Annotated in this window: 47 protein-coding genes (2 of these 47 cut by a window edge); 25 read left to right on the forward strand and 22 right to left on the reverse strand. The window is 42.4% G+C overall.

Translation table 11 applies throughout. From position 1 onward, the window contains the following. Both glmS and BV375_RS27060 read left to right on the forward strand, forming a co-directional pair. A protein-coding gene (glmS, locus tag BV375_RS27055; protein ID WP_086766223.1) for a glutamine--fructose-6-phosphate transaminase (isomerizing) crosses the window boundary here: on the forward strand, nucleotides 1-1,276 show its 3' portion. Its footprint begins 602 nt before the window's first position; only the last 1,276 of its 1,878 coding nucleotides appear in the window; its start codon lies off the left edge, out of view; the stop codon is at nucleotides 1,274-1,276. Nucleotides 1,277-1,384: 108 nt separating this feature from the next. After that, on the forward strand, nucleotides 1,385-1,960 hold the full coding sequence (locus tag BV375_RS27060) for a Uma2 family endonuclease (RefSeq protein WP_086766225.1): 576 nt from the start codon (nucleotides 1,385-1,387) through the stop codon (nucleotides 1,958-1,960). Nucleotides 1,961-2,091: 131 nt separating this feature from the next. On the opposite strand, the gene BV375_RS27065 is transcribed toward BV375_RS27060, so the two are convergent. Together BV375_RS27065 and BV375_RS27070 are read right to left on the reverse strand one after the other, a co-directional pair. Further along, complete coding sequence (locus BV375_RS27065; RefSeq protein ID WP_086766228.1) at nucleotides 2,092-2,637, reverse strand: ImmA/IrrE family metallo-endopeptidase; 546 nt, start codon at nucleotides 2,635-2,637, stop codon at nucleotides 2,092-2,094. Between the two features lie 18 nt (nucleotides 2,638-2,655). Then, nucleotides 2,656-3,018: a helix-turn-helix transcriptional regulator gene (locus BV375_RS27070; RefSeq protein ID WP_086766230.1), complete on the reverse strand. Its 363-nt coding sequence runs from the start codon at nucleotides 3,016-3,018 to the stop codon at nucleotides 2,656-2,658. 139 nt (nucleotides 3,019-3,157) lie between these two features. On the opposite strand from BV375_RS27070, the gene BV375_RS27075 reads away from it, so the two are divergent. Genes BV375_RS27075 through BV375_RS38370 form a run of 3 tightly spaced genes read left to right on the forward strand, consistent with a single transcriptional unit; the run spans nucleotide 3,158 to nucleotide 10,897 of the window. After that, nucleotides 3,158-4,309 (forward strand): hypothetical protein, encoded by a 1,152-nt coding sequence (locus BV375_RS27075; RefSeq protein WP_086766232.1) that lies wholly within the window; start codon nucleotides 3,158-3,160, stop codon nucleotides 4,307-4,309. A gap of 4 nt (nucleotides 4,310-4,313) precedes the next feature. Beyond that, nucleotides 4,314-7,925 carry a hypothetical protein gene (locus tag BV375_RS27080; protein WP_086766234.1) on the forward strand — a complete coding sequence of 1,204 codons (3,612 nt, stop codon included), beginning with the start codon at nucleotides 4,314-4,316 and terminating at the stop codon, nucleotides 7,923-7,925. A 5-nt stretch (nucleotides 7,926-7,930) separates the two neighbouring features. Further along, the gene (locus tag BV375_RS38370) at nucleotides 7,931-10,897 is read left to right on the forward strand and encodes an RNaseH domain-containing protein (RefSeq protein ID WP_243714068.1); all 2,967 of its coding nucleotides are present in this window, start codon (nucleotides 7,931-7,933) and stop codon (nucleotides 10,895-10,897) included. A 229-nt stretch (nucleotides 10,898-11,126) separates the two neighbouring features. On the opposite strand, the gene BV375_RS27095 is transcribed toward BV375_RS38370, so the two are convergent. From BV375_RS27095 to BV375_RS27110, 4 genes are all read right to left on the reverse strand, one after another. Next, a complete protein-coding gene (locus tag BV375_RS27095; RefSeq protein WP_086766236.1) occupies nucleotides 11,127-11,522 on the reverse strand; it encodes a hypothetical protein in 396 nt (131 codons plus the stop codon). 33 nt (nucleotides 11,523-11,555) lie between these two features. Then, nucleotides 11,556-12,254: a hypothetical protein gene (locus tag BV375_RS27100; protein WP_086766238.1), complete on the reverse strand. Its 699-nt coding sequence runs from the start codon at nucleotides 12,252-12,254 to the stop codon at nucleotides 11,556-11,558. A 267-nt stretch (nucleotides 12,255-12,521) separates the two neighbouring features. Beyond that, entirely contained in the window at nucleotides 12,522-13,301 is a 780-nt protein-coding gene (locus BV375_RS27105) for a hypothetical protein (RefSeq protein WP_086766240.1), read from the reverse strand. After that, on the reverse strand, nucleotides 13,298-14,479 hold the full coding sequence (locus BV375_RS27110) for a hypothetical protein (protein ID WP_086766242.1): 1,182 nt from the start codon (nucleotides 14,477-14,479) through the stop codon (nucleotides 13,298-13,300). Before BV375_RS27110 ends, BV375_RS27105 begins: the two co-directional genes overlap by 4 nt. 317 nt (nucleotides 14,480-14,796) lie before the next feature. Here BV375_RS27110 and BV375_RS27115 point away from each other — a divergent pair, with 317 nt between their 5' ends. Further along, on the forward strand, nucleotides 14,797-15,954 hold the full coding sequence (locus tag BV375_RS27115) for a WYL domain-containing protein (protein ID WP_086766244.1): 1,158 nt from the start codon (nucleotides 14,797-14,799) through the stop codon (nucleotides 15,952-15,954). 544 nt (nucleotides 15,955-16,498) lie between these two features. On the opposite strand, the gene BV375_RS27120 is transcribed toward BV375_RS27115, so the two are convergent. Further along, entirely contained in the window at nucleotides 16,499-17,506 is a 1,008-nt protein-coding gene (locus BV375_RS27120; RefSeq protein WP_086766246.1) for a zinc-binding dehydrogenase, read from the reverse strand. Between the two features lie 89 nt (nucleotides 17,507-17,595). Then, on the reverse strand, nucleotides 17,596-18,399 hold the full coding sequence (locus BV375_RS27125; RefSeq protein WP_086766248.1) for an aspartyl/asparaginyl beta-hydroxylase domain-containing protein: 804 nt from the start codon (nucleotides 18,397-18,399) through the stop codon (nucleotides 17,596-17,598). 136 nt (nucleotides 18,400-18,535) lie between these two features. On the opposite strand from BV375_RS27125, the gene BV375_RS27130 reads away from it, so the two are divergent. Continuing rightward, nucleotides 18,536-20,023 (forward strand): amidohydrolase family protein, encoded by a 1,488-nt coding sequence (locus BV375_RS27130; protein WP_086766250.1) that lies wholly within the window; start codon nucleotides 18,536-18,538, stop codon nucleotides 20,021-20,023. Nucleotides 20,024-20,071: 48 nt separating this feature from the next. Then, nucleotides 20,072-20,194, forward strand: coding sequence for a hypothetical protein (locus tag BV375_RS38865; RefSeq protein ID WP_279432971.1), 123 nt, complete (start codon nucleotides 20,072-20,074; stop codon nucleotides 20,192-20,194). Nucleotides 20,195-20,303: 109 nt separating this feature from the next. Here BV375_RS38865 and BV375_RS27135 read toward each other — a convergent pair whose 3' ends face one another. The 6 genes from BV375_RS27135 to BV375_RS27160 all read right to left on the reverse strand — a co-directional run bounded on the left by BV375_RS27135 (nucleotide 20,304) and on the right by BV375_RS27160 (nucleotide 26,064). Continuing rightward, nucleotides 20,304-20,765 (reverse strand): antibiotic biosynthesis monooxygenase family protein, encoded by a 462-nt coding sequence (locus BV375_RS27135; RefSeq protein WP_086766252.1) that lies wholly within the window; start codon nucleotides 20,763-20,765, stop codon nucleotides 20,304-20,306. Continuing rightward, on the reverse strand, nucleotides 20,765-21,673 hold the full coding sequence (locus BV375_RS27140) for a DUF4437 domain-containing protein (protein ID WP_086766254.1): 909 nt from the start codon (nucleotides 21,671-21,673) through the stop codon (nucleotides 20,765-20,767). The genes BV375_RS27135 and BV375_RS27140 overlap by 1 nt, the downstream gene beginning before the upstream one ends. Nucleotides 21,674-21,758: 85 nt before the next feature. Next, nucleotides 21,759-23,147, reverse strand: coding sequence for a histidine--tRNA ligase (hisS, locus tag BV375_RS27145; protein ID WP_086766256.1), 1,389 nt, complete (start codon nucleotides 23,145-23,147; stop codon nucleotides 21,759-21,761). Nucleotides 23,148-23,315: 168 nt separating this feature from the next. Then, nucleotides 23,316-23,855 carry a L,D-transpeptidase gene (locus BV375_RS27150; RefSeq protein WP_086766258.1) on the reverse strand — a complete coding sequence of 180 codons (540 nt, stop codon included), beginning with the start codon at nucleotides 23,853-23,855 and terminating at the stop codon, nucleotides 23,316-23,318. 1,009 nt (nucleotides 23,856-24,864) lie between these two features. Continuing rightward, entirely contained in the window at nucleotides 24,865-25,377 is a 513-nt protein-coding gene (locus BV375_RS27155; RefSeq protein WP_086766260.1) for a L,D-transpeptidase, read from the reverse strand. 24 nt (nucleotides 25,378-25,401) lie between these two features. After that, nucleotides 25,402-26,064 carry a bifunctional 4-hydroxy-2-oxoglutarate aldolase/2-dehydro-3-deoxy-phosphogluconate aldolase gene (locus BV375_RS27160; protein ID WP_086766262.1) on the reverse strand — a complete coding sequence of 221 codons (663 nt, stop codon included), beginning with the start codon at nucleotides 26,062-26,064 and terminating at the stop codon, nucleotides 25,402-25,404. Nucleotides 26,065-26,277: 213 nt separating this feature from the next. On the opposite strand from BV375_RS27160, the gene BV375_RS27165 reads away from it, so the two are divergent. The 12 genes from BV375_RS27165 (at nucleotide 26,278) to BV375_RS27210 (ending at nucleotide 39,432) form a co-directional block, all read left to right on the forward strand. Beyond that, a complete protein-coding gene (locus BV375_RS27165) occupies nucleotides 26,278-26,574 on the forward strand; it encodes a hypothetical protein (protein ID WP_086766264.1) in 297 nt (98 codons plus the stop codon). Next, complete coding sequence (locus tag BV375_RS27170) at nucleotides 26,567-27,376, forward strand: PhnD/SsuA/transferrin family substrate-binding protein (protein ID WP_086766266.1); 810 nt, start codon at nucleotides 26,567-26,569, stop codon at nucleotides 27,374-27,376. Before BV375_RS27165 ends, BV375_RS27170 begins: the two co-directional genes overlap by 8 nt. A 624-nt stretch (nucleotides 27,377-28,000) precedes the next feature. After that, a complete protein-coding gene (locus BV375_RS27175; RefSeq protein WP_086766268.1) occupies nucleotides 28,001-28,714 on the forward strand; it encodes a 2Fe-2S iron-sulfur cluster-binding protein in 714 nt (237 codons plus the stop codon). Next, nucleotides 28,711-29,706, forward strand: coding sequence for a xanthine dehydrogenase family protein subunit M (locus BV375_RS27180; RefSeq protein ID WP_086766270.1), 996 nt, complete (start codon nucleotides 28,711-28,713; stop codon nucleotides 29,704-29,706). Before BV375_RS27175 ends, BV375_RS27180 begins: the two co-directional genes overlap by 4 nt. Further along, nucleotides 29,703-31,817, forward strand: coding sequence for a xanthine dehydrogenase family protein molybdopterin-binding subunit (locus tag BV375_RS27185; RefSeq protein ID WP_086766272.1), 2,115 nt, complete (start codon nucleotides 29,703-29,705; stop codon nucleotides 31,815-31,817). The genes BV375_RS27180 and BV375_RS27185 overlap by 4 nt, the downstream gene beginning before the upstream one ends. 121 nt (nucleotides 31,818-31,938) lie before the next feature. Then, on the forward strand, nucleotides 31,939-32,190 hold the full coding sequence (locus BV375_RS27190) for a UPF0175 family protein (RefSeq protein ID WP_086766274.1): 252 nt from the start codon (nucleotides 31,939-31,941) through the stop codon (nucleotides 32,188-32,190). Next, on the forward strand, nucleotides 32,183-32,419 hold the full coding sequence (locus BV375_RS38375) for a hypothetical protein (protein WP_243714069.1): 237 nt from the start codon (nucleotides 32,183-32,185) through the stop codon (nucleotides 32,417-32,419). Before BV375_RS27190 ends, BV375_RS38375 begins: the two co-directional genes overlap by 8 nt. A 25-nt stretch (nucleotides 32,420-32,444) precedes the next feature. Beyond that, nucleotides 32,445-32,678: a DUF3368 domain-containing protein gene (locus BV375_RS38380; RefSeq protein WP_243714070.1), complete on the forward strand. Its 234-nt coding sequence runs from the start codon at nucleotides 32,445-32,447 to the stop codon at nucleotides 32,676-32,678. Between the two features lie 34 nt (nucleotides 32,679-32,712). Beyond that, nucleotides 32,713-32,847: a hypothetical protein gene (locus BV375_RS38870; RefSeq protein ID WP_279432972.1), complete on the forward strand. Its 135-nt coding sequence runs from the start codon at nucleotides 32,713-32,715 to the stop codon at nucleotides 32,845-32,847. A gap of 110 nt (nucleotides 32,848-32,957) precedes the next feature. Then, entirely contained in the window at nucleotides 32,958-34,091 is a 1,134-nt protein-coding gene (locus BV375_RS27200; RefSeq protein WP_086766276.1) for a hypothetical protein, read from the forward strand. A 1,139-nt stretch (nucleotides 34,092-35,230) separates the two neighbouring features. Next, on the forward strand, nucleotides 35,231-38,275 hold the full coding sequence (locus tag BV375_RS27205) for an ATP-binding protein (RefSeq protein WP_086766278.1): 3,045 nt from the start codon (nucleotides 35,231-35,233) through the stop codon (nucleotides 38,273-38,275). Nucleotides 38,276-38,277: 2 nt separating this feature from the next. Next, nucleotides 38,278-39,432, forward strand: coding sequence for an XdhC/CoxI family protein (locus BV375_RS27210; protein WP_086766280.1), 1,155 nt, complete (start codon nucleotides 38,278-38,280; stop codon nucleotides 39,430-39,432). Nucleotides 39,433-39,657: 225 nt separating this feature from the next. Here the strand turns inward: BV375_RS27210 and BV375_RS27215 are convergent, their stop codons facing one another. Both BV375_RS27215 and BV375_RS27220 read right to left on the reverse strand, forming a co-directional pair. Further along, nucleotides 39,658-46,026, reverse strand: a complete 6,369-nt coding sequence (locus BV375_RS27215) for an AAA family ATPase (protein WP_086766282.1) — start codon at nucleotides 46,024-46,026, stop codon at nucleotides 39,658-39,660. 462 nt (nucleotides 46,027-46,488) lie between these two features. After that, nucleotides 46,489-47,766 carry a tetratricopeptide repeat protein gene (locus BV375_RS27220; RefSeq protein WP_086766326.1) on the reverse strand — a complete coding sequence of 426 codons (1,278 nt, stop codon included), beginning with the start codon at nucleotides 47,764-47,766 and terminating at the stop codon, nucleotides 46,489-46,491. Nucleotides 47,767-48,203: 437 nt separating this feature from the next. Between BV375_RS27220 and BV375_RS27225 the strand changes: the two genes are divergently transcribed. The 4 genes from BV375_RS27225 to BV375_RS27240 all read left to right on the forward strand — a co-directional run bounded on the left by BV375_RS27225 (nucleotide 48,204) and on the right by BV375_RS27240 (nucleotide 51,284). Further along, complete coding sequence (locus tag BV375_RS27225) at nucleotides 48,204-49,544, forward strand: erythromycin esterase family protein (protein WP_086766328.1); 1,341 nt, start codon at nucleotides 48,204-48,206, stop codon at nucleotides 49,542-49,544. Nucleotides 49,545-49,635: 91 nt separating this feature from the next. Continuing rightward, on the forward strand, nucleotides 49,636-49,974 hold the full coding sequence (locus tag BV375_RS27230; protein ID WP_086766284.1) for a hypothetical protein: 339 nt from the start codon (nucleotides 49,636-49,638) through the stop codon (nucleotides 49,972-49,974). Between the two features lie 36 nt (nucleotides 49,975-50,010). Continuing rightward, complete coding sequence (locus BV375_RS27235) at nucleotides 50,011-50,985, forward strand: DnaJ C-terminal domain-containing protein (RefSeq protein ID WP_086766286.1); 975 nt, start codon at nucleotides 50,011-50,013, stop codon at nucleotides 50,983-50,985. After that, nucleotides 50,982-51,284, forward strand: a complete 303-nt coding sequence (locus BV375_RS27240) for a chaperone modulator CbpM (RefSeq protein WP_086766288.1) — start codon at nucleotides 50,982-50,984, stop codon at nucleotides 51,282-51,284. Before BV375_RS27235 ends, BV375_RS27240 begins: the two co-directional genes overlap by 4 nt. Before the next feature lie 20 nt (nucleotides 51,285-51,304). Here the strand turns inward: BV375_RS27240 and BV375_RS37210 are convergent, their stop codons facing one another. From BV375_RS37210 to BV375_RS27265, 6 genes are all read right to left on the reverse strand, one after another. Continuing rightward, nucleotides 51,305-51,445 carry a hypothetical protein gene (locus BV375_RS37210; protein ID WP_166507536.1) on the reverse strand — a complete coding sequence of 47 codons (141 nt, stop codon included), beginning with the start codon at nucleotides 51,443-51,445 and terminating at the stop codon, nucleotides 51,305-51,307. A gap of 17 nt (nucleotides 51,446-51,462) precedes the next feature. Beyond that, nucleotides 51,463-51,921, reverse strand: a complete 459-nt coding sequence (locus tag BV375_RS27245) for a hypothetical protein (RefSeq protein WP_086766290.1) — start codon at nucleotides 51,919-51,921, stop codon at nucleotides 51,463-51,465. 279 nt (nucleotides 51,922-52,200) lie between these two features. Beyond that, nucleotides 52,201-53,556 (reverse strand): hypothetical protein, encoded by a 1,356-nt coding sequence (locus BV375_RS27250; RefSeq protein ID WP_086766292.1) that lies wholly within the window; start codon nucleotides 53,554-53,556, stop codon nucleotides 52,201-52,203. A 245-nt stretch (nucleotides 53,557-53,801) separates the two neighbouring features. Continuing rightward, nucleotides 53,802-54,248, reverse strand: coding sequence for a DUF3598 family protein (locus BV375_RS27255; protein WP_086766294.1), 447 nt, complete (start codon nucleotides 54,246-54,248; stop codon nucleotides 53,802-53,804). 352 nt (nucleotides 54,249-54,600) lie between these two features. Beyond that, entirely contained in the window at nucleotides 54,601-56,016 is a 1,416-nt protein-coding gene (locus BV375_RS27260) for an aldehyde dehydrogenase family protein (protein ID WP_086766296.1), read from the reverse strand. A 78-nt stretch (nucleotides 56,017-56,094) separates the two neighbouring features. Continuing rightward, nucleotides 56,095-57,138 carry a nitrilase-related carbon-nitrogen hydrolase gene (locus BV375_RS27265; RefSeq protein WP_086766298.1) on the reverse strand — a complete coding sequence of 348 codons (1,044 nt, stop codon included), beginning with the start codon at nucleotides 57,136-57,138 and terminating at the stop codon, nucleotides 56,095-56,097. 300 nt (nucleotides 57,139-57,438) lie between these two features. Here BV375_RS27265 and BV375_RS27270 point away from each other — a divergent pair, with 300 nt between their 5' ends. Next, nucleotides 57,439-57,671 carry the 5' portion of an FAD-dependent monooxygenase gene (locus tag BV375_RS27270; RefSeq protein ID WP_086766300.1) on the forward strand. Its footprint extends 961 nt past the window's final position, so the window shows 233 of its 1,194 coding nt (coding positions 1-233); its start codon is at nucleotides 57,439-57,441; its stop codon lies beyond the right edge, outside the window.

Raw genomic sequence — 57,671 nt, forward strand, 5'->3', positions numbered from 1 at the left:
TTACACTCGTGCAGTGCTACCATTAGAAAATGGGGAAATTGCGCGCCTGACTCCGCTAGGCGTGGAAATTTACAACTTTGCTGGCGATAGGCTGAAAAAGCAACCCCGATTACTCAACTTGAATCCCACGATGGTAGAAAAGCAGGGATTCAAACACTTCATGCTCAAAGAAATTTACGAGCAACCAGGAGTAGTACGCGCTAGTTTAGAAGCTTACTTTAGTAATGATGGTAACTCCTGCCAGCCCAGGCAGTCACCAATTAATCTTGGGTTAGATCCAGAATTTTACGCAGACATAGAACAAATTCAAATCGTAGCTTGTGGTACTAGTTGGCACGCCGCATTAGTAGGAAAATACTTGCTTGAGCAACTAGCAGGGATTTCTACACAAGTACACTATGCTTCTGAGTATCGCTATGCGCCATCACCTTTGATACCCAACACATTAATAATAGGTGTGACACAATCCGGTGAAACAGCTGATACTTTAGCAGCTTTAGCGATGGAAAAAGAACGTCGCCAAGGCAAAGAAACTAAATATCAAGCGCGATTGTTAGGTATTACCAATCGTCCGGAAAGCAGCCTTGGTCATATGGTTCCCCATATTATTAATACCTTGGCAGGAATTGAAATTGGCGTAGCAGCAACAAAAACCTTTGTTGCTCAATTAATGGCATTTTACGCTTTAGCGTTAGATTTAGCTGCTCATCGTCGGGCAATTTCCCCAGACAGGATAGCAGAGATTATTGAAGGCTTGCGACAAGTTCCTAAAGAAATTGAAGCAACTTTAGAAACTCAAGAAAGTTTAATCGAACATTTAGCCCACGACTTTGCCGAAACCCAAGATTTTATCTTTTTGGGAAGAGGAATTAACTTCCCCATCGCTTTAGAAGGGGCATTGAAATTAAAAGAAATTAGCTATATTCATGCCGAAGGTTATCCCGCTGGAGAAATGAAACACGGCCCAATCGCACTTTTGGATGCTAAAGTACCGGTAGTTGCGATCGCAGTTCCTGGTACTGTTTACGAAAAAGTAATTTCTAACGCCCAAGAAGCCAAAGCCAGAGATTCGCGGTTAATTGGCGTGACTCCTGTTAAAGATGGCGAAGCAGCCGAAATCTTCAACGATTTGTTACCAGTACCAACTGTAGATGAGCTGCTTTCTCCCCTTGTTTGCGTAGTACCTCTGCAACTATTGGCTTATCATATCGCTGCCCGTCGTGGTTTAGATGTCGATCAGCCAAGAAACCTAGCAAAATCGGTAACGGTGGAATAGGCTATTAATAGAGGTAGTAGCGCCCAAGCTCTACTACCAGCCAATCTGTAATTCTTCATGATCTTTTGAGAATTACCTCAAAAAAATCTTGTTATTAGAAATTATGCCATGACAAAGGCAACTACAGAGCGTCTGTATTCTTTTGAAGAATATATGGCTTATGAAGATGGTACTGATAACCGTTATGAACTGGTGGATGGAAAACTGGAACTTATGAATCCACCAACTTTCAGACATTTACTGATTTCTAAATTCATTGAACTAGCATTTGACACAGAAATAAATCGCCTAAGTTTACCTTGGCTATGCTTTAGAGAGGCGGGAGTAAGAACGGGATGGAGAAAATCAAGATTACCTGATGTTTATGTCGTCACGGCTGAACAAGTAAAGGAATTCCTTGATGAGTCGGCTGTTTGTCAGACTCCACCAATATTAGTAGTCGAAGTGGTGAGTCTTGATTCAGTGAAGCGCGATTATCGCTATAAACGTTCTGAATATGCAGCGTTGGAGATTCCAGAGTATTGGATTGTAGACCCAATAGAGTCAAAAATTACAATTTTATTGTTGTCAGAAGGATTGTACGAAGAACAAGAATTTACCGGAAGTGAGCAAATAGTGTCTGCAACTTTTCCAGAAATTGTGCTGACAGTTGAACAAATTTTAACTGCGGGTAATATTGAGTAGAAAAAAGTGATACCTAAAGTGGACTTCACTTACAATGCTTGAAAATGCTGTGGTTATAAAATTTGAAATTATTGCTGAAGCAACTAAAAAAATATCTCAGATTTAAATATGTTTTAGCAAACACAAATTTTTTATGTTTTTACATTGACTCCTGTAACGTTGCTACGGAATCGCACCATTTCTTCACTGGCATTAAAATATACTGCGATTTCCGTTTGTGTCATTTGACGCTGAACAGCCCAAAGTAAACCCCGCTGAGGAATCTGAAGACAACCACCTAAATAAGTCGCTTCATCTTCATCACTTTGTCGGCGCATAGGAAGCCCAGTATTTGGATCAAAGCGGACAATTTTATGTCTTAATAACAGGTGTCCAAACTCATGCATCAGGTTCGACTCACGTCTCGCGGGTGTATGGCGTGGGTTGTTTACAATCCAGAGTGGGCTTTGATTAATAATTCCTGCTGACCATTGGTCGCTATCGAGCAATACCTCTATTACGGAAGGATCTAAGCTGGGAATCTGTTCAGGTGTCAAAATTTTGGCATCTAGTTGAACCGCTAGTATATCTGCTGGTAATGGGTCAAATGCCCGTAAATTTAATAAACTACGTTGCTCTGTGGCAATCCCTTCACACTTTTGCCTAAACGCAGTTGGTAATGTCTCTGTTAGTGCCATATTCTTGTCATCTGGCTATTAATCGTCGCTTTGTTGAGCATTATCCCGATACGCTGCTTTAACTAATTCTGCCAGCGCATTGGCTATTGCCGGATCGAGTTTTTTAGAGGCTCGCAATTGAACTTCTAATGTCTCTAATGTATTTGAGTCCGAGGGTGCTTCGGATTCTTCTGTTGTCTTAAATAGTTCAGCCGGTGAGACTTGCAGCCAGTTGCAAAGTAATAAAAATGTTTCCATATCGGGCATTTTGCCATTTTCTACCCGTGAGAGTGTTGAGGAACTAATATTACCTATTTCTTTGGCTGTGTCTCGCAGCCCTTTCTTCCCTCGCTTTGTCTTCACCCTTGCAGCTAATAAATTTGTGTCTAAGTGGTATCCCATAGGTATTTTTGTCTCACGTATGAAACAGTGTTTCTTTTTTATCCATCATAAGCTATAGTCATTATGTGCTTTTAAATTGACACTGTTTCATTAAAGACACAAAAGATCCAAAGCTTGCTTTATACAAAGGAGGTACTCCTTGGATAATAGCGAAATCATCTTATTTGATTTCTTGATTGTTGGGTTAGCAGAGTTTTTCCGCCTAGATACTCGATACAAAATCCCTAAATACCCGTACCCTGATTTTTTACAGCGTGCCTGCAACACTCTGGCATTGAAGATGACAAGTATTCCTTATCCACGTACTTTAGAAGGTCTTTTTAGTCTTTTAGAAAAACCCTTGCAAACATGGTATCCATTGGAGATACCGAAAGAGTTTGACTCAGAATATGGCTTCATATACGATAAAGCACTAAGTGAAGAAGCAAGTCAGTATTTCTACGAACAGCTAGTAAAACGAGGGCAACTGCCTGAGTTTGCTTCTGTGAAAATACAGCAAATTGCGCTGGAGAATTTCCTGTTTCAGAGGTTGCTGGAGAGACTGCAAGAAGCCAATGAAAAGGATGCTGAACGCGCTCAACAGGAATATGTTTTGCTGCGACAATTCTTAATTGAGAATCCATACACTACATTAGAGCGCCTACGCAACACGTTTTCTAAGACACGTTACATATCTATTAATGATGTGGGCGAACTGTACGAAGACTGCAAGGAAAATGAATCTTATTGGTGTTGCGATCGCTGCGGCCCTTTAATTAGAAAACATGGACATTTACGTGGCATTAAGCCCAGCGTCTGCAACGACCATCGGAAAAACTTGTCTTATGTCCGGCGTATTTATTGGAAGCAAGGTCTGCGTCGTCTCAAGTTTGGCATTCATTGGCGTGTCTGCTTGCCTGGAATTCCAGAGATAAATCTGTTCGAGGCTTTAAAAAAGCTGCATCAACAACAGCCAGAATATCTTTGTGAAGTTCAACTTTGGCCTGGTATTGACCGTTACGACTTGCAATTACGTTTTGGTGATGGTTCAGTGTGGGCTGTAGATGTCAAAGACTACCGAAATCCCTATGATTTGGCTTTGCAATTGAAGCCGATATTTGGTGAAGGCGATTTGCGCTACGACGAGAGTTTTTATGTGATTCCTACCCATCGTATACATCAACGCCAAGATTACATTGACATCCTGCGTGAAGAAGCAACAGGATTGGCAAAAAGCACCCATCTTTTCAGCGATACAGCTTTTGAAGAACGAGTCAGCATCAAGATAATGCACCTGAGTAAAGGGAAATAGCATTATGAGTCAAATGACATTATTTGAGCCACCTGTTATTTTTACAGAGCGTATCAAAGAATTGAAAGATAACTCTGAGCTAAATCGAGAGCAAGCCCAATTATTACTTGAGGTGGAACTTGGCTTTGCCTTGATGGAGTGTTTAGGAATTGATGATGAACCAGTCACAGCAGTTTGGGCAATACTCAGTGGTATGCCTTTGCGACATCCACGTTTACAAAACTTAGATGAAAGCCAGAGGCGTGCAGTTGCTAACGCTCGGCAAATTATCCCATTTTCTGCACGTTTCGCCTGGTTGAACGCATTACGTTTTTATATCCGCAATATTTCGCAAAACTGGCGTAATTATGATTTTAATATCCAGGATTTAGATTCTCAGATTATTCATGCGGCGAAAGGTCTGCGCCATCAAGTCCACCAAAATTTATATGAAAGCTGTCTGAGTGACGATTTGGAGTTTCGCCAACGCAGGGCTGAACCAGTACAGGCTGGAGTTCCCTACCAATTCCAGGCTAAGACGGAAAAAGAAACTGTCACGATGCAAGTACAGTTCACACCAGAACATTTAAGTCCTGCACGACAACAGCCTTGGTTTCCCACTCCACGCGATCGCAATCCTTTTTCAGTGCGAATTTCAGATTTAGAGTCAGATGCAGAGTTCCTCGATCGCCGCGAACAGTCACTAGCACGCCGATATGGTTGGCATGAAACACAAAAGGGACATTGGGTAAGCCGCTTTCGCAAAATCAACTTTCACAAAATTCAGGAAGACGGTACGGTAAGCGATCGCAATACAGAACCACTAGATTTGGATGGTTTTGTACATATTGCAGGACAGGTGGCTTCTGGAAAGTCTACCCTGTCAACGTTGCAGGCCGTTAATGTTGTGCGACATCATCCCGATCGCCGTATCACCTTGGTTGTCAGTGATGTACAATCAGCAATTCGGTTAGCAAATCAAATTAATTGGTGGTTCTGTGACGATCCCGAAAACGATGAGCCAGTTGCAGTACCGTTATTAGGACGCACTAAACGAGACGCGCACCTGAAAAGCTTCTATGCCTCGAAAGACTTTCAGGAACACTGGCAACGCGGACAACCACACTGGGGCGATCGCTTTTTGGGAACGGCTTGTGCTTTGCAAGGACTGCTACAAGCCAGCGACATCTTCGACCGTTTGCATGGCAAGCCACTCATACCTGGAACTGAGCCATGTCACTCTTTGAAAAAAGCACCAGAAAGCGAAAGCCAGCGTAAAAAACAAAACAATAACCCTGGCGTACCCCACTTGTGTCCGTTTTTTGCTACTTGCCCATCACAGCAAGTCTATCGTGATATGCCAAATGCCCGTGTTTGGATTACAACTCCAGGTGCAATGGCAATGGCTGGTTTACCGCGTCATCTAGAATTGCGTCCGATCAAAATAGGGGAACTCGTTTATCTACATTCCGATATTGTTGTGTTTGATGAAGTAGACACAGTGATTAAGTGGTTTGACGACGTATATGCTGAGGAAGTTTTACTGACAAATGGTGGTGTTTTTGATGATATTGGGGTACAAACTGAAGATTACATGAGATTCAACCGTGTCACCCCACCATTGATGCAGCGATGGACAACCGCAGAACGTCATGTACAAAGTGTCGTTACAGCAACTTTAACCCTATTAGATAAGCATTTAGGTCACGAGTTTTTACGTAAATGGATAGAACGTGGCTATTTTACACCTAATTCTCTCCTGTATAAATTTTCCCGTCGCCTAGCTGGACTTGAAGAGTTAGATTCTCCTGATGTCACTGAGCAAGAAATTAAGGCTAATAATCGACGTGTACAGCAGATAATGCGAAATTTTGACGCATTACTTGATGATGACCCATTGCTTGGGCAACCTCGACCAAATTCTAAAGTTCAAAGACTAGCCCTTTTGATTCAACAGATTAATAGTATTGGCGAAAGTGCCACTGATGATAGTATTTATCGTGCTTGCAAAGCGTGGATAGTTGATTTTTTCCCCAAAACAGGAAAAAGGTTAGCAAGATTGCGAGAAGAACTAGAAAAACGCCAAAACAATTCACAGCAGACAGCCAAGAAAAAACGGCGGAAGTCCTCAAAACAGGAGGAAGAATTAGATCCGGTAGACACCCTAGAAACTCTAGCTTATCGTTTACAGTTTGCCCTGACAATCACTCTTTTAGATCGGCACACACGCATTGTTTTTTATGAATGGCATCATCGACCACCCACTTTAGATGACGAGCCTCCACATCGTCGGATGCCAACAGCAATGTTAAATATTTTACCCTTACCGCCAACAGGAAGGCAGTTTGGTACTTATTATTCCCGCAAGGATGACGATCGCAACCAATCTGAGAACAGTAGCGAAAATGCTTTATCTATATTTGCCTATACCAATATTGGTCGTTACTATGTTTTGAACTTTCATCGCTTGCTGACAGACTTGGATGGTCAACGCGGCCCCAACGTCTTGGCATTATCAGGAACATCTTATCTAAGAGATTCCACTAAGTTTCATGTGGGTAATCCCCAGGGTATTTTAATGCCAGAGGCGAGTGCCACAGAAGCGATCGCCCAAAGTCGCTTCAAGTTTCTGCCTCAATCTAACCACAAAGATGAATCTATTCGTATTTCTGGGACACCTGAACGCCAGAAAATGGGAATGTTTAAAGAGATGGCACAAGCGCTAATTGGCAACAACGGCAGCGGTAATTTAGGGCAGGAGCTTGAGGAATTGAAACGGCTTGGGCAGAGCGATCCAGATTCTTGGCAGGATAGGGAACGCCTACTGTTACTCGTCAACTCCTACGAGCAGGCACGATGGGTAGCAGAGGAAATCCGTCAATCTTGGTGGGGTATGCGGGAGCAAGTCTACCATTTGCAGCGCGATCGCACAGAAAGTTTGACTGAGGATGACATCAACTATCTCTCAAGGATGGAAGTTGGTGCGCTTAACCGTGCCGATATTGAGACTTTCGCACTGACTGGCGGTAAAATCCTAGCTGCACCGATAAGTGCGATGGGACGCGGATTCAACATTTTGAATGCCAATGGTAAAGCGGCTTTTGGTGCTGTTTACTTTCTCACCCGACCCTATCCTCATCCCCATGATACTCAAGTGATCGCTCAAGAAATTAACCGTCGTGCTTTGGATTGGGTAGAAGATGCGAATTTCCTTGCTTGGGAAAAAGACGGAATTTTAGGGCGTGCGGAAGCTGTGCGCCAATTGGCTGCACGTTACTGGCGATCGGTAGAACATCGTTCTTACTACAAGACACTGTATAAAAATGAAGAATTACGCGCCTTTCCCCGCCAAGATTTAGCCGCAACTACGGCTGGCGTAATCGTTCAAGCTGTAGGTCGTCTTTTGCGTGGAGGTGTTCCTTTTCACGCTTACTTTGTTGATGCTGCTTGGGGGCCAAACTATGCCAAAGAGCAACAGCTTGATACACCACGTACCAGTCTACTAGCCGCAATCATTGATCTGCTTTCTGAATATGTTTATGAAGATGTTATCAGTAAAGCTTTATACCAATCAATAGCAGATGCTTTGGTTGATATCGATGGCTTCAACTGGGAAATAGACTCAAGAGATAGATAAAGACTATGACGAGCAGAAATAAACCAACAAATATTTTGCTACCTGCACGCATGAGTTTGGTAACAGATGCCTTTGCCAAGCTAGAGATTGCTGTGTTGTCATTTCCTTTTGTTCAGGTGGTAGCAGACTTTCGCCGTGATATGGAACGAGTACTGTCTCGTGGTAATAAAAAAATAGAGGTTCCGCCACCATATCGACAATTAAATAATGCTTTACTTGCCTGTGCATCTACACTGACATACGGCTTTGAGTATGTTGGTTATGACCAGGAAAGTAACTCTTCTTTATATCAGGCGTTAGCTGTAGGAACCCCTAAGAACCCATTGAAAACTCCTACACCCCAGCAGATACATGAATTAGTAAGAATTTGGGCACAGGAGTGGACGAAGAAATATCGTGAAAAAGGTAAATCGGATGAAGTGAATAGCGTGTGCGATCGCTTTCTTGAAAGAATGGCTATCATACCACCTGATTGGGATTGGCAACGGATTAAACCAGAAACACTTGTGCGCGATATCAACGCAGAGAGAGGATTAGGATTTCAAGCTATTCCTAGCCTTTTAGCAACTATGTTGCATGGTAAAAAGTGCATTATTAACTCTAGAAAAAGACAACAGGAAATTCAATGGCGCAAAGTACAAGGAGGCGGTTCGGGTAAGGTTGGACTGTACTTAGTTAGTAAGCCGTTTAAGGCGAATTACACAGATAATGACAAGGAAAGAGAAGGTTATTTTGCTTACCGTCTAGACTTTAATGTTGAAACCCAAGCAGCAAGATTCAATGATAATGGCAATCTAGAACCGTGGATTTTCTTACATTTGAGTTGCCAAAGATACCCTCATGAGCCGTTGTCAGATGGCAATTATGGGCGTGACATCTCTGTTTTGATGGGTATGAATAAGGCACGTTTATCTGATTATGAGGTGGATTCAACGTTAGTGCGTCTTGTTATTGAGAACAATGGCAAAGAAGAAGAAAATTTATGGAGGTTACAACTACCGGAACTACTTGCTGCATTCAAAGCACGCGCTCTAGAACAGCCAGACAATATTCTGAATAATCCCGCAGGATTTGGTAATTTAGATAACTCAAATAACTGGGGTGACAGGGACGAATATTATATAGTTCATGCTGAAGGATATAAGTACGAGCATGAGAAATCTAAACGAGGACACAGTATAAAAACTGGCTTTAGTTTTTTGGAACGGGGCGATATTATTGCACGGGTATTAGAACTACTCAACGGAGTTTTAATACCAGATAATCCAATGCAATCTGATATTCCTGCGCCATCTGGGATAACAGCACCACTAGCAATGCGGGATTATGAATTTATTTCTAAATCTCGCAAAAAACGCCAACCTTACCAGCAAATTGCTACTGATGCTATTTACCGAGCATTGCAGGGTAAAGCAATGCATATTTTTCTGATTTATCGAGAACAAGACACTTGTGAAGTAGTTTACCAGCAATTACGCGATGTATTTCTTCTGAATGAAAATGAAGATTTTCCACAAGATATAACAGTTTCAAAAATTTTGATTGATGATGCAACCCTTTTGCAGCCACTGAATACAGGTGGATTTTTGCCTAAAGATCGTCGCAAATTCGATGAGCAAATACGCAAGCAGCATCAAGCAAAGCGAGAAGCATGGCGAACTTTTCTCCAACAAAATGCTATTCCTCTGATAAATTTTGAGACTAATCCCCACTGTTTAGCAATTATTGAAATTAGACGCATCAAAACAAAGGGAGTTCTTCCCCAACAAAATATCAAAGGAGCTATTCGTGAAGCTTGTATCAGAGAGGGAATTAGCTCCCAAATGATACAGTCGATACCGTCGATACCGACAGGTAAACCAAAATCAAGTAACACAGAAGATGATGAGGATAAATCACCAGCTTACAGCAAAGCCACAAAAGGACGGGTAATGAGTGCTGTACTGGATGGAACATTACGTCAAATTGGGGCGCTATACGGACTACCTGCTCAACTCTATGAACAAGCAAATATACCGAAAGAAATTGCCCAAGAATTAGATGTAATTGCCTTTTGCCGTCGCAAAACTAACCAATATCAAGGTGATATTCATTATGTGCTTGCAGTGCGTTTACGTGCAACGGGTGCGGTAGATGTAATGCTTCCTGATGGTAATGATTGGATTCCTTACTCACAGGCGGGGATCACTGTGGGAAAGATTTTTGCTGAAGCACGCCGCGATCGCCTAGAAAATACAAAACGCATTCAAAGTAAAATCAAGTTGAGCGGTACAGAATTAGTACAGTTTGCTGCGCGGGTAGTAACTAAACATTTAGACAGGCCAAGCGTTGTTTTAATTGAAGCTGAAGGTTGGCGTAACGAACGTGGTGAAGATAATGATGGTACAGTTTGGTTTCAGTTGAAAAATGAGTACCTGCTGGCGAAACGCAACGTTCTTGACTTTCGCCATGTTTCTGGTCACATTTGCGAGTACAGCCGTGAGAATAACCAACTAGAGAACTTGCTAGCAGTAATTCGGATTCGCACTGGTAAAGAAACACCACAGTACATCACCAATCGAGAAACTTGGAACAAAGATTGTCCAGCACGAGATTTCAAACATCTGAGCGGTTTTTACGATAAGTCTGTGCCAGAATTACTGCATTACTTCTCTGTGGGAAAACTACCAAAAACACAGAAGAAGCAAGATGAAATGCCAATACCCGAACTTTACAAACTCGGTTATCAAGAGGATCAATTCGGTGCTAACTTTCCATTCAAACATCAACAGCTGGTGGAAATTGTACCGTTCTTTGTACGCCCAGATTTGCAACAAGAAGAAGCTTTAAAAGCACTATGTCGCGTTCCTCACTATTTAAGATGCTCACCTGCTTGGTCTATGGGAAATATCGTTTTGCCATACCCAATGCACTTAGGTCAGGAAGTCATAGAGGATCACCTATGCATACTTGGTGTAAATTTGCAAATTTAATCTGAGGTATCAAGATAGTAATATCCTCCCCTAATATTAGACAGCGGATTTTATCTGTTGTGAGGTACAACCGTAGAGGGCAATATGGCTGTATTACAAGAGTTATATTATTAATTCCTTTACCTGATATACTTGGAATATGCTATGTAATATTAGACATTTTATAGGTTGATAATAGCAAAATCATTGAAATAACCCCAGGATTTATTACCTAAAAATAATGACAAAACTAGTTAAGTCTGGCTTGTTTTGAAATGCGTTTATTTAGTTCAACTTCTTCCTTTATTTGTTCGGCTTCTTGTTGACATTCCTCTGCTAGTTCTTCGATATCGTCGGCTATTGAAACAATCTCTTGGGCTAACTTTTTAGTTTGTGCTGATTTTTGCTCGTATATTTCCAAAGCTTCTGTAATCTCAGAGAAAAGTTCTTGGTATTCTTCAGGTGGATTTTCTAACCACTGCTCATACTCGCTTTGGGATTTTTGAATAATAGCAAGAGTTTCCTGCCAAGAAGTTTTTAGACGCATATCTAGCGTCTGAACTTCCTTATACTTAGCCTTGAGTTGTTTGGTAGTATTTACCTTAGCTAACTCGTAGACTTTAGCCTTTAGCTCTTGAAGTTTCATATTTAGGATTGAGCATCTCAAATTTAGAACATTTTATCGCTCTAGCTGGTTTAATTTTTGATAAAGCCTTTCATTCTCCTGACGAAGACGCTGACTCTCTAAAACTAACATAGCAATTTGCTGTTTCTGCTGTTGAGTTAAAGCGATTGCTTCGTCCCTTTGCTGCTTGTATCTTTTCGTATGAGCCACTCTTCCACCTAAACTCTGATTATTCTTAGCTAACTCCTGTCTTCGCTTCTCAACAGCATGATATTTCTTTTGTAAATTCTCTAGTTCTGTACGTAATTCCGCCTCTGCTTTACTATTCTCAGCTTCAGATCGGAAGGCTTCATTTTCAGCTTCTAGGGAAGCAATTCTTGCTTCTAACCTCTTAATTTCTTTGTCCTTACCAAAGAGTTTCTCTCGTAAAGCATTAACTAGAGCAAGAAGCTTAAATTTTTGTTGATCTTGTTCATGACAAGCTACTTCCAGTTCATGTGCGCGATCGCGCAGACGACCAGCCCGATTCTGTAAAACTTTGGCTGTACACTCGTACTTAATGATAGCAATAACCCTGCTACGTTCTGGTTCGCCCAATCTTTGAACTTCAAGACTGCGCCAGAGTTCGTCGTAGTTGGTACATTCATGACGTAGCTTTTGGGTTGGGACGTGTTGAGTATCTGCAATTAACTCATAGTTTTTCAGATGGACTCGGTCATGCCAATAATCAAACAATGCTTTGCTGTCGTCCATTGTGCGATCGCTTCTGAAAGTATTTCTTCTTAAAAGATAGAGTACCTAAAAGCCCACTTAGAGCCGTATTTACTCTGAAAATAATTAAAAAATCTTCACTATGTCCTGTTATCTGCTATCTTTGCCATGATTTAGAGCAGTCGTTTGATAGATTAGGACATAGTTGAATTATACAGCCCTTATCGCAACTAGTGTTTTAGCCTGTTCCCTGTCACACACTATAACAGGGATTCCCTCAATGGGTTTCCTGCAATTTAATTGAGAATTCTATTTTTGGGGAGTGTACTTAGGTAATACTTGCTCAAGAATTCTTTTTTGACCATTGGGGGTGAGGGCGACTTCATCCTCCGCAATAGGACGAATATCCTTATTTTTAATTAGCCTAAATATAGCAACACTAACGTTTTGAGGATTCTGTCCGACAGCCTGTTCACGTAGTTCGGCACGACTCAAGCGATTATTGTCAGCATGATACAGAAGCAACAAAACTTCATCCGTTGCCGAAATATCTCTTGCTAGAACTAGAGGTTTTCCATCTAATTCATGAATTATTGAATGTTCTAATTGAACAATTTGGGCAATGGTTTCTGCAACAACTTTTCGATCCTGATTCCAAACTAGACGAAGAAACTCGGCAAATATCCATTTGCTGGCATGAAGCACCAGCATCGAATCCATATAGTTAGCGGTGTACTCGGTTGATATATGAACAGCACCGCGATCTGAACGGAAGCCATATACAACCTCAATTACTTTAGCCAGATGATAACGATCCTTTGAGCCAAGTCTATGAGGAATGCTTTGATCTAGTAAATTTTTACGAATTTCACCAGGCAACTTGCGATGATCGATCTTTCCAGCATCCATTTGCAGCAAACAACGCGAAACCGCTTCACAAAACCGCCCACCGTCTAATTCTGTTGGTTGCCAGTCGCCAGCTAGAAATCGTTGCTGCATTTCGACATAGCATTCAACCACTGCATGGGCAAAGTGAGAGTCAACAATTTTTGAAAGTTCCTGAATTAATTGCTCAGATGTCCTCCTCATGGTGACACCTCTCCAGAATTTTCAGAAGATTCATCAATAGATGCGTTGTTTTGTTTGGAGTTTATTAATCTTTCGACTTCAGCCAAGCCAGGAGGCAGTATTTGGAAACCACCTTGCACTTTAATTAAACTTCCTTGTCCTGAAGCAGCTTGTAAGCGCCGTTCTAAGTTACTCTCATCTACCTTGATACCAAGTCCAAAATATAAGAACTGCTTGAGCTTGTTGCTTGAAACCACTATCTCAGAGTCGCTTGTTGCTTTACCAATTGCCCACAGACCAAACAAGCCCTTCTCCATACCCGTACAATCTTTAATAAGTGCATGAAAATCAATATTCGACGTTAGTGGTTTCCAGTTAGCGACCCAAGACTCAACTTCCTTGGACAATTCATTATTCTTACGCTTGCCATTCTTTGTGGAATTTTCTGAATCCTCATCTGCTTTGTTATTTGACTTGGAACTGCGTGAGGCTGCACCTGATGTTAAATCCCATTTGCCTTCTATCGTTCGATCAAGCACCTCAGCGAGAACTTTTCGTGCTTGCTCTTGTCCTGACAGCCGCAACCCAACCATATCTCTCTCAACAATCAAGTCAGCACTTTTTCCAATCCATGTAGCGGTATTGTTGTCATACAATCCAACTCTTTTGAGAATGTCATTTAATTCAGTACGAGGAATTTCCTCTCGCCTATCGACATCTAATGAATACAGGAGAACCAAAAATGTTAGCCTCCGTGCAGCATCTATCTTGTTTGCAGCTTTGAGCCGCGTTTCCATTAGCTGTAGTTGTTCGCCGTTATATCGAAAAATCTGTCTTAACTGGTTAGCATCAACTCCATGAGCAGCAGGAAGTTGGGCAACTGTATTAACCGTTGCTTCATTGTTCTCGGTAGTAGCTTCGTAGTTGAATAAGGAAAGTTGTTGCGGTTCGGCATTACTTAGATCCCGAATCACAGGACGATTACTAGGCGGTTTTCCTGGTGTCATTTGTCCACCAACGATCGCTGCGATCGCCGCACCACCCCAGCTAATACCCACTTCGTTACTTAGAGAAGCCTGAATCTCTCGTGAGTAGCCTTTGTTGGTTTCAATGAATTTTAAGGTGTTCATTACACCAGATAAACCACCATTGCTTGATGCCGATCCGTTATGCCCTTGACCTATTGGGGTTCCGCACATTACACATCCTTTTGCACCAGGAAGCAGTGTTTCATTACAGTTTTTACACCGAATTTGCTGAGGACAGTTCGAGCAATAGAACCCAATGGTGGGTAAGGGATGTTGGCAGGAGGGACAAGTCTGCATATTATTTAGTCTCCAAAACTCTATCTGAACTGCATATTACACAGAGGTTCAGATAGAGCGCGACTATTTCGCAGTATTGGTGACTCTAGAGTTAAATCTTTACAAGCTATACTTAGCAAATGTTTTCACTTTTTTCTAAATTAGAGGCTAATACTTTCTTATTATTGACATTTATGAGTGAAATATAGTTTATGAAGCATTCTTATAGCAATCTTCCTGCCTTTGAGCGACTTTTACTGTTAATTGCTACGTTTGCTCGAAACCCAGGAGTTGGTTGTCACGATCCTATGCAATCTGACTATGATAATCATGATACCTTAAATATAGTACAGATGTATTTATATGAGCTAGCAAGTGAATTGAATATAGAGCTACCCCTTTATTCGCGTCATACCATTCAAAGTGATTTGAAGACTCTTCGCCGCTACGGGCTTTTAGATAAAAGAGCTTACCGATGGGGTTATTATCTTGGCACAGGAGTAATGAACCGCGAGGAATTACAAGTTGCGCTCAATGCCCTACACTCTCAGGCAAGGTATCAGGAAGACCCTCAAATTAACCAGATCTATCAAAGACTAACGCGGCGATTACAAGGTTCAAACCTGAAAGATGAGATGTTTTATCCGGTGAGAACCCAATTAGACCGAGTTATTGTCTACACCGATCCGGTGGAAATGATGGCTGAGGGCAAATATCAAAGCCGAGGCACGCTATTTGAAAAACTAGATGTACTGGAAGAGGCAATCATAAAAGGGCAAGCAGTTGAGCTTTTTCGCTATCGTAATCCTTACAATCCTAAAAGAATCGGATATGAGCAAGTTTATCCCTTACAGTTAATTTATGCTGACATTGCCTGGTATTTGTTGCACCAGGACTATAAAGACGGTCATCTGGCAGTGTCACGTATTGATCGCTTTAGCGATCACTTCAAGGTTCTAGATAGCAAAGGTCGCGGCTCAATAACCCAATGGAAAAGTTTACATATCGCTCATCGGCTCTTAAAGGCGGGTTGGGGCTTGAAGTTAGGTTCAAGAGAAGATCAGCAAAGGGAGATTTGTGGAGAACTAGAGCTTGTAAAAGTAAAAGTTCGATTTTTTCCTGAAGTCATGGAATTTATCCAGGAGGGTGTGAAGCGGCATCCTAAGCAAGAAATCAAACCAGGGCCAACGGGAAAAGATGGCAAACCTGCTTACGTAGATTATATTGTTAAATTGCCTAAACGATCGCTAGAAGAGTTTTGTCGCTGGGTGTATCGTTTTATGGACAATGCTCAATTTATCTATCCTCAATATCTAGCTGAACAACACCACAAATTGGGTTCTGCCTTACTAGCTCGGTATGTTGTGTAAAAAAATAAAAGAATGTTATGGCAAATAAAAAATCTCCACCTCATCTCGACTTTATCCAAAATTAAGAACTCGGTTTTTCTTATCCAGAAAAAACCTTGGCTTTTGGCAAATACTTTTTCCATGTGGCTGATTTCCGCTCAAGCCCAAAAATTAAAACTACTGTCCCACAATGGTTTCAGCGTCAGGTTTTAGATTTCGTAAAAAGGGATGAAATTTAGCTAATATCCTATATGTAAATAGCCAAGTATCTACAAGAATGCTTAGTTTGCTACCAAAAAAGTCAAGTTGTTATAATTACGTCAGAAATATGATTGCCTCTAGCACTTGAATAAGTCCCATATTGCTGAAATCAAATTCTAATAACCCTTCTCATCATGAATTTTTTAACTGAATTATTTCTCTACATACAATAGTTATGAGAGGTTATAGATCCCCGACTTCTTCAAAGAAGTCGGGGATCTATAGTCACTAAAGTGCTTACTACAGCCTATTTTTTATATTTTTTTGGGGACTATTGCAAACAGCCACAAAGCCAAAGAATAAATTAAAACTGAACGACTACTTTACCGCTATTTTGACCACTCAAAAGATATTGAACAGCGCTAGGAATAGATTCTAGACCTTGAAATTGAGTAGGGTCAACGGCAACCTTGAGTTTGCCAGTGTAGAAAAGATTTAACAGGCGATCGCGTGCTTCTGGTATATGTTCTTGATAATGAGGCATGAGAAAGCCGCGCACAGAAGCAGCTTTCCAAAATAGTTGGTGATAAATGCGGGGTTGGGTAATTTGTTCTACATCCCTTGCGTATTCGGAGATGAAACCAACCACCACTAAACGTCCTCGTATTGCCAAATTATCAATGCAAGTATCGAAAACCTGTTTACCTACACAGTCAAAAATTAAATTAATCCCATTGGGGTATTCTTGCTTGAGGGCTTGGTTGAGGTTTTCTGTGCGATAGTTGATAATGCGATCGCATCCCAATTCTCTCAGTAAGTTTGCCTTCGCTTCTGAACTACAAGTACCAACGACATGATTACCTGCTAACTTTGCCAATTGCACCGCAATGTGACCAGTTCCCCCTGCTGCTGCTGTCACTAAAACCACTTCATTACTTTTCATCTCCCCGACTTGTTCCAATGCCACCAAAGCTGATACACCTGTAGGCATGAGTGTGAGTAACTCTGGTGTTGCTTGGCGCACCTTCACCGCCAAGTTTGCATCTACAACTTGATATTCTCGATAACCACCACCACGTGCTGTAGTGATGACAGCATCACCAATTTGAAAATCTTTGACATTTTCACCCATAGCGACAATCTCTCCCACTGCTTCCACACCCAAATCAAAGGGAGGAATTAAATTCACATAGGGAACATCACCACGACAAATTAAGGTGTCAAAGCCACCATTAACTCCCGCAAATTTGTTTTGAATTAAAAGTTGATTAACGCCAGGTTTAGGAATAGAAACTTCGACAATCTCAACAGCAGATTTAAAATTTTCATTCAGTTGCTTTGCTATTAACTTTCTATAGATTGTTGCGTTCATTTCTAAAATTTAAATATACCTGAATTCTCAACGATTGATAGATACCCGACTTCTTTAAGAAGTCGGGTATCTGGTTGCTGTTTAATATTTTATGGTGTTCCTAAAGCTTTATCCCACTCTAACTGATGAGCTAAACCATACTTGACAAAATCTTCTTCTTTAGCTTTATCGCTTTTACCAAAAACACCTAAGCTGTAAGGATTATCTTGCATCCGTTCTGCTACTTGCTCTTGCTCAAATCTGATTACTTCCTCTCTAGGCATATCCGGTTTAAAAAAGTCTACAACCAAAACGGTTCTATCATAATTAGTGTAATTATGCGGGCAGTGTGGATAGCTATGGTCTAAAACCATGAATTCTCCTTTATACCAATAAAGCTGCTCATGGCATATCTTCATAGCCACATCTCCCTCTGGGACAATTAAGCCTAAATAGCCACGATTCATGTGAGGGTTATAGTTAACATGCAGCTTAATATCCAAGCCTGGATGGAATGTCCCAAAATACACGTTTCTGACAATATTATCATCGCTAAAGTTGACTTTTTCTATTGCATTAGTCAAATTCACAAAGTATTTATGCCTTAATGTAAGTGCTTTTTGCGATGCCTCATCTGTATCATAATCTGGATATTTTATTTGATGTGCTTTAATATATTCTTCAATAAACAAACCCTGGAATAAAATGCCAAAAGCACTATATTTTGAATTACCTTTTGTTTTAATTGTTTTACTTTTAGGTCCCAAAACATCGTAAGCAAATTTTAACTCTTCATCAGATGCTTGGTGAATAAAGCTGGTAAACTCATCTCTAATTACTTGCCAATTATCTTGAAGAATTTTGAGAAAAGGAAACTCTTTTGGGTTTAGATGATACTCATTAAAACTTTGCATTATTTTTATCCTAAAGATGATTGAATAAAAAACTGTTACATAGTAATGGGTTTTAGCTTGCGTTCCGGTACGATGTTGGAATTCCTGACTAAACTAAAACTTTAGCTTCTGTATTCATTTTAGTGTGAGGTCTACTGTGTCTGAACCTCCTGTATTGGATAAAATTATCAAAAATGTGCGGGTAGTTCGTCCCCATGATGATGCGGTCAAACTACTTGATATAGGAATTAAGGATGGAAAATTTGCCCAGATTGCTCCTAATATTAGCCCAGACCAAGGCAAAGAAGTATTTGATGCCAAAAACCTGCTAGGCTTTCCTGGGGTCGTAGATGCTCATATGCACATCGGTATCTATCAACCCTTAGACAAAGATGCGGTAACTGAAACCAAAGCAGCTGCAATGGGAGGCGTAACTACCAGCCTGAATTACATCCGGACTGGACAGTATTATCTCAACAAAGGCGGTTCCTACCGTGATTTTTTCCCAGAAGTGTTGGCTTTATCTGAGGGGAATTTTTTTGTAGATTACAGCTATCACATTGCACCTATAGCTAGTCAGCATATCGAAGAAATACCGCTACTTTTTGAACAATACGGTGTATCTTCGTTTAAAATCTTTATGTTTTATGGCGGCTATGGGTTGCATGGTTTGTCAGACCATCAAAACCTCTTTTTAATGATTAACAAAGAGGAAAGGTACGACTTTGCCCATTTTGAATTTATTATGCGCGGTCTAACACGCTTAATAGAAGCACATCCAGAAGCGCGAGAGACCATTAGCTTGAGTTTGCACTGTGAAGTTGCAGAAATTCTCAACGCTTATACAAAAATTGTGGAATATGATTCTAGTCTCAGCGGACTACACGCCTATAGTGCAGCGCGTCCGCCTCATTCCGAAGGTTTAGCAATTTGCATTGCTTCTTATTTAGCACATGAAACAAACTGTGCAAATATCAATTTGTTACATCTAAGTTCGCGTAAAGCAATGGAAGCAGCTTTGACTATGCAAACTGCTTTTCCTCATATCAATTTTCGGCGAGAAGTTACTGTGGGACATTTACTATTAGATGTTGATACTCCTAATGGTACTTGGGCAAAAGTAAATCCTCCTATACGCCCCCGCGCAGATGTGGAATATCTATGGCAAGCAGTACTCAACAATCAAGTAGATTGGATAGTTAGCGATCATGCTTGCTGTTCTGCTGAAAAAAAACGCAGTGCTAAATACCCAAATAATATTTGGTTAGCAAAATCTGGTTTTGGTGGTACAGAATATTTACTTTCTGGTGTTTTGAGTGAAGGTAGCAAGCGGGGAATGTCTTATAACCACATGGCAAAATTGCTATCTTGGAATCCATCGCGGCGTTTTGGTTTGTTAGAAAAAGGTGATATTGCTATTGGTTACGATGCTGACTTGGTATTGGTAAATCCCAATGAAAGTTTTGTGGTAAGTGCTGCTGAGTCGGAGTCGCAACAAGGTTATACACCGTTTGAAGGTGTGGAGTTAACAGGAAGGGTGAAGACTACCTTTTTGCGCGGAAATCTGATTTATCACAATGGACAAATTTTGGGTTCACCAACTGGACGTTATTTAAAACGCTTCCATCCTGCAATAAAGACATAGGTGTAGTGTTTGAGGATGCGATCGCTTTTAAGGTAGGAGTATAAAAACATGAGCCAGCCATTAGAAAAAGTTGATTTAGCCAAAGCTGAGAATCAATCTTGGCTTCAGGAAGTAATCCCTCGTCGTCAAAGTGTCGAACTAGAAAGGGGAAGCCTTTGGATGGTTAATTAAATGCCAGAAGAAGTATTAAAAGTAGTAGTCGATTTTCTGAAAGAATAGTGAGTATTAGAATTATTGAGGGTGCGTTGCGCGACAACGCACCCTAGATTTTAATTTAAAATTATTTGCGATCGTCTAGCATGACATCAAAGTGTTTAACTTTAGTTTCTGGTTTTATGAGATATTCGTTATCTCTGGGTAGAGGATGGACTTTTTCAATGTCATTACCAGCAAACTTACGAATTGCATCCCGTGATTCCCAGTAAGAGATAACAGTAAATTCTGTGTTATTTCCATTAGTGCGGCGAAGTACTTGTGCCCCCAAATTACCAGGAATTGACTCAATTTTTTTAATTCCAGATTCTACCAAATAAGCATAATATTCATCTGCTTTTGATGTCAGGACCGTACCATGCCAAATACGTGCGACTACTTTCTTGGATTGGGTAGTAGCAGGATTATTTGGTATAGGTTCTGCTGAAACTGCAATGGTTTCAACCTGTGCAAATGAAGCCAGTGGCAAAATCAAAGCTGAAATCGCCAATCCATAAAGAATACCCGAAAAATTACTTGGTTTAATCATTAGGTATCTCCAGGTTTATATGATAATACTGTACTTACTTTTGATAAATCTCTATCAACTCGGATAAAGAATAAGCAACCGTCATCAGTTCTGTGCCAAGGAGAGGTAGTAAAGCTAGGAACGTAGCCATAGCAATCCTTTACAAATCGAAAATCTCCTATATCACAGTATCCACCCAAACAATATGCATCTTCGTTATAACATTGTATCTCTGGATATCTACCATCATAATGTGGCAATATAGCAAGCAACCATGCGCCACCACCGTTAGCATCTTTTCTTAACCATTTCTTATTTGCTTGCACAAATTGGACTGTCTCTGTCTTTCCCCACGGTAGTAATTTGCTATTCAATGCTGGAATAAAGTCACTCATCCTAGCGTCTGGATGATTGCTTTCTGCATATCTATAACTTAATGGAACTGGGCCATTTTCCATCCAAAGAATTTGGACTTCCTTTCCACCTAAAACTTTCCAAGGCCCCACTTTTACTCCTGCGGGGATAAAGGAATAACCATGTTTATTTAGTTGCCATTCCCCAATTTGAATTGTGCCAGAAAGAATAAAAATCTCTAAATCAGCTGTAAATATACCAGATGGTGCTTCAAACTGAGATGGTAGAACTACTTTTGAAGTCGATGCACCGCAATCACTCCATGACAGCAATCGACTGCTTGCAGATGTTACATTCTCAGGTATTCCACTTATTCGCCATACTTTTTCTTCGGGCACAGTATTGGTATCAAAGTACTGATATTGGCGAGGTACGTATTCTTTGGAGATAGCTGTGCGTCTTCCTGAAAGATTCATACGCCCTCTTCCATCTCCGCCCCAATCTTCCTTAACGGGGGCTATATGCAGAAAGTTATCAGCCTCGTCTGCTCTTTCGGAATTGTATTGGTCTTTCATGGATTTAGGACTTACACAGTCAGTACTTAAGATAATATAGTGCGTCAAGTTTTTAACGCACTTTACAATGTAAATAAATTTTTAATTATGCTAGCCTTTTTTTTACTTCCTCTACCAAATTTTCTAACTTAACTTCTACTTGTTCGCCTGTTTTTAAATCTTTCAGCGATGATTTTTGCGCTGCTGCTTCTTCAGAACCAATAATGACGCAGAATTGAACGCCTTGTTTATCGGCTAGCTGGAATTGTTTCCCTAAGGGACGCTTATCAAAATTAGTTATAACATTAATACCAGCCTTACGCAGATTTTGTGACACTTTTAAATAAGTGGGCATCAAATCTTCTTGCATATTCATAACCATCACCTGTGCAGGTGTAGCAGCTAAGGTATTAAGAATACCAGCTTTTAATAAGCGGCTAATTAAGCGAGTTAAGCCGATGGAAATGCCTACCCCAGGCATCTTTTCACCGATAAACATCCCAACTAATTCTTCATATCTGCCACCAGAACAAATACTGCCTAAAGCTTCATGTCCGATGAGAGTTGTTTCGTAAACTGTGCCAGTATAGTAATTCAGACCGCGTGCGATCGCTAAATCAATACAGAAACGCTTTTCAGGAACACCCAAATTACGCACACCTGCAATTACTGTTTCTATTTCGGTAACGCCTAGGCTCAATTGTTCGGCATCGGGGAGATTTTGTGACAGGTGTTTAAGTTTATCTAATACCTCATCAACATTACCTTTAATATTAATAAATTCAATAATTTTTTGTGTTTGCTCTGGTGAAATTCCTTCTTTGTCTAACTCTTGTTTGACTTTAGCTTCACCAATTTTTTCTAAGTTATCAATGATACCTATACAAGATTTAATTTGATTTTCACTTATTCCTAAGGATTGAAAAAATCCTGTAAGAATTTTACGATTATTGATGCGAATAAGAAAATCACCGATGTTAATGGCTTCAAATATCTCGGTAATAATTGCAGGCATTTGCGCATCATAAAGCAAGCTTAATTGAGTACGAGCAACCACATCAATATCACACTGGCGAAATTGGCGGAAACGCCCATCTTTTGCGCGTTCGCCACGAAATACCACATCCATTTGATAGCGCGCAAAGGGAAAGGTTAGTTCGTTGAGGTGACGGGCAATGTATGCTGCTAAAGGAACTGTTTGGTCAAATTTTAAAGCTCTAGCTTCCGAACCTGTTTCGCCTGCTTTATCTTTCTCTGCTTGGCGATTTGGTGGCAGGATGGGGTCGATACCATAGATAATGTTATCACCCTGATTCCCCTTCGCTTGCAGAACTTCTAAGCGTTCTACAGCAGGTGTTTCGATGGGTGTAAATCCGTAATTTTCAAAAACTCTGCGGATGGTATCTAGCAAATATAATTCCAAGCGTTTTTCGCTAGGAAGGAATTCTGGAAACCCGCTAGGAGTAGAAAAATTAATTCTGTCACCTTTTGCCATAACCTACACTGCCAGTTTTAGACTTGAGATTTTGCGAAAAGTTTGAGCGGAGGTTTCCTCCGTCCCCCGTAGAGGTTGCCGCAGGCATCAAACCTTTTCAAGACGAATTTTAGAGGAGAATGGACTACGCCGTATATATGCAGCGATCGCATCTCCTGGGAAGACGATCTATTTATGTACTACTACTAAAGTCCCAACTTTTGCCCAGTTATACAATTGACGAGCCTGCTTGACTTGCAAATTTACACAACCGTGGCTCACTGGAGTGCCAAAATTGTTATGCCAGTAAGCACCATGAATGGCATAGCCTTCATAAAAATACATGGCATAAGGAACATCAGGAATATCGTAGTCCTCGCCCCGCATTCGAGTAGTGCGATACTTAGTGTTAATCTCAAACTTGCCCTTGGGTGTGGGAGTTGCGCGTTTACCTGTGGAAATGCGGAAGGAATAGATACGCTTTTTACCTTCCCATGCAAATAACCGTTGCTCAGACAGGTCAATTTCAATCCAGCGAGGTTCAGATGTCTGTTTTTGGTCAGAGACAGTCTTGCTGTTACTATCTCCTGAAGCAGCTCTTGCTGTTGCCAAATTAGAATCAAGTGTAATTGGCGGCGACCAAGCAAATAAAGCCACCAACACTAACATCATACTTGTACAGATATTTCTTGAACTATGTAACCACCGACTGTGAATTCTGCTCTGCATGAAGTCTCACCTTCTAGTTCATCTGCTAAAAATTAAATTTTTTGGAGCAATAGGGCAAAGAATGGTAAAACGTATAAAATTGTCTTGTATCTTTAACCTTGAGTCTTTGCCTAGCTATTGCACAATCTACTTTTGGAAGAAATGTATTGAGTTGTTCTAAGCCGATAAGTAGAGCAGCTAAAAGATTAGAGACATTTTTACTCAATTTGGAAATATGCAAGCTTGGTAACTAGACGTTATTAAATCTAAGATATTTATTAGTTTTTAGTTACTGCCTAATAGCGCCACAACTACTGCATAACAATTGATATCTTTAATTGATTCACATCTAGCTAATCCACACAGATAATTTGGCTACCAATAGAAAAATCGTCATTAAATCTGTTAGCTAAATACTTATTGACTAAAAAATTTATAAATTTTTCTGCTAAGATTCCCTGATATTATTCTCATGCGATGTCTACGACAAGCCCTACCCTTTGGGAACGTCTTCGACGAACGGGTTCAGCAGTTGCTACCCTGCGGGAACGCTTTTAGGACTTACGCACTCGTGACGAAAAACTAAGCCTTTGCGATTACTTCGCTTCGCTCGTAATGACGTAAAATTGTAGTCCTTGCGTAAGTCCTGGCTTTCAGCGAACAAGTCGGGAAACCCGCCCAAGGCACTGCTGACGCTCCTACGTCGCTACAGCTGCGCTAACACCGCTCCGCGTCTACGCTCTATCACAATCACATTTATTACTGCTAAATTAGCAAAAATTAAAACCTGAGAGTTTTTAGTGTCTAAGGGCTTGCAGTAGATGCAAAATTTTTCTGAGATTACTATTTCTACCTGGAATAGTATCCAGATTTTTTAAGATTTACGCCTATTGTTTTAGGCAGATTTTATTTGATCCTTCTCTATATTTTACTTCAATTTTAGTTATTTCTATTCCAGAGATTCCCAGGAGATTTTAATATAGGAATCTCTCAATATTATTGTTTTATATTTGTTTTTAATTGAGATTTGCTACCTATGAATAAATACTGGTGTTCCTACAGATGCCCAATTAAATAACCATTTAGCATGATTAGGGGCAACATTCACACAACCATGACTGACTGGAGTGCCAAATCTCTTATGCCAATAGGCACCGTGAATTCCGTAACTCCCTTGGTAAAACATTGCATAAGGAACATCGGGAACATCATAGTCTCTACCACGCATTCTGGTAGATTTAAGTTTGGTTTGAATTTTAAAAGTACCAATGCGAGTAGGTGTAGATTTTTTGCCCGTAGAAATAGTAATAGCATAAACAGGTTTTTTACCTTCCCAAGCAATTAGCCGTTGATTAGAAAGATCAATTTGAATCCAACGTTGCTCAGATTGTTTGAGTGTCTCGATACTTTGGGTAGTTGTATCATCCTTTGCTTTTGCTGAAACTTCGCACGCTCCCGGATTTGTCACACTCAAGGAGAGTGTTACACTCGCAAGCAATATTGCAAGGGAGCGCATCCAGTGATGAATAATCAAGCTTTTCATCGTAAATATACTTAAATAGGAAGCTTAGGGAAAATTTTCAGTTTTTACCCTAAAGTACCCTATCTGTTGTATCAATTTTTTCACCTGTTCGGCAATCGCTGGCCAATTTTCCTCGGTTAATAAATGCTTTGGGAATAATTGACTACTTAAACCTACAGCGATCGCTCCTGCTTGTAAAAATTCCTTGGCATTCTCTAAATTTACTCCTCCAGTGGGAATCAAAGGAATTTTCCCTAATGGTCCTTGGAGGCTTTTGATATAATTAGCACCTCCCACTGCTTCTATAGGAAATACTTTCACACAGCTAGCACCATGACTCCAGGCGGTGACAATTTCTGTGGGTGACAGCGCCCCGGGAATAATCGGTACATCTTGCTCCACTGCTGCTTGAATCATTGCTAAATCAACGTGGGGTGTGAAGAGAAATTGTGCCCCACAGGCGATCGCCTCTTGTAACTGTTGGACGTTAAATAGCGTACCAGTACCAATCGTACAGTTTGGTAATTCAGTGCGGAGTTGGCTAATTAATTCGGCGGCGCGATCGCTATTCCACGTAACCTCAATTAGCTGCATTCCCTCTGCTGCAACAGTTAAAGCCATTTGCTTTGCCAATTCAATTTTGGGTGCACGGATGACGGCGATCGCTCGGTGTTGTTGTAATTGTGATAACCAAACTAGATTAGACATTTTAACTGTGAATTAGAAGCAAAAAGCATTTGGGACTTACGCAAGTCTCACATTTTTTTCGCTCAGGTTGTCCACAATCTATTGACAATTGACTCTTACCCTTGCTTATTGAACCAAGCTATGCCATATTTTTATAAACTACGTTAATACTATCGATTTGCCGTAGTTTATCAATCGCGTGCCCTGCTGTTGGGATTTAAAGGAGTAGTAAAAATGGCAATGATTAGCAACAAGCCCTTGGGCATCTTAGCGCAGCAAAACACAGCATCTTTGGAAATCACAATTCAAAATTCCCCAGTATTTAATCAAAGCAGCCTGTGGAGGCTTGTAACAATTAGTAGGGCATCAATACAAAGATTGTGGTGGCACGGTCAAGCATATGGAAGCATTTTTGGCATTATGCTGCTGACCTTAGTGAGTATGATATTCCTGGGCTTTCATTGGTCTTACCGCAAGCTACTCTTAGGGTTCACTTATGGTAAAGATACAGTAGAATCAACCAGTGACTAAATCAAAAAAGCTACAAGTTATTTCTTACCTGGCTCCGAATTGGTTTGGGTTTTATCAAGCAGTGTTGGCTTATCTAGGTCGCGTGTTGGAAGTGGAAACGCAATTAAAGCAAGGTGAATGCGAACCATTATTAGACCCTTTGCTTTTGAAAGACCAACTAGATCTAGCCTTTATTTGTGGATTACCACTGATTCGTTATAGTCAGATAGTCTTAGATCAGTTGCAGCCTGTGATTGCTCCAGTCATGCAAGCACCGCGTTATCAAAACCGTCCGATTTACTTCTCAGATGTGATAGTGAATGCTGAGAGCAATCTGGCAAGTTTTGATGATTTGGCTGGTAAAACTGTATGCTACAACGATCCTGGCTCTAACAGTGGCTATAATCTGCTGCGTCATCGGTTGTTACAGGGGAGACATCCTAAGCATTTTTTTGGTAAAGTCGTGCAATCAGGCTCTCACCAGCGTTCGCTGCAGTGGGTGGCAGCAGGGAAAGTAGACTGTGCTGCTATTGATAGTGTTGTATTAGAGCAAGAATTGCGTGATTTTCCAGAGCTATCTCAGCAGTTGCGAGTAGTAGAGGTGCTCGGCCCTTGCCCCATGCCGCCTTTGGTAGCAGCCCAGCATCTTAGTAAATTTCTGATTCAGCAGTTACAGTTGGCTTTGCTTCAGCCAGATGCAGAACTACAAGCAGCAATGAACCGAGTAGGAGTGCAGCGTTTCGCCGCAGTAGAATTGGCAGATTATCAAGCGATCGCTGATATTTATAATGCTGCTATTAAGGCAGGCTATGCATCTTTATAGACCAAACTCTTGCGTTCTTATGTGCAACCTTGCGCAACGGACACTTTTCTTAACCAAGAAAATCTCCCCTGATCATTGTTACTATATTAAATGTTACATATAAATTAAAGCCGCGATCGCTTAACCAAAATAGCGTAAGCTTTAAAATAGTTAAGGCTCCCTGTAATCTTGGAATTACTGCGTTCCAGCGGCAGACTTATGGATATAATTTCTTAATCTTTATTTAAGAATAAGGATTTAATATATTTTAATATTTTAGACTCGATGAGTCTTTTAAATTAAGCTAATCACTGAGTTCGTTGAATACTACTTGAAAATTATTGGTCTTTAATAATACCTAAAAAATTAATAGGTGAGAATTTAATCTCTAAAATTAAGAGCATAGACAAACTGATAATTTTTCCATGAAGATGGCAAAGTTTAAGCTTGAGGTAACTTTGCAGCGATCGCGTACAGAAAGTCTAGCAAATATAGAATGCAGGTAATTTTTGCTGTGAAAGATTTTACTCAATAAGAACTTAAAATTTTTGGCGAATTAATCATTTAGGTAATCAATTATGTAAATGATACTTTGTATGCGGAGATTTTTCAAATTACTGCATTGTTGCTCAAGAGGTAAAAATCATGCCAGACAATGAAAAAGGTGGGGGGAAAACCTCCCGACGCGGTTTTTTGGGACAAGCACTAACCGCAGCGGGCACGGCCATAGCCGCTCCGACTTTACTCAATCAAGCAAGCATGGCCAAGGAAGCTACTCAAAATTCCCAAGGAGAGATAACCGTGAAACTTACGGTAAATGGTGAGCAGCAAACTCTTAATATTGAGCCGCGTGTTACCCTTCTGGATGCACTGCGTGAGCATTTAGGGCTAGTGGGCAGTAAGAAGGGATGCGATCATGGGCAGTGTGGAGCCTGTACAGTTTTAATTGATGGTGAACGAGTTTATTCTTGCTTAGCTCTGGCAGTGATGCAGGAAGATAAAAAAATTGTCACTATTGAAGGCTTGGCAAAGGGCGATACTCTTCATCCAGTGCAAGCAGCATTTATTGATAACGATGGCTTTCAGTGCGGTTATTGTACGCCAGGACAGATTTGTGCCTCTGTTGCTCTACTTGATGAAGTTAAACGAGGTTGTGCTAGCGTTGTCACCGCAGATTTGACTCGTCCGCCACAGCTGGCTGAACTTTCGGAAAAGGAAATCAAAGAGCGATTAAGCGGTAATCTCTGTCGATGCAGCGCTTACAACGGCATTGTAGCAGCAGTGCAACAAGCAGCGGGACAAACACCACCCTCTGCTGTTGCAGATGTAATGGTTCGTGAATCAGGGGAAAGGACATGAAAAATTTCACCTACACCCGCGCTAGTTCTGTGAAGGATGCAGTGCAAAGAGCTAGTGCCGATCGAGATGCCTTGTTTATTGCCGGGGGGACAAATCTAGTTGATCGCCTGAAGGTTTTCTTAGATGAGCCATCGCAACTCATTGATATTTCTCGATTGGAGATGAAGCGAATTGAAAAGCTGGCTAATGGCGGTTTGCGTTTAGGAGCATTAGTCACAAATACTGCTGTAGCAGACAATGCCGATGTGCGCCGTGACTACCCAATCCTCGCTCGCGCCATTCTTTCGGGAGCATCTCAGCAAATTCGCAACGCTGCCACAGTAGGCGGTAATTTACTACAACGTACCCGTTGTCCTTACTACTACGATACTGCCTTCCCTTGCAACAAACGACAGCCAGGGCAAGGTTGCCCAGCTATAAGTGGCATCAATCGCATACACGCTATCCTTGGAGCTAGCGACCAATGTGTAGCAGTGAATCCTTCCGATATGAGTGTTGCTTTGGCGACTTTAGATGCCGTCGTTGATGTTGTCGGTCCTCAAGGAAAGCGGCAAATACCATTTACAGAGTTCCATCGTCTTCCAGGAAATACGCCCCAGCGAGATACAAATCTGGAGGTAGGGGAGTTGATTACTGCTGTAATTTTGCCACCAGTACCTTTGGCTAAATCGGGAGTTTACTTAAAGTTACGCGATCGCACTTCTTATGCTTTTGCATTGGTTTCTGTGGCGGCGGCTATTGACCTAAAAGGCGAACGCATTCAAGATGTCCGTTTAGCACTAGGTGGTGTAGCCCACAAACCCTGGCGATCAATAGAAGCAGAAAAGTTTTTAATTGGCAAGACTGCTGAATCCACCACATTTCAACAAGCAGCAGAAATTGCTCTCAAGGGAGCCACTCCCTTATCTGACAACGCTTACAAAGTGGACTTAGCAAAGCGAGCAATTCGTCGCGCACTCACTATTTCTGCCAAAGGAGGCGGCGTAGCATGAATAAAGTAATTGGCACAGGTGTTAACCGCAAGGATGGACTGGCAAAAGTCACAGGTACTGCCACCTACGCCGCCGAACATCAAATTCCGGGTTTGGTTCATGGTTATCTTGTTACCGCCACTATTGCCAACGGACAAATTAAAAATATCGATACCAGTGCAGCCGAAAAAGCACCAGGGGTAATTGCTGTTTTCACCCACAAAAACCCACCCAAGATATTTAAACCTGCCAATGACTTTATGACCTCGAAAATCTACGAGGCGCGTTTACCGTTGTCAGATGACAAAGTGCATTACGGTGGTCAAATTATCGGTTTGGTAGTAGCAGATACCTTCGAGCGAGCAAGAGATGCAGCCCATTTAGTTAAGGTGGAATACACAACCCAAAAGCCTTTGGTAGATGCCACAAAAGCCAACTTCAAAGAAGCACCGCCTTTGTTTGGTGAAGAACTAAAGTTCGAGAAAGGCAATATCGCAGCAGGTAACTCAGCCGCAGCAGTCAAAATTGAAGCAACTTACAAAACTGCTACCGAACTGCACGCGCCAATGGAACCCCACGCCATTATTGCCCATTGGCAAGATAACAACTCTCTGACAGTCTACGAGCCATCGCAATGGGTAATGGGTACGCAGCGCACCTATGCACAACTTTTCGGACTGCCAACTGAACGAGTCCGGATTGTTACTCCTTTTCTGGGTGGGGGTTTTGGTTCCAAAGCTTTTCCCTGGCCTCATGGTGTTCTGGCGGCGGCCGCGGCTCGGCAAATCCAGCGTCCGCTTAAAGTTGTCCTCAGCCGTCGGCAAATGACAGCTAACGCCGGACATCGCTCGGAAACTGAGCAATTGATCCGTTTGGGAGCAACTGCTGATGGTAGGCTAACTGTCATTGAGCATGAAGCAAAATCTGCTACCTCACCCGTAGAAGTCTTTCCCGAAGGTTGCACAGGTATTACGCCAGCAATGTATACTGCGCCAAATCTGCGACTCAAGCAAGAAATCGCAACTATGAATGTAGGTACACCCACATTTATGCGTGCTCCGGGAGAGAATCCTGGAATGTGGGCAATGGAATCAGCAATTGATGAATTGGCTTGGGCGCTGAAGATTGACCCAGTAGAACTGCGCTTAAAAAACGAAACCAAAGAACACCAAAAGAAGGGTTTACCATTTTCAGCCAAGCATTTTGCTGATTGTTTGCGAGTGGGTGCAGAGAAATTTGGCTGGAAAGACAGACCAAAACAAGTGCGAACGCTCACCCGTGACGGTAAACTCATTGGTTGGGGAGTAGCAGCCGCCACCTTCCCTGGTATGAGAGGGAAAGCATCAGTTAAAGCACGCTTGCTACCAGACGGTATAGCCCACATCCTGACTGCTGGCAATGATATGGGTACTGGCGCTTATACCGTTGTTGCTGCCACAGCCGCCGAGGTTTTGGGTTTACCAGTAGAAAAGGTACGGGTGGAAATGGGCGACTCCTTATTACCAGATGGTGGCTTGGCAGGTGGTTCGCAAATGACAGCATCTCTTATGCCAGCGGTAATGTCAGCCTGTCAGGAAGTCCTGAAAACTGCTAACGCTAAAACTGCACAGGAAGCGTTGACAAAACTGCATCAATCTGGAAGAGCCGCTTTTGAAGCCACAGCCTCCACCGCTCCAGGTGATGAAGCTAAGAAATGGGCGTTTCAGTCTTGGGGCGCACATTTCTGCGAAGTCAGTATCGATGAAGAAATTGGACGCCTACAGGTAACGCGCTGGGTATCGGTGATGGATATTGGCAAAGTCATCAATGCCAAAACCGCAGCTAGCCAAGTACGCGGCGGCGTCATTATGGGTATTGGACAAGCTCTAATGGAAGAGTGCCACTTTGACCCTAACATCGGCTACCCCGTAGTCTACGATTTAGCTACTTACCACTTTCCCGCCCATGCAGACATTCCCCGCATTCAAGTAGCCTTTGTTGGTGAACCAGATCTCAACTTCAACCCAGCAGGTGCAAGGGGTGTGGGTGAAATTGGTATTACAGGTGTATCAGCTGCGATCGCCAACGCAGTTTATCATGCCACAGGTAAACGCATCCGTGAGTTACCCATAACACCAGATAAATTATTGTAATTTTCTTGGTTATGCGATCGCATCTCTAATTGTCACTGCTTACTCGGTGCGATCGCTATCTGAGTTGAGCTGAATCAGCCATAATCAACAAAGAAGAAGCATTAGAAAGCAAGAGTGAACCATGCATATCCTATCCCTTCATTATCCCGATGATTTACTCATTACCTCCGGCAAATCACCCCAAGCATTAGAAGCGGAACTAACATTTTTGCTTGCAGTCAAGCTATTTGAACTACGCCGACTATCTCTGGGTAAAGCCGCCGCCTTTTGCAACATGAATAAACCCCGATTCATGTATGAACTAGGACGTTTGCAAATTCCGGTTATCAACCTAGATGATGATCAAATCAGCGACGAATTACGCGATGACTAACCCTGTGATTGTTGCTGATAGCAGTCCCCTCATCTCTTTATCAATTATCGAGCAACTAGAAATTCTTCCCCAACTGTATCAGCGAATATTAATTCCTCCAGCAGTATGGGATGAAGTTACAGTCCAAGGTGTAGGTTTACCTGGGTCACAAGCTGTTAGTCAACTAACTTGGTTAGAGATTGAAAATCCTGAAGCCCTATTATTAGAACCATTATCAATCTTATGTTGATCGTGGAGAAGCTGAAGCTATTGCCTTGGCTCAGTCCATCCCTGATAGTACGGTACTTTTGGATGATGCTCAAGCACGGAGGGTTGCAGAACGTTTAGGAATTCGCCGGATAGGTACTCTTGGCATTTTGCGTAAGGCGAAAAAAGCGGGATTAATTGTTGAGATTAAAGTATATATTGAGCAGTTACGCATCAATGGCATTTATATTCGACCTAGCTTGATTGATGCAATATTACGAGATGTGGGAGAAATAGAATAATTACTGATTCAGAGAATTTATTAGTAGGACTAGTATGAGGAATATTTTTTACTTTCCGACATATTTCATAAATTATGACGAAGATAAAACTGCGATCGCTAACGCAATTTATCATGCCACAGGTAAACGCATCCGTGAGTTACCCATAACACCAGATAAATTATTGTAATTTTCTTGGTTATGCGATCGCATCTCTAATTGTCACTGCTTATTCGATGTGATCGCTATCTGAGTTGGGCTGTTCATGCAGTTTCTCATGCTGTGGCTGGACGGGGGAAAATGGCTAAAAATCCTATAGAACTGAGAAGCAAGAGGTATTTCCATCTCAGTTCACAAATCGCTCAGTTGGATAATGCACAATTGCGTTCTCTGTTTGGCAATAATGAGTCGAATGAGTCGAGCACGGGTTGGGGGATGAATCACACCATCGTCCTTGGGGAATCTAAGGTTTTTGTGAAACGTGTTCCAGTTACAAACATCGAATTTGACAACCTGTTCTCTACCAGAAACCTCTATGACCTGCCGACTTATTGTAATTACGGCTTCGGTTCTACTGGTTTTGGGGTCTTCCGAGAACTCGTGACCCACATCAAGACAACCAATTGGGTATTGTCGGGGGCGATCGCTTCCTTTCCACTGATGTATCATTATCGGATTATTCCCTTCTTTGGGCGACGTGCAGATGTGGATGAGTCGCATCTGAAAGATTATGTTGAGTACTGGGGCAATAGTGCAAACGCTGGGAATTACCTGGTAGATAGAGCAAATGCCAACTATGAGTTAGTTCTGTTCCTAGAGTACATTCCGTATATTCTGGAAACATGGTTGCGGGACAACCCGAACAAACTTCAGCAACCCCTAAATGACTTACGTAAAACGATTGATTTTTTGAGGACGAAGGAAATCATCCACTTCGACGCACATTTTCGTAACGTCCTCACCGACGGCGAGCAGACATATTTAACCGATTTTGGGTTGGTACTAGACAAAAGTTTCGCGTTGACGAAAGATGAAGAGTCTTTCTTTGAGCAGAACAGATTTTATGATTACGGAGAAGTCTTGCGGAATCTTAGTCACCTGATTCGCTCACCGTATGATTCATGTTCGGAGAACGATAAACGCAGGATAATGAAGAAATATGGCATCAAAGAAGACTTAAAACCTTATGAATTGCGGTCTATATTACTCGACAACATCGAGCAGATACATACTGACGGAGACATCAAGTTAGATGAGTTCTATGTTGCCAGCATCATCAAATACCGTAGCATCATTACGCTGATGCAAAACTTCTTTGCTGATATGTGGGAAAATAACAAGAAGGACACGAAACTTCGTCACATAGAACTACAGCTGCTACTCAAACAGACGGGGTTTATTTCTGTTGCTGGAACCCACGGCGGATATTCGTGAAAAGTTAACGTAATCGCACTTTTGTCAAGATGGCGCTGCTCATATTATAAGTACGACCAAGCTAGAAGGATTAACAGCATTGGCTTTCTAAAGATTTGCTATTGCTTGTTTGTTGCAAGTAAAATTGGCATTACAGGTTTGTCAACTGCGATCGCCAACGCAGTTTATCATGCCACAGGTAAACGCATCCGTGAATTATCCATAACACCTGATAAATTATTGTAATTTGCTTTTGTTGAGAGCAGATTGCTAAGTGACTTTTCAGTTATCAGTTAATCCCTGAGTCTGAGGTTACCGTCGCAGATGGTAGGTTTCCCTTGGGGTCTCAATCTCCATGTGAACTGATAACTGTTCACTGTCCTTAGCATTGATTTGACGTTTCAGTGTTTCGCGTAGCCTGAATCAACTTCCGGGTTCCTGGAATCAACATTAGGGTTGACGTTTCAGTGTTTCGCGTAGTCTGAATCGACTTCCGGGTTCTTGGAATCAACATCAGGGTTGACGTTTCAGTGTTTCGCGTAGTCTGAATCAACTTCCGCTTTGTGGTTAACACAAACAGACTGGCGTTCTAAAATTATCAATTAGAAAAAAATATCAGATGGGTAGGGGCATAGCAATGCCCAGTGGTGTCAACTTAACGTGAAACCTGCTCTTGTGCAAGGTTTCGCCCTCACCCCCAGCCCCTCTCCCTGTGGGTGAGGGGAGCAAGAGATTTAATTCCCCAACTCCAGGGGGAGAAGGGTTAGGGGATGAGGGCGCGAGGTATTTGTACAACACCCGCCGTATATAGCTTTTAGCTTAAGTTGACACCAATGAGCAATGCCATGTCTATCGCTGTGTAAGCAGAGGGGCAGGGGGAGAAAAATCTCAGAAATTGGGTAATTTATTTTTTGGAGTTCGCTAAGATAAAAGTTATTAAGTAATAAAACTTGTATATCTACGGAAATACGGAAAGTAGTTAAGCAACTTAAAGACTAATAAATTTCCTGATGAGAAACTGTTTTAATTTTGTTATGGTCTGCCAGTGAAAAGACATTTTCCTAACTCTTGTTCCAATGCCATGTAGATGACACTGTTTCTAATTAGAAATACGTCACTGCTACCAAGGTAACGCCCTTTACTTGAAGAAACAGTTTCCTATGAGTGACAATACGTCTGTTGGGAGTCTTTCTGAATCTGGTGTTTTGATTACCGAACAACTGTATCAGCGCCCTTGCAGACCGCTCAACCTGGAAGCCGAAGTTCAAATGCTTCGGGCATTAGGGCAACAGCTAACCCGCACTCCGCAAGCGATACTCAAGTATTTGGTGTCAGCAGCAGTTGATTTGTGCCAAGCCGGAACAGCTGGGGTCAGTTTAATTGAAACTCTGCTGAGTGGGAAAGAGGTATTCCGTTGGGTTGCCCTAGCCGGAGTTTATGAACAGTATGAGGGCAGCACTACGGATCTGGAACACAGTCCTTGTGGAGTCTGCTTGAGTCGAGGCTGTCCGCAACTGTATCATCACCCAGAACGCTATTTTCCCAGCTTACCGTCAGCAGACCCGCCGATTGTCGAAGGGCTGGTGGTGCCACTGCTGTTAGAGGGGCAAGCACTAGGCACGATCTGGATTGTATCGCACGATAAGCAGCGGCAGTTTGATGGCGAAGATGTGCGGATTCTGACCAGCTTGGCAGACTTTACTGCTGCGGCTTTACAAAGTAGTCGCCTTCGTCAAGCAGCTCTTGAGGCACAACAGGCGCAGCATCAAAGCCAAGCTCAGATGCACGCCTTGATGACAAATATGCCAGGGATGGTTTATCGCTATAGCCCCTGTGCTGATGGAGATCGCTTTAGTTTTGTTAATTCAGGTTGTCGCGACTTGTTTGAAGTCGAGCCAGAAGCAGCATTACAGGACGCAGGCTCCATTTTTAACCTGATTCACCCTGACGATCGCTCCTTGTTTCAATCATCGGTTGCAGCAGCCATTGAGAACTTTCTGCCGTGGGACTGGGAAGGCAGAATTATTACTCCATCCGGGCAACTGAAGTGGATTCATGGCAGGTCAAGTGCAGTACAAACCACACATGGAGATGTCTGGGATGGATTGCTAATTGATATCACCCAACGCAAACAAGCGGAACTGCTGCTGGTTGAGCAGAAGCGACTGCTGGAGTTGACTGCATCGGGACACCCACTCGATGAATGTCTTTCTTCGCTGTGTGCCTCAATGTCCAGACTGAATCCTCATGTTCGCGCTTGCATATTGCTGCCCAATGCTCAACGATCGGCGTTCAAGAGCTTAATTACTCTGGACTTTCCGCCATCGTTTGGGCAAGGACTCAAGGACGCTCCCATTAATGAGCTGGCCATTGGCACCTGTGGCACAGCCGTGTATTGTGGTCAGCCTGTCACCTGCGCGGACATTGCCAATGATGATCGCTGGTCGCAAGGATGGCGAGATTTATGCGTAGCACATGGAATTCTAGCCTGCCATTCTGCACCTGTGCTGGGTTTGGACGGTCAGCCTCTTGGATCTTTGATGCTTTGCTTTGACGAAGCACGGATGCCGACCGATTGGGAATACGAACTAGCTGAGTTCGGCACTCATATTGCCAGTATCGTATTTGAGCGCGATCGCTCTAACTTGGCTCTGCGGGAAAGCGAAGAACTCAAGCAACGCATCCTAGAAAGCAGTCAAGACTGCATCAAAGTTTTAACGTTGAACGGCGAAATCCTTTACATGAGTCAAGGTGGACGATGCCTTTTGGAAATTGACGAGCCAACGTCTTTTCTAAACGTCGATTGGACGAGTTTCTGGCAAGGTGAAGACTATGAGAATGTATTAGCCGCTATAGCCGTTGCTCAAGCGGGCAGTATCGGACAATTTCAAGGCTATCTCCCGACTATGAAGGGTAAGCCAAAATGGTGGGATAGCGTGATTTCGCCGATTAGAGATGGGTCAGGACAAGTTGTCCAACTGGTTGCCATCTCACGGGACATTACCAAGCAAAAGCTTGCTGAAGCCGAACGCGAACACATCTTGCAACAAGAACAAGCCGCACGCCAAGAAGCCGAACGCGCCAACCAAATTAAAGACGAGTTTTTGGCAGTACTGTCTCATGAATTGCGATCGCCCCTTAACCCCATTTTGGGTTGGACAAGCTTACTTCGCAACGGCAGATTGGATGGGGTAAAAACTGCTTACGCACTGGAAACCATTGAGCGCAACGCCAAGCTACAGGTGCAATTAATTGAGGATTTGCTTGATGTTTCTCGCATTTTACGCGGCAAACTGAGTTTGAATGTTATGCCTGTCGATCTGAATCTAGCGATCAAAGCTGCCTTAGAAACTGTTCGATTAGCAGCAGAAGCGAAGTCACTGCAAATTCAGACGAAACTTTCACCAAAGGTTGTCACAATTACCGGAGATCCAGGGCGATTGCAGCAGGTGGTATGGAATCTGTTATCGAATGCAGTCAAATTTACACCGAATGGAGGTCAGATTACAGTTGTATTAACAATAGTTGAAAATTATGCTCAAATTCAAGTGAGCGACACTGGAAAAGGCATTAATCCTGACTTTCTCCCTTATATTTTTGAATATTTCCGCCAAGAAGATGGAACAACGACCCGCAAATTTGGCGGATTGGGGTTAGGACTGGCGATCGCACGGCAAATTGTCGAATTGCATGGAGGCACGATTCAAGCTGATAGTCTAGGCGGGGAACAGGGGGCAACATTTATTGTCAAGTTGCCGTTGCCCAGAAATGAAAATCATGGTGCAACAGATGAGCAGATTCCTGTATTACCGACACTTCAGGCTTTACCTCTGGCAAATGTTCAGGTGCTTGTAATTGAAGATGATACAGACACTCGTGAATTAATCATCTTTATTCTCGAACAGGCTGGAGCGATTATCACCGCTGTACCGTCGGCTCTAGCAGCATTGCAGGCCCTAGCCCAATTTCAACCTGATGTGCTAGTTAGTGACATAGGAATGCCAGAGATGGATGGTTATATGCTCATGCAAAACATTCGGGCAATAATACAAGATAAGCCAATTCCAGCAGTTGCCCTGACTGCCTATGCTGGTGAAACCGATCGGCAGCAGGCTCAAAAGGCCGGATTTCAAAAGCATCTTTCTAAACCAATCGAGCCAGAGATGCTTGTGCAAGCGATTATAAGTTTAATTGAAAATCATTAGTAATGAAAGAAATTACTACTATTTTGCAAGCATTTGCAGAAATTCAGCATGATGCTGAACCAAGTTTTCTAGCAACTGTAGTTAATGTTAAAGGCTCTACCTATCGTCGGCCAGGTGCGCGGATGTTGATGACACAGACTGGCTCCATCATAGGCATGATTAGCGGCGGTTGCTTAGAAAATGATGTGTTTGAACATACTCGTGTTTCAATGCCAGATGGGCAACCAATTGCTATTACCTACGACTCAACTGCGGATGAGGATATTGTTTGGGGGTTTGGGCTTGGCTGTAACGGATTGGTGCAAGTTCTGATTGAACGGTTAGATCGAGATGATCTACTGAATCCCTTGGTTTTTATTCAGGAGTGTTTTGATAAACATCAACAAGGTGCGATCGCAACTGTTTTTGCTGTAGAAGGTGCAATTAATATAAAAGTAGGCGAACGCTTAATCATTCATCCAGACAATAATATAACTAGTAATATTTCAGAATATTCTTTAAAATCTGCTCTAATTAAAGATGCTCAAATCGCCCTTCAAAATCAGAAGTCAGCTATTAATAAATATCAATTATCGTTAGGTAGGGTTGACGTATTTATAGAAGTTATCCAGCCACCCACAAACTTAATAATTTTTGGTGCAGGTCAAGATGCTTTACCTACAGTACAGTTTGCCAAAGCTTTAGGTTGGCAAGTGACTATTGTTGATTGTCGAGCAAATGAGGCAACTAAAGAGCGTTTTACTATAGCTGATCAGATAATCCTCAGCCGTCGAGAAATTTTACATAAACAAATATCTGTAAATGAGCAAACTATTGCAGTAGTAATGACTCATAATTACCTCGATGATTTAGAAATCCTGAAAATGGTACTGCCATCTTCTGCAAAGTATCTTGGTATTTTAGGGCCAAAACGGCGCACTGAAAAATTACTTCAAGATTTACTTACAGCAGGAGTAGAATACACTTCAGAACAACTTGAAAAATTACATAGTCCTATTGGTCTCGACATTGGGGCAGATACACCAGAAGCAATAGCCTTATCTATCATTGCTGAAATTCAAGCAGTATTAACAAACCGTTGTGGCGGCTTTTTAAAAAATCGCACCTTACCAATTCACCAGCAAAATGAAATTAAAGAAATCTCCATTCATCTGTAGCAATTTCAAAAATGAGACGCTAATCTATATCCACACTAATCAAGTTAATAAGTAGAACGGTGCAAATAAACCAAAGTATGTAACGAAAAGTAAAGTTGCCTAAAACCTCTTCCCTTCTGCCTTCTGCCCTCTGCCTCCTGCCTTGTCATAACGACAATTTTTAACACCGACCTACTTAATTACTTTGACTAAATTGTTTGACTCTACTGGCTTAGTCGCCCTGTGTTAACCTAGAGTCTGAGCCAAAATCGGTAAGGTAATAACAAATTCAGTTTTCTCACCTAGTGTAGAATTCACAAACAGCGAACCGTTGTGTTTTTCTACGACTATTTGATGAGCGATCGCTAATCCTAATCCTGTACCTTTACCAACAGCTTTAGTAGTAAATAAGTGGTCAAATACTTTTTCTTTGATTTGTTCATTTATCCCGTTGCCATTATCAGCAATGGTAATTTTAACTTGCTTATCTTGGACTGAAGTTGTAATTATAATTCGATTAGGATTAGCTTTAATTTCTTCAAATTTGCGTTCATTATTCGCCTCTTCTAATGCGTCAATCGCATTGGCGAGGATATTCATGAATACCTGATTTATTTGACCAGGAAAGCATTCAACCTGGGGTACATTACCATAATCTGTGATCACCTCAATAGCTGGACGCTGTTCGTTAGCTTTGAGGCGATGTTTCAGAATTAAAATTGTGCTATCGATACCTTGATGAATATTAAAAGGTACTTTGTAATCTTTATCTGCTCGTGAGAAAGTACGAAGACTAGTGCTAATATTTTTCAATCTCTCAGATGCCATTACCATTGCATCAATCGTCTTGGGTAAGTCTTCTAAGGTATAATCCAAGTCAATTTCTTCGGCATGATTAAGAATTTCATCACTTGGATTTGGTAAACTTTCTTGATAGAGTTTTAAGTGTTCAACAATATCAGCAACAGTTGGTTTAGCTTGTTTGAGACTAGCAGCTATAAAACCGAGGGGATTATTCATTTCGTGAGCCACACCAGCAACTAAGTTACCCAATGCTGACATTTTTTCACTTTGGACAATTTGTAATTGAGCGTTTTGCAAATCGTTCAATGCTTGTTGCAAATCAAGTGATTTTTGCTGTAAGGCAAGTTCGGCTTTTTTGCGATCGCTAATTTCAAACGTTGTGCCAATAATTCGATAAACTCGTCCCTCTGCATTCTTGATGGGGTTGATGGTGGAAAACCACCAAGTTTCCTGCCCATGAAAACTGAGACAATCCTCAGAATAAATAGACTTTGCCGTGCTGGCGCACTCGGCAAAGTTTTGTTGTATATTTTTCCCCTCTACTGCTCCAAACACTTCAATGGGTGTTTTGCCAACAGTATCAGCCACACTAATCCCGGAGGCTCTCTCGGAAGCGGCATTCCATCCAGCATAGCGGAAACTGCCATCTTCTAACACATCCACCACAAAGATGACTATTTCGGCTCCGTCGTAGATACTGCTCAGAAACTGCTCTTTCTCTTGAAGTGCGATTTCCGCCTGTTTGCGATCGCTAATATCAATCACCACCCCATCCCAGATGATTGCGCCATCGGCTTGACGCTCTGGTCGAGCAGCCGATTGAACCCATTTCACGGTTCCTGAAGGCAGGACAATGCGCCATTCTTGCTCAAATGGTCTAAGATTTTGGGCAGATTCGGTCATTGCTTGTACCATAGCTAGGCAATCGTCAGGATGATGCATGGTGTCAAGGCTATGTGTCCCTGCCATCACCAACTCTGGCTCTAACTCATACAAGTCGAAACAGCCAGAGCTAACATAAGGTGTGGAAGTTGAACCGTCAGCCGCCAAACGGAATTGATACACCATCCCAGGAATATTATTCGCCAAATTTTGGAAGCGAATTTCACTAGCCTGCAATTTTGCTAGAGATTGTGCTAACTGTTGTGCAGATTTTTGATAATTTTGATAAAGTCGGGCATTTTCTAGCGAAATTGCAGCTTGAGCACAAATTAAGTTGAGCAGTTCGACGCGATCGCTAGTAAAGGCTCCAGTTGCTAAGTTATTTTCCAGATACAAAATGCCTAGCAACTTACCTTGATGCAAAATCGGGCAACACAAGATACTCTTGGGCTGCTGTTGCTGGATATAAGAATCGTTGATTAATTGCGGATGCACCGTGGCATCAATAATTACCGCTGGTTGCAAGCTGCGTTTGACGTTATTAATTACGCCTATCGGCACATCAACAGAGTCTTCAATCGGCTCTGGGTTGAGCAACATTGAGGAAAAATTAACAGCACCCTGGGAAAGCCATGCTAAGGCCTGAATTAGCAAACGACCTGACTCCAAAAGCATGAACACACACTTATCTGCTCCGGCATTTTCAATAACGATAGAAAGCAACACCGAGAGCAGTTTTTCAAGTTCGATTTCCCCAGAAAGGGTTTGAGAAGCTTTAAGAATGGTAGCTAAATCTAAAGTCACAGAAACGCTGCTACTACTGGAAGTTGGGGAACTGGTAGAGGTGACAGTTCCTAATGGAAAGATTGTTTCGTTTGTTGAGATGGGAGAAGGGGTTTGCTGGAGGATGGGGACGAGGAGTTGGGGATAGCGTCGTTCCAAATCAGCAACTTTAGCTTTAGCTCCCCAACGAGCATAGCCGTAATAGGCTTGGATTATGTATTCCCCTGCTATCCGCTCTTTGCCCCAATCAAGGTAAAATTTAGCTGCCAGTTCATTGGCAAGTGCTTCTTCTTGAATATAGCCGTTTTCTTTGGCTTCTGCGATCGCGCGATCGTAGCGATCGCTAGCCTCGATCTTATTTCCCAAGACTCTATGCTTTTCTGCCTCCACCAAATGCCATTTGTGCAAGTGGTTCATTGGTGCATGGTGTGCCCACTTGTGCAACTTTGCCTGATTCTCTGCTACTCGTTCCAAGCGATCGCCCAATTCAGAATCCGCACTTAAATATCCGCTTAAAGCAGCAAGAGAATCGTAGAAGTAAAATATTGGCACTGTGATAAAACCTACACCCGCGGCTAAATACTGGCGGCCGTGAATCGCAAGGCCTGACAAAGATTCGGCCCTGTCGCCAAACAAATAACCCAGAATCAGTTTATGCAGATAGAAGAAATGCAGCCCCATGAGGTCATTCGCTGCCAGCAACTGCGGTAAAACCTTTGCCTCGTCGTAGATATCACTTACTAGAAGTCGGGGATTCTTAGCGATGCCCAACAAATTTAAAACCACTTGCCTGAACAGTTGACAGTAGTTAAACATCATGACCTGTTTGAGGCTCGTCAGCATATGGCTGTAAGCTTGTATGTCTCGCTCTAGCGTTCCCAGTTCCTGACTGTTGAAGTAGGCATATTGGCAGCTATGAGATACAGCGTGACCCGCAAACTCGATGTCTCCAGTTTCTAATCCAATTTGATAGCTCTCTCGTAAACATTGCAGCGACGTTTGCAGATGAGCTGTTCCATGCACAACCAGCGCGCCCAAAATAAACTGGGTTTTACATTGAAATTCCTTGGCATTGAGTTTTTCCAGCACCCCTAATGCTAACTTACCAGCGCGATCGGCTGCTTCCATGTCTTCCAAAATGCCATTCAAGAGCAGACCATAGCTGGCATAAAAGAAAGCAGATAATGGTGCGTTGCCGTGTTGAATAGAAGCATTCACCTGCGACAGAATCAAGAATGGATACAGCATAGGAGCCGCAAAGTAAATGGCTGGTGCAGTGCTGGCGGCAATTCTCATTGCTGCTAGGGGTTCAGATGCCGTCATCAGGGGCAGGTTCAATAATTCTTCGATTGGTCTACCAGCGAACTGGTTCACTGTATGCTGAAATTCCTGCCGGATATCTTCTTGAGTCGGTTGATCGGGCAATTGAATTCCAAATTGGCTCAGTACCTTTTTCCCCAAAGCGATCGCTTCCAATGGTTGATGTTGCGATATGTAATTTAGAATCTTGATTTCGTAGATTTTTACCTGGTCGAGTGGTGTTTTCGCTTGCTGCAACAAGATATGTGCCCAATGTTCCATTTGCTCAAGATCTCTGGCAAGAAAGGCATTTTCAGCGGCTAATTCATGCAGCACTAATGCTAGTTCATACTGACTCTGCCAACAATCAGGACTTAACAGTGCTATTCCCGTGGTTGCGTAGGTCATAGCAGACTCATAGGCGGTTGCAGACCTGGCTTTTTTGGCGGCAAGTTCATTTAACTGGGCGATTTGCTCTTGCTTTGTTGGCTCAACGACCAATCTCGATCCCCTGTTCAGGTGATTAACTATATCAAATAGTTTGTTGTCCTGTTCTCCCGGCTGAAAGCAACTGGCTTCCGATCTGCCGTCGCTCAACGCCAGTTCGCCCAAGTCGGCAGAGCCGCCCAAGCGACTGACTCGACTTTGCGCTATGTCCAACCTGTGATTGAGCAGCAGTTGACCGATTTTCAGATGGATTGATGGTTTCTGCTCCTGGGCGATAAGAGAGTAGGCTGCCTGCTGGACGCGATCATGAAGAAATTTGTAATGGGATAGTGGTTGATGGGTAAAGGGTAATGAGTCAATGGTTTTCTCATTGCCGTCATCTTGGTAAAACTTATAAACTTCACTTGTCGGCAGAATCAATCCTTCTTGTAATGCTTTCCAAAGATTGGCTGCTGTTTCCATTTCGGATTGCTCAGAGGCGATCGCTAGTGTCGTCAAATCAAAAGAGTTGCCAATGCAGGCTGCCAACTTCAAGCTAGCCTGGGTTGTAACAGGCAGCTTTTGGAGTTGCAGCGCCATGAATTCAACCACATCATCGCTGAGTGTGAGTTGTCGCACTTGAGCAATATTACATTCCCAATAGTTACCACTGGCATTGAAGGTAATCAGTCCATCTTCATACAGTGCCCTGAGAAACTGCGTTGTGAAGAATGGATTGCCATTGGTCTTGGTTATTACCAACTCTGTTAATGGCAATGCCAATTTGCCATCACAACTCAATGTATCAGTAATCAATTGATTGACCGACGACTGGTCTAACGGAGCCAGTGTCATAGTGTTGACGATCCTGTGCGCTTTCTCTATGTCGTCCAGAGTCTGGATCAACGGATGGATTGGCGAAACTTCGTTGTCACGGTAAGCTCCTAAGAGCAGCAAATACTGTGTGTCATTCATCAACAGTTGCAGCAGTTTCAGCGAGGCGGAATCAGCCCACTGCAAATCGTCAATGAAAATCACTAGCGGATGAGCTTGAGTGGTAAACACCTGAATAAACTTCTCAAACGACAGATTGAAGCGATTTTGTGCCGCGTTTCCAGACAGTTCTGGCACCGCAGGCTGTTTACCTAGAATCTTTTCCAGCTCGGGAATCACGTCGATAATAACCTGAGCATTCTCGCCCAAGGTATCCAAAAGTCGGGTTTTCCAATGCTGGAGTTGAGCATCACTTTCACTCAGCAGTTGCTCCATCAAGTCGCGGAAGGCTTGCACAAAGGCATCCAAGGGAATAATATTGCGGTTGAACTGGTCAAACTTGCCCTTGATGAAGTAGCCTTTGCACCGGACAATTGGCTTATGCACTTCGTTCACGACAGCAGTTTTGCCCATACCCGAAAAGCCCGCCACTAGCATTAGCTCACAAGCACCTTTGGCAACTCGTCCAAAGGCTGACAGTAAGGTTTGTACTTCTTGCTCCCGTCCATAAAGCTTTTCTCTGATCAAAAAGCGATCGCTAATATCTCGCTGTCCCAACCCAAACCAGGTGTGCTTGCCTATTTGTTGCCACTGCTCTAAGCAGGTTACTAGGTCATGTTTAAGTCCCAGCACAGTCTGATAGCGGTCTTCAGCGTTCTTCGCCATCAGTTTGCGGACAATTTCACCTAGTACCAAAGGTAAATCGGGGTTAAAATCGCAGACAAAAGGTGGAAGCTTTGCAATGTGGCAATGTACCAACTCCATCGGTTCATGGGACTCAAAAGGCAGTTGTCCACTCAGTAGCTCAAAGAAAGTCACACCTAATGAATAGAAGTCGCTACGGTAGTCAATGCCTCTGTTCATTCGTCCGGTTTGCTCTGGCGACAAATATGCTAGCGTTCCCTCCAGCCCATTGGCACTTTGGATCTCTTTAGTTTCTCGTGGTAGTAGTGAGGCAATACTGAAGTCAATCAGCTTGATTTGTTTCGTCTCAGGGTGAATCAGGATATTGGCTGGTTTAATATCTTTGTGAATGACGTGCTGTTGATGCAACTGGTGTAAGGTGTCTAGCAGTTGCAGAGCTATCGGTAGGAATTGCTCTAGTGTCAGTGTTTTTCCTTGAGTAAATTGCCGTAAGGAAATGCCACCAAAGTCTTCCATTACCAAGGCATAGCCATTGTGATAGGTCTCTAGGCTGTAAGGTTTGATAATGCCAGGAATATCTAGATTTTTGGCGATCGCATATTGGTTGCGAAACTGTACTAGCTCGCTGAAGGTAGGGTATTCTCGTTTTAAAAGCTTGATGACAACTGGTTGATTATTAGATTCTCGTACTGCCCGATAAACTTGGGTACGCGAACCTGAATATAGTTGCTCTATGATTTGATACCCAGCGAGCTTTACAGTTCCATCAACTTTTGCGCGCATAAATTTTTAGGAAAACAACTAAAGTTAGAATTCCCAGCACATCATCTTGTCTAACAAACGCCTCAATGCAGTCTACCTATATTTTTAGACCAAAAAATTCTGTCTAAAATATTTGATCGATGACCCCAAAATCAGGGCATTCCCCATACCAATATTTAAGCCATTAACGCGAAATAAAGCTGCGCGATATTAGCTTTCACAAGTTTCCTTTCACTACCCTACGGGAACGCCTAACGGGAAGCCGCCTTTCAGGTGTCTACGTTCCACTCGCTGCGGACATATTCAGGGTAATTTGCCGGACATCATATCACCTATAAAATCTCATATCGCCCACGGTGATAGGTAGCTCATCGCCTTCTGCGGTAAAAGGTTAGATAAATTCACTCTAACCTTTGTTATCACCTTAAAACTCTGATAATTATGCGATTTAATCAATAAATTGGTAGGATTAACAAATTTTTCTTAAATAGCAGCCAGCTTTCCTGTTTTTACCGTACCCAGGAAATAAATTTGACTCTGCTTTTGAATTCGCAATAAAGCATCTCGATAAACATGCTCAAATAATACTCTTTGAGCATGGCTACCGCCTATTTGAGACAATCTTGGTAATACAGGTTGTAATTTAGCAACTGCCTCTAACCAATCACCATTGGCATGGGCAACCATACCTCTAGCACAGGGAATTGTAATCTCAGTCCAGTGTCGGCGCACAAAGGGGTTAACAGTCAAAGCATGTTGCTGGATACTCAACCACATCTGTTCTAACCAATCAGTACGTCCGGCCTTGGCTAATGCATAGATATAGTGCAAGTCTTGAAAGGGTAGAGCATGTTCGTGAAGCCGAGGCAGCAGATAAGCACTCAACTTCTGCCAGCGTTCTCCGACATCAAACCCTCGCAACTCCAGCCTTAACAATAAAGCGATCGCTCCCACCTGATCTTTGGGAGAATATTTCTGCGCACGTCCCCAGACGTGGCTATCATACAGTGCCAATACTTTCTCCGAATTACTTTGCTCTAAATAATAGAGAGCTATATGCCACCAATTGTGCGTGTAAAGCATAGAGTTGCAGTTTTCCCAGGTATCGGCAAGGCTTTCCATCCAAGCAATACCCTCATCCACTCGTCCTTGAGTTTCCATCACATGGGCAACAGCATGATGGGCCCAAGGGTCATCACGATTCATCGATGTTGCTATGCGTCCCATAGCTTCGGCTTCCTGTAATCGATGGCACTGTTCTAAACCAAATGCCACCATGCCATATAGATAATGATTTTCTAGATTCTCAGGTAACACCTTTTTGGCTATGGAAAGCAATCTTTCTTGGTCACCCAAGTAGAAGTAGTGATACTGTCCCTGTTGTACAGAAATCAGGTCACGAGGAAATTTTTGGGTAATGGTTTCGTGTAAGGCGATCGCTCGATCAATTGCTCCCTTCGCCCAAGCGGCGATCGCCTGCACATATAACTGCTCTCTTTTGGTAATTCGGGGTAATTGCTGTTGCGCAGCTTCTAGATGAGGCTTGGCTTGCTGCCAGGCTTGAGCATTTTCCTGAGAAAGATAATAAGCCGCTGCATAGGCATGAATTATTGCACAGTCGGGATCGGCTGCAATTCCTTGGCGAATGACTGCTTCTGCATTTTTACCATAGCTGAGGGCTTGATCGATGAAGTTATTGACCGCTGCGATCGCTGCTTTTGAGTCTGTTGTAACTTCAAGTCCTTGAGCGTCTTCTAACATAGTTTTTTCCTGGAATTGCGAGGCTTGTAATCCACTAAATTTTGGATTTAAATAATTTAACTCCGGTAAATCGGTCGGAATACTGTATTTATTTTTCATGAGTATGTCATAGCAAATGTGAAAATGGCAAGATAATTTCCTAAATGAACTACTTCACCTGTATCTGGCAATTGCTTACAGTTCAAACCATGAAAGGAATTGGCTGATTTTGGTATTCCTGAGAAATCATTCCCTAGGTAGAGCAGTACACCAAGCTTGATGCACAATTAGCCAGATGGAAGTGATGTCAGAGATTTTTATGCTGAATTTAGAGAAGGTATTGTTTTTGTCTCAAAATTCCATCTCTTCTGTGCAGGAGTGAGATTCACGTCCCTAGAGGATAAATTTTGGAATTTTTTGGTCAGTGGTTAACTTGGAATGAACAAAGAGCTAGAAATATGCCAGGAGCAACGATAGGCAACTTAGTCGATGCGGTGCGTAGATCTGCATACCAACTGACAGGAGCGAGTGCAGACTACGATCCATTGATGAACTTAATCGGCAATGCCCGCTTTGTCCTGATTGGCGAAGCTTCTCACGGAACCCATGAGTTCTACGAGCAACGGGCTGAGATTACCAAACGGCTGATTCAAGAGAAAGGCTTTACAGCCGTTGCTGTAGAGGCAGACTGGCCCGATGCTTACCGTATTAATCGCTACGTTCGTGGTGTTAGTGAAGATCCAACACCTGGGGAAGCACTTTCTAACTTTCAACGCTTTCCTGCCTGGATGTGGCGAAATATAGATGTATTAAAATTTGTCAGTTGGCTCAGGGAATATAATGATGCTTTACCAGAAAATGCTATTAAAGTTGGCTTTTATGGGTTAGACCTTTATAGTATGTATGCTTCAATGGCAGAGGTTCTCAACTATCTCGATCGAGTTGACCTAGAAGCCGCCCAACGCGCTCGTTATCGCTACTCATGCTTTGAGCATTTTGGCGAAGATAGCCAGCACTATGGGTATGCTGCCAGTTTTGGACTCAGCGAATCCTGCGAACAAGAAGTAGTCAATCAGCTGCGGGAACTACAACGCCGTGCTAACGAGTCCAAACATCACAATCCTGTAGCAGCAGACGAGTTGTTCTACATCGAGCAAAACGCGCGATTGGTGAAGAATGCTGAGGCCTACTATCGCTCTATGTTTCAAGAACGGGTGTCCTCATGGAATATTCGCGATCGCCACATGGCAGAAACTCTAGATCACCTAACAGCTCATCTCGATCAACAAGGACAACCAAGCAAGGTTGTCGTTTGGGAACACAACTCGCACTTGGGAGATGCACGAGCAACTGCTATGGGTAGAGGTGGTGAGATCAATCTTGGTCAATTGGTGCGCGAAAAGTATGGACGTGACTCAGTACTGATCGGCTTGAGCACTTATACAGGTACAGTTACCGCTGCTTCTAATTGGGGAGGTACAGCCGAACTAAAGCTAGTTCGCCCTGCTTTACCAAATAGTTACGAAGCTCTCTTCCATGAGACACAACTACCTCAGTTTTGCTTACAACTTCGGGATAATCCGACAATTGCGGGATTAGAAAAACGGCGATTAGAAAGAGCGATCGGAGTTATTTACCAACCAGAAACCGAGCGGATCAGTCACTACTTTTATGCCTGTCTTCCCGAGCAGTTTGATGCCATTATCCACATAGATGACACAAAGGGAGTACAACCCTTAGACCGCAATATCCAAGAAAATATAGGCGATCCTCCAGAAACCTTTCCTTTTGCTGTTTGAGTCTTTCAGTAGAGGCATCACTAATGACAGATGAGCTGTCTGCTAATTTACATTAAGCTTAAGCATTCTCAGAGCTGATGGAGAATGAGTGATGGATGATAAAACAAGGGCGGCGCAAGCAGCAGTTCCCAATCAAGCAGCCGCCGAAGCTCAACAAACTAACTACGAACAAAAAAGCGCCAGTGGTGGTAATGCCATGCTCGATGCCCAAAGACAAGCAGGTGAAATGCTTGGCGAGCCAGTTGGCGAACATCCCAGCGCCACCAATATTGCAGGGGATACAAATGACCCCACAGATACCAAATTGTTTACAACTACAGGAGACTATCCCGTAGACGCCAACGAACTACAAAAAGACTATACCCCACCTCCAATCACCGCCGAACAAGACGCGCCAAATCCTGATATGGGAACCGATCGACCGATGTAGTGAGGAGTTAGGAATAGGCGATCGCCAAATTGTAATATGGCAAAGGTAACAGACTTTAAAGACTATTACACTATTCTGGGGGTAGATAAAAAAGCTACACCAGACGAAATCAAACGGGCTTACCGCAAACTTGCCCGTAAATATCATCCTGACTTGAATCCTGGAGATCAAAAAGCCGAGGAACGTTTTAAAGAAATTAATGAAGCGAATGAAGTACTATCTGACCCTGAAAAGCGGCAGAAGTACGACCAGTTTGGGCAGTACTGGAATCAGGTAAATCAGGCCGGAACACCTCCACCGAGAAGCACAGGTGTGGGTACAGCTACTCAGGGCTTTGATTTTGACCAATACGGTGACTTTGACTCATTCATCAATGATTTGCTGGGGCGCTATAGTACCCCAGGCGAAACCAGGGGCAGAACCTATACCTACCGTAATACTACAGGGCGAACTAGTGATACTGATACAACTCCTGGCACTGATACGGAAGCTGCGATCGCTCTTACTTTCTCAGAAGCTTTTCATGGTACGCAAAAGCGTCTCCAACTGGATGATGAGACAATTAACGTGCGGATTCCACCAGGAGCTACACCAGGAAGCCGAGTTCGGATTAAAGGCAAAAGTCATCCTAGTCCCTTTTCCCAACAACGGGGAGACTTGTATCTGACAATTGAAGTTTTGCCCCATCCCTTTTTCCAATTTGAAGGCGATAACATTACCTGTGAAGTGCCAATTCGCCCAGATGAAGCAGTTTTGGGCGCTGAAATTGATGTCCCAACTCCCGATGGTAATATTAATGTCAAGGTGCCATCAGGAGTGCGTTCTGGTCAATCCCTCCGAATCCGTGGTAAAGGCTGGAAGTTACCTCAAGGTAAACGAAGTGACCTCATAATTAAACTCCAGATTGTGCCTCCAAAAGATATCAGCCCCATTGAACGTGAAGCTTACGAAACAATTCAGGCACACAGCAACTTTAATCCCCGCGCTCAGTTGCAGGAGGTAAAATTATGACCGAGTTCAGCCTTTCTCAAACAGTTGTTTCTCAAGATGGAGAACAGCTTTATTCCTATGAATATGCAGCAAGGATGACAGAGACATCCACAGTGTTAGTTGAACGCTTTGCTGAGTTAGGATTGATTGAACCGATAGGGGTAATGCTGCACCAGCGCGATATTACTCGCATTGCTAAAATTCAACGCCTGCGTCGAGATTTAGGATTAAATTTAGTAGGAGCAGCAATGGTGCTAGATATGGCGCAGGAAATTGCTCAGTTACGTGCTCAAATCAAGGCATATCAATCACTGAAGTAAATTTTTAGATCTTTGCTAGTCTAATTTTGGCTGTCAGAAGCAACGCGATCGCAATAAAAGCTCAAGGGATTTTGCGCAGAGGGATGACCCGCCTGCGCAAACACACGCCCCAGGTTATCCTTAACTTTCGAGAGAATCGTACCTTGACCGCTAATTTGCACGAGATAATCTCCTCCATTCACACCGTGGTTAAGTCCGGGGTGTGGCGTTTTCTGCTTTGTCGCCTTGAAGCTGAGTTGCCTGTCAAGGGAGCATATTCGTTAGGTTCAGCTGTGAATGATTCGGATAGCTGTATCAGCGAATTATTTACCACTGTGCCCGGCCCAGTTCCAATCTGTAGTATGCGGGAGGTGGATTCATGTTCCCAACGGCTGAACTTTTCCGACTGTATAAAGTCCAATACAAAGGAAGTTTGTTGTTGATTGTCCTGGACTGGAGTGTTGATTTGTAAAAGTTCAATGTTAGACCACTTGGTGACTGCGCACTCTAATACTGGAGTTACTTGTTGAGTTAGTCCAAATTTTGGCACTGGTAAAGCGGTTACTCGGGAAACTGCACTGCAAATACAGCTACCCACCACACTACCAATAACTATAATGCTTAGACGCATTAAGTGAGGACGAGCAGATAAGTTCATAGTCGGAAACTTGGCTAGTTGTTAGTATAAAAATTCCAGCAAAATGAACTATATCGCCCGTTAAGTCCTTGGTCAATAGTTAGCAGTCAAGCTGTGTGTAATTGACAGGCTAAAGTAATTTCCTAAATCCTACTTTTTTCCGCTGAAAGGTGAGAACTAAATATCTAATACCAAATCAAATAATGTTTGCGACACATCAATAATATTCTAGAGGTCACGGCAGTGCCGTGCCCCTACAATCTGTCGCATTCTTTTTTCAAATTGGTATACTATATATTTTTATTTCTTCAGTAAAATGTACGCTGTAGCATAGTCAGGTAAGTTACCGATATGCTGACCAAAATCTTTTTGATTCTGAAAAATACCTGCTAAAAAATCGAGTTGGTGAAGATTAGGTAAAAACGCTCCGCCTGTATCAGCAATGACGCCCATCTGTAGCTGTTTGCGTCCACTTACATTATGCTCAAGCACAATCACTTTACCCAAACCAATATTTAGAACATCGCCAGCAAAAGTTACTCCTGGTTTGATGGATATTTTTGCATCTATCTTGTATCCGTAACCTTTGATAGCATCAACTTTTCTAAAATACCAGTAACGCTTTTGCGCTGTTGCTTTTAAACCTCTCACATAAGGCATTTCATTACTTCTATCTACATTGAAATATCCTTGTGTTCCATCTGGGAATTTAATTAAAATTGTGCCCTCCATAAGAGCTTCTTCAAAACCATTACGAGTTAAATATGCCAGGGGTTCAACTTTGCCAAACTCTTTACCACCTGGTTCATAAATTCCCGATAAAACATCTTGCTTTGTATATCTCGTATAGAATTTATCAATAGCAAGATTATCTTTTAAACTATAAATGGGTATGTTGAAAGTGGAGGTTTTTTTCTGAGAACCGACATGAGTAAATACAGCATATTTTGTGATTCTTAGTTGCTGTTGATTTCTGCTTTTCGGGTTATACGCAGACCATTTTATAACTTTAAAATTCGCATTAATAAAATTAGGGTCTTGTAAACGAGTAGTTCGACGATTCGCAATATCTTCTTTTAAAACAGCAATCATGAAATCTAAGGTTTTGAGAACATCCTCCACAGTAACTCCCTTAGTTTCAAGCAGCCCTGTACGTAAAATATCAGGGTCTTGAGTAGAGTAGTCTTGGTAATATTTTCTAGTATTAGAAAGAACACTTAGTAAATCTTTTTGATTAAAATTAATCTTTGCTGCTGGTAGTTTTCCTACATTAAAAACCTGACTACCATTAACACTAAATTTATATTTTTTTAACTCATCAATGACTGCATAGCTTGTAGATGCTGATATCAAATTCTGCCCAGATGGATAAATTTTTTGCTGGCTAAAATCGCGCTCAAACCCTTGTTGAGCACTTAAGAGATTTAGCAAACTTGTGGCGAGTATCTGAGCAGACTGAATAAAGGGTAGTGAAATACCTGTTTGAGTTAGAGGTTTTTCCTGTTGAGTAAAAGAGACATTCTGTACAGTCTGATGTTGTTGAGTTAGCTGTTTAGTTTTTGACTGACTAGATAAATGGTTATTGGCTAAACCGAAAAGTAATAAGGTAGCAAAACTTACCGTAAAACTAATTTTTTTACTGAATAGTATACTCATGGTATGAAAAATTTCTATTGCTACATAATAATTGCACTTAGTTAATATCTGAACAACTCACCTAAAAAAGGTTCCTTGAACTGTAATCTGGGAATTAGGAATAGGAAAAGAGCACAGAGTAGGGGAGACAAGGAAGAATTAACTAACGAGCGTTAGGGATTTCCAATTAAAAAAATATCTAAATGGTAGAGTACGTTATGGAGTTTCGCCTAACGCATAGCCAATGAATGGGTAGTTGACTAGTCCTACCGTAGCCGTTCTTCTTGGATGAGAGTACGTTGGTAAACTTGATGATTTTTAAACCATTGCCAAGTACGGGCACGATAGTTATTATCTGGACTAATTTGAATCATTTCATACAAGTACATTGCTGGTACTTCTTTATAGGAAAACCACAAAATAACTGTAGAATCGTCAACTTCCCAGGCTTTTCCTTGAATACGTTCAGTATCAAAAAATAGAGTTTTATCCCGATAGGTTCCGGGAAATTGATGTTCTTCTTGTTTACCGTTAGACCACTTGTAGCGATTAATTTGGTAATAAGGATAAGGACTATTTTCGGGAAACTGGCAGCTTAAGTGAGATTCATGCGCATCAAGGATTTTTCCTGCTGTATCGATTAGTGTATACGTACCTACCCATTCTCCTTCATGACGGGCAAGTACGGGCATTCCTTCTCGGATTGTAGACATAGAAAACTCCTTTAGATTGGCTGCTCTGCGTCAATTGTCAGGTTTGAATTGTTACAGTAGCATTCAGAATTTAGAAGTCAGAATTCAGAGGTAAAACAGGCTTTTATATCAAGTTCGGATAAACACTTGTGATTGCTACCCTACGGGAAGCCGCTAGCCTGCGGAACGCTCCGCGTAGCTTGCTTCTTTGAAGGAGTACGCGTCTACCTGTCTACGCTACACTTTTTTGCGATCGCAATAACGTTTGATAAGTGATTTAGCAAACATGATATTATACCTAGTTTTAAGGAGTACGTTGTGTATTTAAGCAAATTACAATCTGCTATAGTTGTAGATTTTAAATTTTTCTGAGTTAATTATCAAACCACCAAGGGTCATTTGCAGAATTGGTTTTGATCAAAAAAGCTTTTTTCCGCATGAACCGTTTTAATGCTGCTGGACCCATACGTGACCCACCCAGACCAGAGAATTTGAATGAATTTTTCTCACCTTCATGCATGATAGCGGTAAGAGCAGCATCGTTGATACTGATGCCTCCTGCATCTATTTGCTGGGCGACTTCTAAAGCTAATTCTTCTGAGCCTGCAAACACAGCAGCACTCAGTCCATAAATTGAGTCATTAGCTAAATGAATTGCTTCCTCAACATTAGCAAATGGCATGATTGGCATAATCGGACCAAAAGTTTCGTCGGTCATCACTTTCATTGAGTGGTTGACCTGAGTCAGAACTGTGGGACGACACCACCAACCCCCACCTAATTCTTCAACCTTACCGCCGCAGTGGATTACAGCACCTTTGTCTAATGCATCTAGAAGATGGTCGCTAATAATTGCTGCTTGTTTTTCGGCAATGATTGGGCCAAGTTCCCCAGTTTCTAATGTAGGGTGAGCTAATTTGAGTTTTTGAGCTTTAGTTACTAGCTGGTCAACAAATTTATCAAATATAGATTCGGCAACGTAAATTCGCTCAATTGAAAGACATGACTGTCCGGTGTTGACAACTGCACCCCATAAAATTGCTGAAGTTGCTAAATCTAAATTAGTGGATTCTAAAACGATCGCCGGGTCTTTGCCACCTAATTCTAAAAATACCGGAATAAACTTTTTCGCTGCTACTTCGGCAACTTTTCGCCCTGTTGCCACACTACCTGTAAAGCAGACTAAATCTACATATTCAATCAGAGCAGCTCCTGTTTCACCTGCTCCTTCAATAAAGGTAAATACATCGCGTAATTTGGGCACAGCATTAAGTGCTGTCATCAGTGGTGCTACAAAACGGGGAGCAATCTCACTAGGTTTGACAACAACCGCACAACCCGCTAGCAATGCTGGAATCGCATCAATCGTAGATAGCAATAACGGAAAATTCCACGGACTAATCACCCCAACTAAGGAATAAGGAACGGCTGTTTGTTGCAAGGCGATAAATGGAATTGCTGTATTTTTTGCCGATTCTTGCAGCAATTCTGGCGCTAATCGACACCAGCGATCAATGCTAGAGATAAACGAGTCAATTTCCATTTCCGAGATTGACAATCTTCCCGTATCATTGACCAAAGCCTCAGTTAAGCGATCGCGTCCTGATAATATCGCTTGTTTCCATTCCTGTAATGCTTCAATTCTCTCTTCTACACTCAGCTGCTGCCAACGAACTTGCGACCTCCGCAGCCGATTGCATAGCTGCGCCAGTAGCTTTGGCGGCGGCGGTATAATCACATAGTCAAATTTTCCCGTCCGAGGATTACGAACATCTATTGATTTTGTCATTGGTCATTTGTCATTGGTCAAGAGTTATAGTTATTTCTTGCTTGTCTTCCTTGTCTCCTTGCTCCCTTCCAGCCCCTATCAAATCACCCCTAAGTTGGCTAGGCGTTCAATGGTCGCTTGCTGTGTTTGTAGGAAGTGTTTGCGGTCTACTTCTGTTTCCAGCATAGTGTTTGGTGGGTAAAATTGCGATTGAAGGTAACTTTGGGCATATAGCTCAAATCTTTGGCGAGAGAGTAAATTATTTAACCCCGGTCGGCGGCGATCGCGTCGTAAAGCAGCTAGGTCTATCTCTGCAAAAGCTGCCATACTTTCGCCTGTAGCTGTCTCTGCTAAAACTATTCCGCGATGGTCAATAATTTTAGAACCACCATCAACAGACGCGGCAGGGATGGGAATATTAGCAATACCTGCTGTATTGGCGGAAACTACGTAGGCTGAATTTTCCACCGCACGGGTGATTTTGGCTGCGTCTTTGGGTGTTAAAGCTTTGCTATAAACTTCAGAAGTGGAGTGGAGAAAAATTTCAGCTCCGCGCATTGCTAAACACCGTGCAACTTCCGGATACAAAATTTCTTCTGATGCTAAGGCGGCTAAATTGCCGATCGCAGTTTTCGCAACAGGAAAAACTCCTTCTAATCCGTAGCAGTCAAGATATTTATCCCAAACATCATGGGGTGTGGGGGCGAACATGGAATTTAGCCGCCGATACCGCAAGACAATGTTTCCTGATGGGTCGATAGCAAAGCAAGTTTGGAAGTACAACCCAGGAAAATTAGGATCAACTTCGTAGGCGTTCCCAGCTAAAAAGATACGATGTTTTTGAGCGATTTGACCAAGAGCTTCATACTCAGCACCATCCATTTCCAAACAGGCTTTTTCTGCCCACACCGCTAGGGATTCACCAAGAGGAAAACCTGTGAGGAAATATTCTGGTAAAACAATTAAACGACAGTCAAAGCCGATAAAAGCAATACTGGCAGCGATTTGTTGTGCCAAGCGGTTGATAGTATTTAGAATTAAAGAACGAGCTTCAGTGCGATCGCGTGCCTGATTAACGGCATGACAGGTAACTTGAAGTGCCAAGGCTCGATATGAATCTAGATTATCGGTGTAGGCTGTCATAATTGCTGGGTGAAAATTTTAACTGCCACTCTTAAGAATACGATCGCCACCCTAGAGCGATCGCACGGCGCATAATCAAGTCACGTTTAGCCAAAGCGGAACGTTCCGATTCTGGTACAGTTTCAGCTTCATCTTACTTATTATCCAAATCTGGTTGCTGCTCAGTCATTGTTTGTGTCGGCCTCTCGCTTGCCTCAATACTCTAAAATGAAATGGTTAGGTAGTCGTACTAATCAAAGCTAACTTTAATTTTTCTCTTACTGGCGAACACGACCAAAACATCACTCCTAAGTGTGATTCATGTCGGAAAACAACCCAACACAATCTCCTGTAGCGTTAGCATCGAAAGTTGCCATCATTGGTGCTGGTCTTGGAGGTTTAACAGTTGCTTTAGCATTACGAAAACAAGGTATTGAAGCGCAAGTCTACGAAAAAGCAAGGGAATTGCGAGCAGTAGGTGCTGGTCTGACGCTTTTTCCTAACGGCTTGAATAGTCTTTATGCCATTGATGCAGGTATAGTTGAGTCTTTGAA

Source organism: Nostoc sp. 106C (assembly GCF_002154725.1).
Lineage (GTDB): Bacteria > Cyanobacteriota > Cyanobacteriia > Cyanobacteriales > Nostocaceae > Aulosira.

Excerpts from the sequence above, each read along its gene's own strand:
- BV375_RS27065 (WP_086766228.1), bottom strand. The coding sequence starts at position 2,637 with ATGGCACTAACAGAGACATTACCAACTGCGTTTAGGCAAAAGTGTGAA.
- BV375_RS27150 (WP_086766258.1), bottom strand. The coding sequence starts at position 23,855 with ATGCAGAGCAGAATTCACAGTCGGTGGTTACATAGTTCAAGAAATATC.
- BV375_RS27200 (WP_086766276.1), top strand. The coding sequence starts at position 32,958 with ATGGCTAAAAATCCTATAGAACTGAGAAGCAAGAGGTATTTCCATCTC.
- BV375_RS27110 (WP_086766242.1), bottom strand. The coding sequence starts at position 14,479 with ATGTGCGGAACCCCAATAGGTCAAGGGCATAACGGATCGGCATCAAGC.
- BV375_RS27190 (WP_086766274.1), top strand. The coding sequence starts at position 31,939 with ATGCATATCCTATCCCTTCATTATCCCGATGATTTACTCATTACCTCC.
- BV375_RS27235 (WP_086766286.1), top strand. The coding sequence starts at position 50,011 with ATGGCAAAGGTAACAGACTTTAAAGACTATTACACTATTCTGGGGGTA.
- BV375_RS27060 (WP_086766225.1), top strand. The coding sequence starts at position 1,385 with ATGACAAAGGCAACTACAGAGCGTCTGTATTCTTTTGAAGAATATATG.
- BV375_RS27215 (WP_086766282.1), bottom strand. The coding sequence starts at position 46,026 with ATGCGCGCAAAAGTTGATGGAACTGTAAAGCTCGCTGGGTATCAAATC.
- BV375_RS27115 (WP_086766244.1), top strand. The coding sequence starts at position 14,797 with ATGAAGCATTCTTATAGCAATCTTCCTGCCTTTGAGCGACTTTTACTG.
- BV375_RS27260 (WP_086766296.1), bottom strand. The coding sequence starts at position 56,016 with ATGACAAAATCAATAGATGTTCGTAATCCTCGGACGGGAAAATTTGAC.
- BV375_RS27155 (WP_086766260.1), bottom strand. The coding sequence starts at position 25,377 with ATGAAAAGCTTGATTATTCATCACTGGATGCGCTCCCTTGCAATATTG.
- BV375_RS27070 (WP_086766230.1), bottom strand. The coding sequence starts at position 3,018 with ATGGGATACCACTTAGACACAAATTTATTAGCTGCAAGGGTGAAGACA.
- BV375_RS27125 (WP_086766248.1), bottom strand. The coding sequence starts at position 18,399 with ATGCAAAGTTTTAATGAGTATCATCTAAACCCAAAAGAGTTTCCTTTT.
- BV375_RS38865 (WP_279432971.1), top strand. The coding sequence starts at position 20,072 with ATGAGCCAGCCATTAGAAAAAGTTGATTTAGCCAAAGCTGAGAATCAA.
- BV375_RS27135 (WP_086766252.1), bottom strand. The coding sequence starts at position 20,765 with ATGATTAAACCAAGTAATTTTTCGGGTATTCTTTATGGATTGGCGATT.
- BV375_RS27240 (WP_086766288.1), top strand. The coding sequence starts at position 50,982 with ATGACCGAGTTCAGCCTTTCTCAAACAGTTGTTTCTCAAGATGGAGAA.
- BV375_RS27160 (WP_086766262.1), bottom strand. The coding sequence starts at position 26,064 with ATGTCTAATCTAGTTTGGTTATCACAATTACAACAACACCGAGCGATC.
- BV375_RS27225 (WP_086766328.1), top strand. The coding sequence starts at position 48,204 with ATGCCAGGAGCAACGATAGGCAACTTAGTCGATGCGGTGCGTAGATCT.
- BV375_RS27205 (WP_086766278.1), top strand. The coding sequence starts at position 35,231 with ATGAGTGACAATACGTCTGTTGGGAGTCTTTCTGAATCTGGTGTTTTG.
- BV375_RS27255 (WP_086766294.1), bottom strand. The coding sequence starts at position 54,248 with ATGTCTACAATCCGAGAAGGAATGCCCGTACTTGCCCGTCATGAAGGA.
- BV375_RS27265 (WP_086766298.1), bottom strand. The coding sequence starts at position 57,138 with ATGACAGCCTACACCGATAATCTAGATTCATATCGAGCCTTGGCACTT.
- BV375_RS27220 (WP_086766326.1), bottom strand. The coding sequence starts at position 47,766 with ATGTTAGAAGACGCTCAAGGACTTGAAGTTACAACAGACTCAAAAGCA.
- BV375_RS27175 (WP_086766268.1), top strand. The coding sequence starts at position 28,001 with ATGCCAGACAATGAAAAAGGTGGGGGGAAAACCTCCCGACGCGGTTTT.
- BV375_RS27245 (WP_086766290.1), bottom strand. The coding sequence starts at position 51,921 with ATGAACTTATCTGCTCGTCCTCACTTAATGCGTCTAAGCATTATAGTT.
- BV375_RS27080 (WP_086766234.1), top strand. The coding sequence starts at position 4,314 with ATGAGTCAAATGACATTATTTGAGCCACCTGTTATTTTTACAGAGCGT.
- BV375_RS27210 (WP_086766280.1), top strand. The coding sequence starts at position 38,278 with ATGAAAGAAATTACTACTATTTTGCAAGCATTTGCAGAAATTCAGCAT.
- BV375_RS27180 (WP_086766270.1), top strand. The coding sequence starts at position 28,711 with ATGAAAAATTTCACCTACACCCGCGCTAGTTCTGTGAAGGATGCAGTG.
- BV375_RS27185 (WP_086766272.1), top strand. The coding sequence starts at position 29,703 with ATGAATAAAGTAATTGGCACAGGTGTTAACCGCAAGGATGGACTGGCA.
- BV375_RS38375 (WP_243714069.1), top strand. The coding sequence starts at position 32,183 with ATGACTAACCCTGTGATTGTTGCTGATAGCAGTCCCCTCATCTCTTTA.
- BV375_RS27250 (WP_086766292.1), bottom strand. The coding sequence starts at position 53,556 with ATGAGTATACTATTCAGTAAAAAAATTAGTTTTACGGTAAGTTTTGCT.
- BV375_RS27230 (WP_086766284.1), top strand. The coding sequence starts at position 49,636 with ATGGATGATAAAACAAGGGCGGCGCAAGCAGCAGTTCCCAATCAAGCA.
- BV375_RS27140 (WP_086766254.1), bottom strand. The coding sequence starts at position 21,673 with ATGAAAGACCAATACAATTCCGAAAGAGCAGACGAGGCTGATAACTTT.
- BV375_RS38370 (WP_243714068.1), top strand. The coding sequence starts at position 7,931 with ATGACGAGCAGAAATAAACCAACAAATATTTTGCTACCTGCACGCATG.
- BV375_RS27095 (WP_086766236.1), bottom strand. The coding sequence starts at position 11,522 with ATGAAACTTCAAGAGCTAAAGGCTAAAGTCTACGAGTTAGCTAAGGTA.
- BV375_RS27165 (WP_086766264.1), top strand. The coding sequence starts at position 26,278 with ATGGCAATGATTAGCAACAAGCCCTTGGGCATCTTAGCGCAGCAAAAC.
- hisS (WP_086766256.1), bottom strand. The coding sequence starts at position 23,147 with ATGGCAAAAGGTGACAGAATTAATTTTTCTACTCCTAGCGGGTTTCCA.
- BV375_RS27100 (WP_086766238.1), bottom strand. The coding sequence starts at position 12,254 with ATGGACGACAGCAAAGCATTGTTTGATTATTGGCATGACCGAGTCCAT.
- BV375_RS27105 (WP_086766240.1), bottom strand. The coding sequence starts at position 13,301 with ATGAGGAGGACATCTGAGCAATTAATTCAGGAACTTTCAAAAATTGTT.
- BV375_RS38870 (WP_279432972.1), top strand. The coding sequence starts at position 32,713 with ATGAGGAATATTTTTTACTTTCCGACATATTTCATAAATTATGACGAA.
- BV375_RS27120 (WP_086766246.1), bottom strand. The coding sequence starts at position 17,506 with ATGAACGCAACAATCTATAGAAAGTTAATAGCAAAGCAACTGAATGAA.